The sequence below is a fragment of the Acinetobacter sp. YH01007 genome (assembly GCF_013420425.1).
In the GTDB taxonomy this organism is placed as follows: Bacteria; Pseudomonadota; Gammaproteobacteria; order Pseudomonadales; family Moraxellaceae; genus Acinetobacter; species Acinetobacter towneri.
The window spans coordinates 1-57,671 of the sequence record NZ_VOYC01000004.1; the positions used below are offsets into that span (position 1 = coordinate 1).

General features: G+C 42.3%; 52 protein-coding genes and 1 pseudogene (1 of these 53 running past the window's edge). 35 read left to right on the plus strand and 18 right to left on the minus strand.

Annotation, left to right across the window (positions count from 1 at the left end; translation table 11 throughout):
- Positions 1–127 precede the first annotated feature (127 nt).
- Together FTT74_RS02385 and FTT74_RS02390 are read left to right on the plus strand one after the other, a co-directional pair.
- Positions 128–286, plus strand: a pseudogene (locus tag FTT74_RS02385) (methyltransferase); the annotation flags it as partial.
- Between the two features lie 23 nt (positions 287–309).
- Positions 310–732 carry a GNAT family N-acetyltransferase gene (locus tag FTT74_RS02390; protein ID WP_004972455.1) on the plus strand — a complete coding sequence of 141 codons (423 nt, stop codon included), beginning with the start codon at positions 310–312 and terminating at the stop codon, positions 730–732.
- A 112-nt stretch (positions 733–844) separates the two neighbouring features.
- Here the strand turns inward: FTT74_RS02390 and FTT74_RS02395 are convergent, their stop codons facing one another.
- From FTT74_RS02395 to FTT74_RS02410, 4 genes are all read right to left on the minus strand, one after another.
- Complete coding sequence (locus tag FTT74_RS02395) at positions 845–1,177, minus strand: hypothetical protein (protein ID WP_004972453.1); 333 nt, start codon at positions 1,175–1,177, stop codon at positions 845–847.
- A gap of 171 nt (positions 1,178–1,348) precedes the next feature.
- Positions 1,349–3,484 (minus strand): 3-hydroxyacyl-CoA dehydrogenase NAD-binding domain-containing protein, encoded by a 2,136-nt coding sequence (locus FTT74_RS02400; protein ID WP_178867345.1) that lies wholly within the window; start codon positions 3,482–3,484, stop codon positions 1,349–1,351.
- Positions 3,485–3,495: 11 nt separating this feature from the next.
- Complete coding sequence (locus FTT74_RS02405) at positions 3,496–4,701, minus strand: acetyl-CoA C-acetyltransferase (protein ID WP_096901568.1); 1,206 nt, start codon at positions 4,699–4,701, stop codon at positions 3,496–3,498.
- 229 nt (positions 4,702–4,930) lie between these two features.
- Positions 4,931–5,941: an AraC family transcriptional regulator gene (locus FTT74_RS02410; RefSeq protein WP_004972448.1), complete on the minus strand. Its 1,011-nt coding sequence runs from the start codon at positions 5,939–5,941 to the stop codon at positions 4,931–4,933.
- A 210-nt stretch (positions 5,942–6,151) separates the two neighbouring features.
- On the opposite strand from FTT74_RS02410, the gene FTT74_RS02415 reads away from it, so the two are divergent.
- The 4 genes from FTT74_RS02415 to FTT74_RS02430 all read left to right on the plus strand — a co-directional run bounded on the left by FTT74_RS02415 (position 6,152) and on the right by FTT74_RS02430 (position 10,965).
- Entirely contained in the window at positions 6,152–7,312 is a 1,161-nt protein-coding gene (locus FTT74_RS02415; protein ID WP_004972446.1) for a CaiB/BaiF CoA-transferase family protein, read from the plus strand.
- A 237-nt stretch (positions 7,313–7,549) separates the two neighbouring features.
- Positions 7,550–9,193: a nitrite/sulfite reductase gene (locus FTT74_RS02420; protein ID WP_004972445.1), complete on the plus strand. Its 1,644-nt coding sequence runs from the start codon at positions 7,550–7,552 to the stop codon at positions 9,191–9,193.
- Positions 9,186–9,671, plus strand: coding sequence for a DUF934 domain-containing protein (locus FTT74_RS02425; RefSeq protein ID WP_004972443.1), 486 nt, complete (start codon positions 9,186–9,188; stop codon positions 9,669–9,671). Before FTT74_RS02420 ends, FTT74_RS02425 begins: the two co-directional genes overlap by 8 nt.
- Positions 9,672–9,978: 307 nt before the next feature.
- The gene (locus FTT74_RS02430; protein WP_179988516.1) at positions 9,979–10,965 is read left to right on the plus strand and encodes a diaminopimelate dehydrogenase; all 987 of its coding nucleotides are present in this window, start codon (positions 9,979–9,981) and stop codon (positions 10,963–10,965) included.
- Positions 10,966–11,094: 129 nt separating this feature from the next.
- Here FTT74_RS02430 and FTT74_RS02435 read toward each other — a convergent pair whose 3' ends face one another.
- Both FTT74_RS02435 and FTT74_RS02440 read right to left on the minus strand, forming a co-directional pair.
- Complete coding sequence (locus FTT74_RS02435; protein WP_179988517.1) at positions 11,095–12,270, minus strand: thiolase family protein; 1,176 nt, start codon at positions 12,268–12,270, stop codon at positions 11,095–11,097.
- 130 nt (positions 12,271–12,400) lie between these two features.
- Positions 12,401–12,919 carry a GspH/FimT family pseudopilin gene (locus FTT74_RS02440; RefSeq protein ID WP_178867341.1) on the minus strand — a complete coding sequence of 173 codons (519 nt, stop codon included), beginning with the start codon at positions 12,917–12,919 and terminating at the stop codon, positions 12,401–12,403.
- Positions 12,920–13,294: 375 nt separating this feature from the next.
- Between FTT74_RS02440 and omp38 the strand changes: the two genes are divergently transcribed.
- Entirely contained in the window at positions 13,295–14,335 is a 1,041-nt protein-coding gene (gene omp38, locus FTT74_RS02445; RefSeq protein ID WP_004972434.1) for an outer membrane protein Omp38, read from the plus strand.
- Positions 14,336–14,775: 440 nt separating this feature from the next.
- Here omp38 and FTT74_RS02450 read toward each other — a convergent pair whose 3' ends face one another.
- The 3 genes from FTT74_RS02450 to FTT74_RS02460 all read right to left on the minus strand — a co-directional run bounded on the left by FTT74_RS02450 (position 14,776) and on the right by FTT74_RS02460 (position 18,709).
- Entirely contained in the window at positions 14,776–16,239 is a 1,464-nt protein-coding gene (locus tag FTT74_RS02450; protein ID WP_179988518.1) for an amino acid permease, read from the minus strand.
- A complete protein-coding gene (locus FTT74_RS02455; protein ID WP_179988519.1) occupies positions 16,236–17,273 on the minus strand; it encodes a methyltransferase in 1,038 nt (345 codons plus the stop codon). Before FTT74_RS02455 ends, FTT74_RS02450 begins: the two co-directional genes overlap by 4 nt.
- Before the next feature lie 65 nt (positions 17,274–17,338).
- Entirely contained in the window at positions 17,339–18,709 is a 1,371-nt protein-coding gene (locus FTT74_RS02460; protein WP_004972426.1) for a uracil-xanthine permease family protein, read from the minus strand.
- A 172-nt stretch (positions 18,710–18,881) separates the two neighbouring features.
- Between FTT74_RS02460 and typA the strand changes: the two genes are divergently transcribed.
- Positions 18,882–20,720 carry a translational GTPase TypA gene (gene typA, locus FTT74_RS02465; RefSeq protein ID WP_179988520.1) on the plus strand — a complete coding sequence of 613 codons (1,839 nt, stop codon included), beginning with the start codon at positions 18,882–18,884 and terminating at the stop codon, positions 20,718–20,720.
- 199 nt (positions 20,721–20,919) lie between these two features.
- A complete protein-coding gene (gene mscL, locus FTT74_RS02470) occupies positions 20,920–21,354 on the plus strand; it encodes a large conductance mechanosensitive channel protein MscL (protein ID WP_004972423.1) in 435 nt (144 codons plus the stop codon).
- A 91-nt stretch (positions 21,355–21,445) separates the two neighbouring features.
- On the opposite strand, the gene FTT74_RS02475 is transcribed toward mscL, so the two are convergent.
- The gene (locus FTT74_RS02475; RefSeq protein ID WP_004972420.1) at positions 21,446–21,724 is read right to left on the minus strand and encodes a peptidylprolyl isomerase; all 279 of its coding nucleotides are present in this window, start codon (positions 21,722–21,724) and stop codon (positions 21,446–21,448) included.
- Positions 21,721–22,581: a bifunctional DNA-formamidopyrimidine glycosylase/DNA-(apurinic or apyrimidinic site) lyase gene (mutM, locus tag FTT74_RS02480; protein WP_179988521.1), complete on the minus strand. Its 861-nt coding sequence runs from the start codon at positions 22,579–22,581 to the stop codon at positions 21,721–21,723. Before mutM ends, FTT74_RS02475 begins: the two co-directional genes overlap by 4 nt.
- 288 nt (positions 22,582–22,869) lie before the next feature.
- On the opposite strand from mutM, the gene FTT74_RS02485 reads away from it, so the two are divergent.
- Both FTT74_RS02485 and FTT74_RS02490 read left to right on the plus strand, forming a co-directional pair.
- Positions 22,870–24,006 (plus strand): NADH:flavin oxidoreductase/NADH oxidase, encoded by a 1,137-nt coding sequence (locus FTT74_RS02485; RefSeq protein WP_179988522.1) that lies wholly within the window; start codon positions 22,870–22,872, stop codon positions 24,004–24,006.
- 123 nt (positions 24,007–24,129) lie between these two features.
- Positions 24,130–25,062 (plus strand): AEC family transporter, encoded by a 933-nt coding sequence (locus FTT74_RS02490; protein WP_096901559.1) that lies wholly within the window; start codon positions 24,130–24,132, stop codon positions 25,060–25,062.
- A 102-nt stretch (positions 25,063–25,164) separates the two neighbouring features.
- On the opposite strand, the gene FTT74_RS02495 is transcribed toward FTT74_RS02490, so the two are convergent.
- Entirely contained in the window at positions 25,165–25,971 is an 807-nt protein-coding gene (locus FTT74_RS02495) for a tetratricopeptide repeat protein (protein ID WP_131260788.1), read from the minus strand.
- A gap of 186 nt (positions 25,972–26,157) precedes the next feature.
- Positions 26,158–26,880: a folate-binding protein YgfZ gene (locus FTT74_RS02500; RefSeq protein WP_004972410.1), complete on the minus strand. Its 723-nt coding sequence runs from the start codon at positions 26,878–26,880 to the stop codon at positions 26,158–26,160.
- A 256-nt stretch (positions 26,881–27,136) separates the two neighbouring features.
- Here FTT74_RS02500 and acnD point away from each other — a divergent pair, with 256 nt between their 5' ends.
- The 14 genes from acnD to FTT74_RS02570 all read left to right on the plus strand — a co-directional run bounded on the left by acnD (position 27,137) and on the right by FTT74_RS02570 (position 38,612).
- Positions 27,137–29,743, plus strand: a complete 2,607-nt coding sequence (acnD, locus tag FTT74_RS02505; protein WP_096901558.1) for a Fe/S-dependent 2-methylisocitrate dehydratase AcnD — start codon at positions 27,137–27,139, stop codon at positions 29,741–29,743.
- 296 nt (positions 29,744–30,039) lie between these two features.
- A complete protein-coding gene (locus tag FTT74_RS02510) occupies positions 30,040–30,270 on the plus strand; it encodes an antitoxin (RefSeq protein WP_004972406.1) in 231 nt (76 codons plus the stop codon).
- Positions 30,270–30,689 carry a type II toxin-antitoxin system VapC family toxin gene (locus tag FTT74_RS02515; RefSeq protein WP_136144745.1) on the plus strand — a complete coding sequence of 140 codons (420 nt, stop codon included), beginning with the start codon at positions 30,270–30,272 and terminating at the stop codon, positions 30,687–30,689. The genes FTT74_RS02510 and FTT74_RS02515 overlap by 1 nt, the downstream gene beginning before the upstream one ends.
- Before the next feature lie 130 nt (positions 30,690–30,819).
- The gene (locus FTT74_RS02520) at positions 30,820–30,963 is read left to right on the plus strand and encodes a hypothetical protein (RefSeq protein WP_096901556.1); all 144 of its coding nucleotides are present in this window, start codon (positions 30,820–30,822) and stop codon (positions 30,961–30,963) included.
- Between the two features lie 107 nt (positions 30,964–31,070).
- The gene (locus FTT74_RS02525; protein ID WP_136144743.1) at positions 31,071–31,643 is read left to right on the plus strand and encodes a DUF4126 domain-containing protein; all 573 of its coding nucleotides are present in this window, start codon (positions 31,071–31,073) and stop codon (positions 31,641–31,643) included.
- A gap of 564 nt (positions 31,644–32,207) precedes the next feature.
- On the plus strand, positions 32,208–32,459 hold the full coding sequence (locus FTT74_RS02530; RefSeq protein ID WP_004972400.1) for a DUF6868 family protein: 252 nt from the start codon (positions 32,208–32,210) through the stop codon (positions 32,457–32,459).
- A 119-nt stretch (positions 32,460–32,578) separates the two neighbouring features.
- Positions 32,579–33,292: an SIMPL domain-containing protein gene (locus FTT74_RS02535; RefSeq protein ID WP_096901554.1), complete on the plus strand. Its 714-nt coding sequence runs from the start codon at positions 32,579–32,581 to the stop codon at positions 33,290–33,292.
- A 165-nt stretch (positions 33,293–33,457) separates the two neighbouring features.
- Positions 33,458–34,123 carry an RluA family pseudouridine synthase gene (locus tag FTT74_RS02540; protein WP_179988523.1) on the plus strand — a complete coding sequence of 222 codons (666 nt, stop codon included), beginning with the start codon at positions 33,458–33,460 and terminating at the stop codon, positions 34,121–34,123.
- 281 nt (positions 34,124–34,404) lie between these two features.
- Positions 34,405–35,337 carry a DUF5660 family protein gene (locus FTT74_RS02545; protein WP_179988524.1) on the plus strand — a complete coding sequence of 311 codons (933 nt, stop codon included), beginning with the start codon at positions 34,405–34,407 and terminating at the stop codon, positions 35,335–35,337.
- 185 nt (positions 35,338–35,522) lie between these two features.
- Complete coding sequence (locus tag FTT74_RS02550; protein WP_004972392.1) at positions 35,523–35,900, plus strand: ribonuclease E inhibitor RraB; 378 nt, start codon at positions 35,523–35,525, stop codon at positions 35,898–35,900.
- A 115-nt stretch (positions 35,901–36,015) separates the two neighbouring features.
- Positions 36,016–36,381 (plus strand): DUF488 domain-containing protein, encoded by a 366-nt coding sequence (locus FTT74_RS02555; RefSeq protein ID WP_004972391.1) that lies wholly within the window; start codon positions 36,016–36,018, stop codon positions 36,379–36,381.
- Positions 36,382–36,474: 93 nt separating this feature from the next.
- Positions 36,475–36,816 carry a zinc ribbon domain-containing protein YjdM gene (locus FTT74_RS02560; RefSeq protein ID WP_004972388.1) on the plus strand — a complete coding sequence of 114 codons (342 nt, stop codon included), beginning with the start codon at positions 36,475–36,477 and terminating at the stop codon, positions 36,814–36,816.
- 240 nt (positions 36,817–37,056) lie between these two features.
- Positions 37,057–37,398: a YegP family protein gene (locus tag FTT74_RS02565; protein ID WP_004972386.1), complete on the plus strand. Its 342-nt coding sequence runs from the start codon at positions 37,057–37,059 to the stop codon at positions 37,396–37,398.
- A gap of 146 nt (positions 37,399–37,544) precedes the next feature.
- Positions 37,545–38,612 carry a DUF1176 domain-containing protein gene (locus FTT74_RS02570; RefSeq protein ID WP_179988525.1) on the plus strand — a complete coding sequence of 356 codons (1,068 nt, stop codon included), beginning with the start codon at positions 37,545–37,547 and terminating at the stop codon, positions 38,610–38,612.
- Between the two features lie 121 nt (positions 38,613–38,733).
- Here the strand turns inward: FTT74_RS02570 and FTT74_RS02575 are convergent, their stop codons facing one another.
- Complete coding sequence (locus FTT74_RS02575; RefSeq protein WP_179988526.1) at positions 38,734–39,669, minus strand: tRNA-dihydrouridine synthase; 936 nt, start codon at positions 39,667–39,669, stop codon at positions 38,734–38,736.
- A 316-nt stretch (positions 39,670–39,985) separates the two neighbouring features.
- Positions 39,986–40,795: an inner membrane protein YpjD gene (locus tag FTT74_RS02580; RefSeq protein ID WP_004972376.1), complete on the minus strand. Its 810-nt coding sequence runs from the start codon at positions 40,793–40,795 to the stop codon at positions 39,986–39,988.
- Positions 40,796–40,934: 139 nt separating this feature from the next.
- On the opposite strand from FTT74_RS02580, the gene ffh reads away from it, so the two are divergent.
- Positions 40,935–42,344, plus strand: a complete 1,410-nt coding sequence (ffh, locus tag FTT74_RS02585; RefSeq protein WP_096902093.1) for a signal recognition particle protein — start codon at positions 40,935–40,937, stop codon at positions 42,342–42,344.
- Between the two features lie 136 nt (positions 42,345–42,480).
- Here the strand turns inward: ffh and FTT74_RS02590 are convergent, their stop codons facing one another.
- The gene (locus FTT74_RS02590) at positions 42,481–43,221 is read right to left on the minus strand and encodes a type III pantothenate kinase (RefSeq protein WP_004972372.1); all 741 of its coding nucleotides are present in this window, start codon (positions 43,219–43,221) and stop codon (positions 42,481–42,483) included.
- Entirely contained in the window at positions 43,218–43,985 is a 768-nt protein-coding gene (locus tag FTT74_RS02595; protein ID WP_004972369.1) for a biotin--[acetyl-CoA-carboxylase] ligase, read from the minus strand. The genes FTT74_RS02590 and FTT74_RS02595 overlap by 4 nt, the downstream gene beginning before the upstream one ends.
- Positions 43,986–44,013: 28 nt before the next feature.
- On the opposite strand from FTT74_RS02595, the gene FTT74_RS02600 reads away from it, so the two are divergent.
- The 5 genes from FTT74_RS02600 to ligA all read left to right on the plus strand — a co-directional run bounded on the left by FTT74_RS02600 (position 44,014) and on the right by ligA (position 52,485).
- Positions 44,014–44,823 (plus strand): sulfite exporter TauE/SafE family protein, encoded by an 810-nt coding sequence (locus tag FTT74_RS02600; RefSeq protein WP_004972366.1) that lies wholly within the window; start codon positions 44,014–44,016, stop codon positions 44,821–44,823.
- Positions 44,824–45,042: 219 nt separating this feature from the next.
- Positions 45,043–45,738, plus strand: a complete 696-nt coding sequence (locus FTT74_RS02605) for a GntR family transcriptional regulator (protein ID WP_004972365.1) — start codon at positions 45,043–45,045, stop codon at positions 45,736–45,738.
- 10 nt (positions 45,739–45,748) lie between these two features.
- On the plus strand, positions 45,749–49,213 hold the full coding sequence (gene smc, locus FTT74_RS02610; RefSeq protein WP_179988527.1) for a chromosome segregation protein SMC: 3,465 nt from the start codon (positions 45,749–45,751) through the stop codon (positions 49,211–49,213).
- Position 49,214: 1 nt separating this feature from the next.
- Complete coding sequence (locus FTT74_RS02615; protein WP_179988528.1) at positions 49,215–50,264, plus strand: cell division protein ZipA C-terminal FtsZ-binding domain-containing protein; 1,050 nt, start codon at positions 49,215–49,217, stop codon at positions 50,262–50,264.
- A 184-nt stretch (positions 50,265–50,448) separates the two neighbouring features.
- Positions 50,449–52,485 (plus strand): NAD-dependent DNA ligase LigA, encoded by a 2,037-nt coding sequence (gene ligA, locus FTT74_RS02620; RefSeq protein ID WP_179988529.1) that lies wholly within the window; start codon positions 50,449–50,451, stop codon positions 52,483–52,485.
- A gap of 86 nt (positions 52,486–52,571) precedes the next feature.
- Here ligA and FTT74_RS02625 read toward each other — a convergent pair whose 3' ends face one another.
- Positions 52,572–53,633, minus strand: coding sequence for an aldehyde reductase (locus FTT74_RS02625; RefSeq protein WP_136144292.1), 1,062 nt, complete (start codon positions 53,631–53,633; stop codon positions 52,572–52,574).
- Positions 53,634–53,957: 324 nt separating this feature from the next.
- Here FTT74_RS02625 and bfr point away from each other — a divergent pair, with 324 nt between their 5' ends.
- The 4 genes from bfr to FTT74_RS02645 all read left to right on the plus strand — a co-directional run.
- Positions 53,958–54,422, plus strand: coding sequence for a bacterioferritin (bfr, locus tag FTT74_RS02630; protein WP_004972356.1), 465 nt, complete (start codon positions 53,958–53,960; stop codon positions 54,420–54,422).
- A gap of 188 nt (positions 54,423–54,610) precedes the next feature.
- Positions 54,611–55,342, plus strand: coding sequence for a hydrolase (locus tag FTT74_RS02635; protein ID WP_179988530.1), 732 nt, complete (start codon positions 54,611–54,613; stop codon positions 55,340–55,342).
- Positions 55,343–55,441: 99 nt separating this feature from the next.
- A complete protein-coding gene (gene bioA, locus FTT74_RS02640; RefSeq protein WP_179988561.1) occupies positions 55,442–56,725 on the plus strand; it encodes an adenosylmethionine--8-amino-7-oxononanoate transaminase in 1,284 nt (427 codons plus the stop codon).
- Positions 56,722–57,671: the 5' portion of an 8-amino-7-oxononanoate synthase gene (locus FTT74_RS02645; protein ID WP_004972348.1), read on the plus strand. The gene runs 208 nt beyond the window's last position; 950 of the gene's 1,158 nt are visible here — the first part of the coding sequence; it begins with the start codon at positions 56,722–56,724; its stop codon lies beyond the right edge, outside the window. Before bioA ends, FTT74_RS02645 begins: the two co-directional genes overlap by 4 nt.

Consider the following 57,671-nt stretch of genomic DNA (forward strand, 5'->3'; position numbering starts at 1 on the left):
TTACACGGAAAACTTTAAGCTTTTCCAAGAAGAAAGAAAATCATGAAGCTGTCTTGCATCTATTTTTATTAAAATACAATCAAGACATGAAAGATAGGTGGTTAACACGTCACATTTAGACACTACCATGATTTTGGCAACCAAACGTCAAAATTGGAGTGAACCTGATCAAGCAGTTTTGGCACAAATTCGTGATTTAAAAACCATGTACGGTATTCAAAAACATTCTTTGGAGTTGTTGTTGAACGATCAGTGGGATCAACAGGGCATTGGTTCTAAGTGCTAAGCAAGATGGAACAGGATATAAAGATGCAAGATTATGAAATTCAATCGGGCACTTGGACACAATTTGCTGCAGAGGCCAAATCTATTCGTGAGCAAGTCTTTATTCAGGAACAGCGAATTGCGCCTGAAGATGAGTGGGATGCACAAGATGCAGTTGCCTTGCATTTTGTGGTCTATGCAACTGGACAGGCGATTGCAACAGCACGTTTACTGGAAAATCACAGTATTGGACGGGTCGCAGTGTTGAAATCACAGCGCGGTTTAGGTGTGGGACGTGTTTTAATGCAGCATATTATTCAGGTGGCAAAGCAGCAGCAACGTCCGTGGGTCAAGTTGTCTGCGCAGGAACACGCGATTCCGTTTTATCAAAGTTTGAGTTTTCAGGTTGAGGGTGAGTCGTATTTAGATTGTGGTATTCCGCATGTAGATATGCGATTGATATTTTAAACGAATTGTCGATAGTCCTGATTTTAATCGTGCAAAATAAAAATCGCCATGATGGAATGTGATCATGGCGATTTCTTTTTATAAACTGTATGAACAGAGCCGCTAGCGCATATTAATGTCCATGTGCGGGTGCTGGCTCATGGTTTTCAGGCATATTGGCATGTTCTGTTTCAGTCATACCGTGTGCATCTGCAGTTTCAGCAGCCAAAGCTTCACGTGCTTCACGATCTGCTTGTGCTTTTGCCAATGCTTCTTGTGACATAGCTGGCGCATTTTTAAAGGCGTGTTGCTGAGTATTCTGCTTTTGTTGCTGGCTAGGCATGTAGTCAGGTTCATTCGTGACCGCTAACCAGAAAATAAACATGAAAATTCCACCCAAAATACAGAAAATAAAGAGTGCTTTCCAACCCCAAGGTGATTTTTCAGGAGTAAGGCGTTCGGTCATGTGCATCTACCCAATTTGAATCTAAATCTTAAAATTATGTAACTTTATAACATAAAATGCATGAAAAACGGATTAAATTCTATTTATGCAGGGATATTCATTGTAATTTTGAGCAAATAAAAAGAGGGATGATATATCCCTCCCAGATTGCTTTAAATTTAAAGTTTAGCTTTAAATGCTTTTAGCACCTGCAGCAACACGATCTTGCAAGATTTTAGGTGGGGTAAAACGCTCGCCATATTCAGCAGTAAGTTGCTGTGCTCGTGCCAAAGCCTGTGTTAAACCATATTGATTCAAAAATTGTAAAGCACCACCTGTCCATGCAGGGAAGCCAATGCCAAAAATTGAACCAACATTGGCATCAATGACAGATTCTAAAACACCTTCTTCCAAGCAACGTAAGCTGTCCAGTGCTTGTACAAATAAGAAACGGTTAATCATTTCTTGTTCAGCGATTTCGGTATTTTTATACCAATGACTTAACCCCGACCAAAGCTGTTTTTTACCCTGTTCAGGGTAGTCATAAAAGCCTGCACCTGCAGCTTTGCCTTTACGTGAGAATTGATGAATCATGGTTTGAATGACTTCATCTGCACTCGACAGTGGTCGGTCTTTTCCTTCGGCTTGCAGCGCCTTACGTGCTTCCTGTGCCACGTGTTCAGATAAGGTTAAAGATACTTCATCCTGAATAGCAAGTGGGCCAACAGGCATACCTGCTTTTAAAGCTGCCATTTCAATTTTGGCAGGATGTACGCCTTCTGCCAGTAAGCGCAAGCCTTCCTGCACAAAAGTGCCAAACACCCGACTGGTAAAAAAGCCACGTCTGTCATTGACTACAATCGGTGTTTTACCAATGTGTTGCACAAAGTCATATGCTTTTGCCAAAGTATCGGCAGAGGTGTTTTTTCCTTTAATGATTTCTACCAACGGCATTTTATCGACAGGACTAAAGAAATGCAGTCCAATAAAGCGCTGTTGATCTTGCGCAGCTTGGGCAAGCCCGCTTATTGGCAAAGTTGAGGTATTGGATGCCATCACACCTTGTTCTGCCAGAAAAACTTCGGCTTCTTGTGTGACTTGCGCCTTGAGTTGAGGATTTTCAAATACCGCCTCAATAATCAAATCACAGCCTTGTAAATCGGCAGCCTGTGCCGTTGGATGAATATTGGCTAAGACTTGTGCTGCTCGCTCTGCACTTATACGACCTTGCGATACTTGTTTATCCAATAGTTTTTGACTGTAAGCTTTGCCTTTTTCAGCTTGTTCGATGGATACATCTTTAAGAACAACCGCAATGCCTTTGCTTGCTGTGGCATAAGCAATGCCTGCGCCCATCATGCCTGCACCTAAAATGCCGACTTTTTGAGTTTGATGCGGTGCAATGCCTTGCGGACGGCCACTGCCCGATTTAATCGCATTCAGCCCATGCCAAAAGGTGCCAATCATATTTTTAGAAATTTGACCTGTTGCGAGCTGGGTAAAATAGCGAGATTCAATGCGTAAGGCTGTATCGACATCAACCTGCGCACCTTCTACTGCTGCACTCAAAATTGCTTCAGGCGCAGGGTAACAGCCTTTGGTTTTGTCGCGTAGCATGGCAGGAGCAATGGAAAGCATTTGCGCGACAGCAGGTGTAGATGGTGTTCCCCCAGGGATTTTATAGCCTTTGACATCAAATACTTGTTGTGATTGAGGATGTGCAAGAATCCAGTCTTGGGCTTTGCTGAGTAATTCTGTTTCATTTTCAGCAAGATCATGGATTAAACCTAAACTTTGTGCTTTTTCCACACTCAGCTGTTTGCCTTCCATCAACAGCGGCAGGGCAGTTTGTAAACCCAATAAACGTACCATCCGCACAATACCACCGCCACCAGGCAATAAACCTAAAGTCACTTCGGGTAAACCAAACTTGGTTTTTGCATCACGAATTGCAATACGATGATGACAGCACAGAGCAAGTTCCCATCCGCCGCCGAGTGCCGTGCCATTTAAGGCAGCTACCACAGGAATACCACGGGTTTCAATATAACGCAGCTGTGCTTTTAGGTTTTCAATCATCTGAAAAAATGAGCTGGCATGCTCAGGCTGTACTTGAATCAACTCATCTAAGTCACCGCCTGCAAAAAAGGTTTTTTTCGCAGAGGCGAAAATGATTCCCGCCACTTGTTCGTCTGCTTTTAACTTTTGTACCACTTGCGCTAATGCATCTCTAAAGTCAGCATTCATGGTGTTGGCAGATTGATTTGGTGAGTCAAAGGTTAGAATGACAATGTTATCGGCATTTTTATAATAGTGAATGGCGCTCATTTTTATACTCCTTATACTCGCTCAATAATGGTGGCAATTCCCATCCCACCGCCTACACATAATGTAGCCATGCCGCGTTTTTTATCTTGTCGTTCTAGCTCGTCCAGTAAGGTGCCTAAAATCATGGCACCTGTAGCGCCAAGTGGATGACCCAAGGCAATAGCACCACCATTCACATTGACTTTGGCGGGATCAACCTGAAGTTCTGTAATAAAACGCAGAACCACGGCTGCAAAGGCTTCATTGACTTCAAACAGATCAATATCTTCAATGTTCAGTCCTGCTTTGGCTAAGGCTTTGCGTGCTGCAGGCGCGGGTCCTGTGAGCATAATGGCAGGGTCTGTGCCAACCAGTGCGGTAGCAAGCACTTTGGCGCGTGGTTTTAAGTTGTGTTGTTGTACCGCTTGTTCCGATGCAATCAAGACCAATGCCGCGCCATCAACAATACCTGATGAATTGCCTGCATGATGCACATGATTGACTTGTCCTGCTTCAGGATATTTTTGCAGGGCAATCGCATCAAAACCCATTTGTCCCATATTGGCAAAACTCGGCTTGAGCTGTGCCAAGCTTTCAGCCGTGGTCTGTGGTTTGATAAATTCATCTTGTGCCAAAATCACCACACCTGCCTGATCTTTGACAGGTACAATCGAGCGCTCGAAATGTCCCTGTGCTTGTGCTGCTGCGGCTTTGTGCTGTGATGCTGCTGCAAATTGATCGACTTCTGTACGGCTATAGCCATCGAGTGTGGCAATTAAGTCAGCGCCAATACCTTGTGGAATAAAGTCACAAGCCATATTGGTTTCAGGGTCGAATGCCCAAGCACCACCATCGGAACCCATTGCCACGCGTGACATAGATTCCACACCACCTGCAACGATTAAATCTTCCCAACCCGAACGAACTTTTTGCGCTGCGAGGTTCACGGCTTCTAAACCTGAGGCACAAAAGCGGTTGATTTGTACCCCAGCAACATCATTGTCCCAACCTGCGGCAATCGCTGCGGTTTTGGCAATATCTGCACCCTGATCGCCAATTGGTGTGACACAACCCAAAACAATATCGTCTACTTGTGAGGTGTCTAGGTTGTGTCGTTGTTGCAATTCATTCAATAAGGTTGTGAGTAGGCGAATGGGTTTAACTTCGTGTAATGCGCCATCTTTTTTTCCTTTGCCGCGCGGAGTGCGAATAGCATCAATGATGTAGGCCTCGCTCATAATCAATCCCTTGTCGATAGTTTTCTTTATGATTGCTTTTGAGTGTAATCTGAAAATTTTGAAGTGCAATGACGAGAACGGTACAGGTCAGTGAGGTTTTTTGCTAATTGGGATGACGCAGTAATTTGGCAGAAAGATTGAAACTATAATAGAGCGATAAAAAAAGCCCTTGCGGTGTGCAAGGGCAATCGATTGGAATTACGAGTTATTGTGAATTGTCGATTCTAAATTAATGATAACCGTGCAACTGACGGTATAAACCAGGTGTGACGCCAGTCCACTTTTTGAAAGCACGGTGGAAAGTACTGGTTTCGCTAAAGCCAACTTGTTGTGCCACATCTTCAAGGGTAAGTTCAGGATTCAGCAATAGGTGAATCGCGGCATCACGGCGTAATGCATCTTTTACCCCTTGATAGCTTTTACCTTCTGCAGCCAAACGACGACGCAAGGTTTGTGGCGATAGGTACAGCATGGATGCAACATCGTTCAAGGTTGGCATTTCTTCGCCAATTTGGCTCTTTAACACGTCACGAATACGCGAAGTTAAAGAATTGGTGTTTTTGAATTTCACCAACAATTGCGCAGGCGCGGTTTTTAAGAATTCGTCTAAGGTTTCTTGGGTTTGACGAATTGGTAAATCCAAGTAGTCGGCAGCAAAGGTAATTTCGGTGCGTGGCATGTCAAATTGCATGACAGGCGCAAAGAACAGCGCATCGTATTCATCTGCATGTGCAGGACGTGGATAGCCAAAATGTACGCGCTCCAAAGGCAGGCGACGTTCAATCAGCCAAGATGCCAAGCCGTGCCAAATCATCAACATACTTTCAGTAATAAAGTGATCAGGATCCATAGCTTGTGGAATAGATGGTACCAAACGTGCTTCGTGTTTATCACGTTCTAAGGTAACCGACCAATCATCACCAAACAGTTTGTAGAATTGCGAAGAGAGTTCTAAGGCATCGCCCAGTGTTTTGGCGTGAATTACCAATTGGCACATGATCGCGAATGTACCCAAACGACGTGGCTGAGAATCAAAACCCACGTGTTCGTCTTGGGTCACCATCCACAACATTTTAATAAAGCGGGTATATTGTTCAGGTGAAATACGTGCTTTCGGTTGGCGCAGAAGTTCTGCCTCAATACCGACATGAGATAATAAGGTTTCGACATCCATGCCGAGTCGCTTAACACCCGTGAGCGCTGCATTTACAAAATGGATACTAATGGTATCTCTGCTCATGTTAAATCCTTCAGTCTCTTTTGTATTCACGTAAGCTTGACCTAAATGACGCTAAAAAATTGAAATTGGCAATTTACAATACCAATTTTACTTATTTTACATAATAAATTGCCGAAATGATCAAGGTAAATGGCTGAACATGACATTGTGTTACAGTTTTGCTGTTTATAAGATGAACGGAAAATCAGTAAAAATCGAGTAATCACAACAATGACACATGCACTGAGCGGTTTAAAAGTTTTAGATTTTTCCACCTTATTGCCCGGCCCTTTTGCCAGTTTGTATTTGGCGGATATGGGTGCAGAGGTGATTCATATTGAATCGGCAACCCGTCCTGACTTAATTCGTTTATTTCCGCCCTATGCCAATGGACAAGCGACTTCGCACAGTTATTTGAATCGGAATAAACAGTCAATTACTTTGGATTTAAAATCCCCCGAAAGTATTCAGCTTATTCACGATAAAATTGCCGAATTCGATATTGTATTGGAACAGTTTAGACCAGGCGTGATGCAGCGTTTAGGGCTGGACTATGCCAGCTTGGCAAAAATTAATCCGCGACTGATCTATTGTTCCATCACAGGTTATGGACAAACAGGCGATTATCAACAAAGGGCAGGACATGACATCAACTATTTAGCCTTGTCTGGCATTGCGGGGCATAGTGGACGGCAAGCGGGTGGGCCGCCACCGCTCGGGATTCAAGTGGCCGATGTAGCAGGTGGATCATTGCATGCTTTGGTGGCGATTTTAAGTGCAGTGATAGAACGTCAGCGCAGTGGTTTAGGGCAGTATATTGATATTTCGATGACCGATTGCGCTGCGACTTTAAACAATATGGCCGCTTCAGCAGTTTTGGCGGCACAGGTTCCTCAATATGCTGAGCAATCTTACTTAAATGGTGGCACCTATTATGACTATTATGAAACAGCAGATGGCCGTTATCTTTCAGTCGGTAGTTTAGAGCCGCAGTTTATGCAGGGTTTGGCACAGATTTTAAACTTACCGATACTTTTGGAAAAAGGGGCATCTTTAGATCCGCAAGAGCGCTTGCAAGTCAAACACGCTATTCAAGATAAAATTAAAACACAAAGTTTTGCCACATGGCAGCAGGTATTCGCGCAATATGATGTCTGCGTTGAACCTGTATTCACTTTAGATGAAGCCTTACATTCACCTTTGGCACAGCAACGCGGTTGGACAGTAGAAGTTCCTATTCAGCAGAATGCCGAAAAAACTGAAACTCAGTTGGCGTGTCCAATTAAATTTTCACGTTCTCAAATGCGTTACGATTATATCGGGCAGGCTTTGGGTGCAGGGCAGTGGTCATCTCAGATTAAAAATCAGGATGAAGATGAAGCCAAGTCGTAATTTCAGGTAATCAATAATAGATCGAATAGATGCTATAGCAGAAAAAGTGCTAAAGCATGCACTATTTTGTGATAGCTCTATAAAAAGCCTGTAAATTTTGGCAAAGGCTTACAGGCTGTGATGTTGCAATGGCTTATCAATAAAATCGCTAATAAATATGTAAAAAACACATTTTGTTGATAGATTGAATCTCGCTATGCTGTCAGCCGTGATAATAGAAATGACTAGCTGTACGCCATGTATTTATATACTGATTTCGATCAGCAACTGATTAATGAACGTGTTGCACAGTTCCGCGACCAAACGGAACGTTATTTAGCAGGCAAATTGACTGAGGATGAATATCGTCCATTGCGTCTGCAAAATGGTTTGTATGTACAACGCTATGCGCCAATGTTGCGTATTGCGGTGCCTTACGGTCTGATGAACTCTAAGCAATTGCGTAAAGTTGCGCAGCTTGCCAAAGACTATGACCGTGGCTATGCGCACGTATCAACACGTCAAAATATTCAGTTTAACTGGCCTGCACTGGAAAATGTGCCTGACATGCTGGCAGAGCTTGCAACCGTACAAATGCACGCAATTCAGACTTCGGGTAACTGTATTCGTAATACCACCACAGACCAGTATGCAGGTGTCGTGGCGGGCGAAATTGCTGACCCACGTCCAACCTGTGAATTAATTCGTCAGTGGTCGACTTTCCACCCTGAATTTGCCTTCTTGCCACGTAAATTCAAAATTGCGGTGTCTGCACTGGAAGAAATTGACCGTGCTGCGACTGCATTTCATGACATTGGCGTCTATATTGTTAAAAATGAAGCAGGCGAAATTGGCTATAAAATTAAAGTTGGTGGCGGCTTAGGTCGTACTCCAATTATCGGTAGCTTTATTCGTGAGTTCTTGCCACGTGAAGATTTGATTGCTTACTTAGAAGCTATTTTACGTGTTTATAACTTGCATGGTCGTCGCGACAATAAATATAAAGCACGTATCAAAATTTTGGTAAAAGCCTTAACTCCAGCAGTATTTGCAGAAAAAGTTGAAGCTGAATTTGCACATACGGTGAAAACCTTAAAAATTGATGCAGAAACTTTGCAAAAAATGGATGAAAACTTCACGCCATTTGCTTATCAAAACTATGCCGATGAAGATTTTAGCGAGCTGTTTGCGCAGTATCCAAAATTCAAGCAATGGTTCAACATCAACACCAATGCGCACAAAGTACAAGGCTATCGTATTGTCACCATTTCATTGAAACGTGCAGGTGTTGCACCGGGTGACATGACGACAGAAGAAATGAATCTGATTGCAGATTTAGCCGATCAATATACCTTTGGTGAGTTGCGTACCACGCATGAGCAAAATATTGCTTTGGTAGATGTGCCACAAAAAGACCTGTTTGCATTGTGGCAAGTGCTAGATGCTAACAACTTGGCGCGCGCGCATATTGGCTTTATTACCGATATTATTTGCTGTCCGGGTGGTGATTTCTGTTCACTTGCCAATGCCAAATCTATTCCAATTTCAGAAGCCATTTCACGCCGTTTTGATGATTTGGATACCATTTATAATCTTGGCAAACTGGATTTAAATATTTCAGGTTGTATGAACGCTTGTGGTCATCACCACGTTGGTAATATCGGGATTTTAGGTGTCGATAAAAAAGGCGCGGAATTCTACCAAATCACTTTGGGCGGGCATGCAGACCATGATGCGTCAATCGGTGATATTTTAGGGCCATCTTTTGCTGCTGAAGTGATTCCTGATGTGGTGGAAGAAATTTTAAATACCTACTTAGATTTGCGTAGTGAAGGTGAAGACTTCATCGACACTTATCGCCGTGTCGGCATTCAACCATTTAAGGAGCGCGCTTATGCTTAATACTGCACTACCTGTGCTCGCAAAAGATGGCACGATTGCAGACAATACTTATCAAGTGATTGCGGAAGATGCAGCATTACCGCAAGGTGATGTGGTGCTCAGCGTTGAACAGCTTGATCAGTTGGCACAAATTTCAGGTAAAAAAGCCCTATATTTAACGGTAGATGCTTCGCCTGAAAACCATGAATTTCCATTGGCAGAACTGGATGCAATTTTTATTGAATTTTCAGGTTTTAACGATGGCCGTGGTTATTCTTTTGCGGCATTGTTACGCCGTCAAGGCTTTCAGGGTGAACTTCGCGCAGTCGGTGATGTCTTTAAAGACGTCTTAAATTATATGAAACGTGCAGGTTTCGATACTTTCGTGATTAAAGAAGGTAAAGATGTGCAAGAAGCTGCAGCAGGTTTGGCGGACTTTACCCATCCTTATCAAGCTTCTACCGCAGTGCCAAAACCAAATTATCAAACAGGTGCGTAATATATTGATGATGGATTTCATCGAAATGTAGATAGATTTTATCGAAATATCGCGGTTCACACATTTACAAACAGCCTGCCATGTGCAGGCTTTTTGTTTGCCTTAAAATGATCAAACGGCTTGTTTTATCGCACTTCTTAATGATTTAATTTACCGCAAAGTGCTGTAGTATAAGCACGCTGATGTAGCATCGCAGTCTTATGTAGGCGTTATTTTTACATTATCAAAAATCAATCAAGACGATAATTTGATGTGATTATCCTCTGATTTATTTTTCAATTTTTTCATGATGAAGTGATTTGTCTTTATGCAAAATTCTATCCGTATTGGTATTGCTGGTTATGGCAACTTAGGTCGTGGTGTTGAAACGGCGATTCATAAAAACCCAGATTTACAATTGGTGGGTATTTTTACCCGTCGTGCGCCTGAAAGCGTTTCACCATGTTTTGCTGAAACAGCAGTGTTTCACATGGATTCATTGTCAGATTTTCAAGACAAAATTGATGTGCTGATTTTATGTGGTGGTTCAAAAGACGACTTGCCACAACAAGGTCCAGTACTGGCGAGCCAATTTAATATTGTCGATAGTTTCGATACGCATGCACGTATTCCTGAATATTATGCATCTGTAGATGCACCTGCGACAGCGAACAAGAAAACTGCACTCATCTCAATTGGTTGGGATCCAGGCATGTTCTCGATTAATCGTTTATTTGGTGAAGCGTTGTTACCAGATGGTGAAACCTATACTTTTTGGGGTAAAGGTTTAAGTCAGGGTCACTCAGACGCCATTCGTCGTGTTGATGGTGTAAAAGCAGGTGTGCAATATACTATTCCATCAAATGATGCCATTGAGCAAGTGCGTAGCGGTGCGCGCCCTCTATTAAGCACCAAAGATAAACATACTCGTGAATGTTATGTCGTACTTGCAGAAGGTGCCGATGCTGCTGCGGTAGAGCAAGCGATTGTGACCATGCCAGATTATTTCGCTGACTACAACACAACCGTAAATTTCATTGATGAAGCGACTTTAGCCAAAGATCACCAACGCATGCCACATGGCGGTTTTGTCATTCGCAGTGGCAATACCAGCGATGAACAAAAACAAGTGCTTGAGTTCTCATTGAAGTTAGACAGCAATCCTGAGTTTACCGCGAGTATTTTGGTGGCTTACGCACGTGCTTGTTATCGTTTAAACCAAATGCAGCAATATGGTGCAAAAACTGCTTACGATGTTGCGCCAGGCTTATTGTCAATGAAATCGCCTGAACAGTTGCGTGCAGAATTGCTCTAAGACTTTTTCAAGCCGTAAGCAAAAAGACGAATCATTGATTCGTCTTTTTGCTTTTTGAATAAAGAGGGGTTAGGGAATGACTGTATCCCATCTGCCCTAATTCCGTTTTACAAATAGGGCTTCAAGGCATTAAAGCAATTCAATCGCAACTGCAGTTGCTTCACCACCACCAATACAGAGAGCAGCAACGCCACGTTTGCCACCTGTGCGTTTAAGCGCATGAATTAAAGTCAGGATAATACGTGAACCTGTAGAACCCACAGGATGCCCAAGTGCACATGCACCACCGTTGATATTCACTTTTTCAGGATCAAGCTTGAACTCATCCATTGGGCACATGGTGACCATAGCAAAAGCTTCATTAATTTCCCATAAATCTACATCTGCAACTTGCCAACCCGCTTTATCCAATACTTTTTGAATCGCACCAATTGGAGCAATGGTGAATTCTGAAGGATGTTGTGAGTTGGTTGCATAGCCCACAATTTTTGCCATAGGCTTTAACCCTTGGGCAGCAGCATGTTCAGCAGAAGTGAGTACGAGTGCCGATGCACCATCCGAAATAGAGCTGGCATTTGCAGCAGTAATACTACCATCTTTAGCGAAGGCTGGACGAAGTGTTGGAATTTTTTCAATATTGGCATTAAAAGGTTGTTCATCTTTATCTACAATGACATCGCCTTTACGTGTTGCAACTGTCACAGGGACAATTTCATCGGCAAAATAGCCTTCATTGACTGCAGTTTGTGCACGTTTGAGTGAGCGAATCGCAAAGTCATCCATTTGTTGGCGTGTGTAACCTTTGCTATTGGCCATATCTTGTGCGAATGAGCCCATCAAACGACCTGTTTCAGCATCTTCAAGGCCGTCTAAGAACATGTGGTCTTTCACATCACCATGTCCCATACGGTACCCAGCACGTGCTTTGGTCAGTACATAAGGTGCATTACTCATTGACTCCATACCACCAGCGACAATGATTGAGGCAGAACCTGCTTTGATTGCATCGGCTGCTTGCATGACAGCTTTCATACCAGAACCACAGAGTTTGTTGATGGTGACCGCACCTGTAGAATCTGGTAAGCCTGCTTGACGCATCGCCTGACGAGCAGGGCCTTGCTTTAAGCCTGCAGGCAGGACGCAGCCCATAATGACTTCATCGATTTCTGTTGCTTGTACCCCCGCACGTTGAATGGCCGCTTGGATACTTGCCGCACCTAATTCTGGTGCAGTCACATTGGCTAAACTGCCTTGAAAGCCACCCATTGCAGTGCGTGCACCATTTACAATAACGATATCCGTCATTTTATACTCCCAGTTTTTTATATGTGCTTTTGTCTAGATTTAATTCCAAGCAGGAATAGATCACTTCAGCAGTATAGGCAAAAAAAGATGAGAATAAAGTGACAATATCAAGATCATTTAGACTGCTCAGTTAACATCCATTGATGTCTTCAGCTCGAGTTTGCCCCATTTTACTAAGCACCAGTCGTTTGCTCGCGACGTGAGTAGAGCAGTAAAAGAAACTACCATTCGAGCCGATCGGCAAACCTTGTTGTGCATTAAAAGTTACACTGGGTATGTTTAAAGTGCCACGCCAATCCAAGGTACCGTATTTAAGTGCAGTTTTTTCTGTATAAAGAATGTATTCATTGTTGTCTATCTGACGATTTTTATTTCGATCAATAAAAATCATAAAACCCGTATTCCAGTTTTGCTTACTGCATTGGCTAAAGTCATGTGTTGGACAGATCACAACATTACTATGATGGGTGAAGGCATGGGAGCGTGCTATTTTCAGGCTGGACTGTAATGAATACTGAATTCGCTTGAGTTCTTGTTGTGCCATCAGCTGATGAAAATAGGGCAGGGCAATCATGACTAAAATCGCACTAATTGCTAACGTGACGATCAATTCAAACAGCGTGAAGCCATTTTTGCTTATATTCGACATAAGTCTATACCTGTTATTGTTATGTTTTTTTATGATTAATTTGAGTAATTTGTTGTTTTATAGCACTTTATGTGTTGTATAATAATTACTAAACAACTTTTCGTGAAAGTGTTAGAATAAACCGCAAGAAAGATAGGCTATTCGCACCAAATAATTGAGTAAAAAGTTACCGAATTACAACGGAAATTGTAAGTAATTTTGTCAATAATTTACTTGATTAAAATTATCAAGCACTTGGAAAAGTAAAAAAGTGTTTGTATGATTCAAAGTGACTAGCTTAAAAATAATACTGGGGTATAAGAAAGCCTATCTCAGGGTAGTCGAAAATTTAGGCTTGAGCTTGAACAACAATTGTTATCTCTGGAGGATAAATCCATGAAAATGAGTCGTATTGCATTAGCAATGCTCGTAGCTGCTCCTTTAGCTGCTGCAAACGCGGGCGTAACTGTTACCCCATTAATGCTTGGTTATACTATGTTTGATACACAGCATAACAATGGTGGTAATGATGGTAGTTTAACAAGTGGCGCAGAACTTGATGATGACTTGTTCGTTGGTGCAGCACTTGGTGTTGAGCTTACTCCTTGGTTAGGTTTTGAAGCTGAATATAGCCAAATCAAAGGTGATGTGAGTAACGGTGGTGAATACAAGGGTCAAAATATCGCAGGTAACTTCTATGCGACTTCTGATCTAATCACTAAAAATTATGACAGCAAAATCAAGCCATACGTACTTTTAGGTGCTGGTCACTATAAATATGACGTAGAAGGTGCTAATGGTGTCGGTTATATCCGTGATGGTGAAGAAGGTACTTTAGGTAATGCAGGTGTGGGTGCGTTCTTCCGTTTGAACGATGCTTTATCTCTTCGTACTGAAGCACGTGGTACTTACCACTTTGATGAGCAATTCTGGAACTACACAGCTTTAGCTGGTCTTAACGTAGTTCTTGGTGGTCACTTGAAGCCAGCTGCTCCTGTAGTAGAAGTTGCCCCAGTTGAAACCGTTGCTCCAGTTCAACCAGCTCCACAAGAGTTGACTGAAGACCTGAACATGGAACTTCGTGTGTTCTTTGATACGAACAAATCAAACATCAAAGATCAGTACAAGCCAGAAATCGCTAAAGTTGCTGAGAAGTTAGTTGAATATCCAAACGCTACTGCTCGCATCGAAGGTCACACTGACAACACTGGTCCACGTGCATTGAACGAACGTTTATCTTTAGCTCGTGCGAACTCTGTTAAATCTTCACTTGTAAATGAATACAATGTAGATCCAGCTCGTTTGTCTACTCAAGGTTTCGCTTGGGATCAACCGATTGCTGACAACAACACTAAAGAAGGTCGTGCTATGAACCGTCGTGTATTCGCGACGATCACTGGCAGCCGTACAGTGACTGTTGAACAACAAGCTCAATAATTTGAGTTAAGTTGAAAAAACGACTCTTCGGAGTCGTTTTTTTATGCTTATTTTTTATGGCGTGTATCGATCAGAGAGCCTAAAATGATCCATATTCAATATGCTTTAAAAATACTGTAAAAGTATGATCTTGCAGAATAAAGGGTAAATAGAGTAGGGGCTGATAGTACTTAATATTTTGGTCTGTTGAACCCTAAACTAAGTCAAATTTTTTAGACAAGACATATAGACTTGATGTATCTCAGTCAATCAAGTAGTTGATTAGCGATTATGAAAATCAACATTGAGCAGTTTGTGGCGTGATTTCTCGCCGTATTATCAATAACGAAATTGCTTTAAAATAAAATTTGTCTTAAATTTACGCCATAAAAAAACAGCCAAATGTTGGCTGTTTTAGAATCTTAGCTTCTCAAATGAAGTGCAATAGAAGAAGATTTACTTTAGTCATGATCAGGGTGTAGTGGTTTCACATCCATCTCCTGATATGCAATCAGTTTGGTTTTGTGTTTCCATTTATAGCCTAACCAAATGACCAAGAACAAAAGAATACCAATATAAGTCGATAAAACTGCGAGCCATTCACCTTCAAGCACTGCTTGGTAGTTTTGCCCTAATACAACAATTGCACACAAAATAAAGGCAAACCATGGCGCAAAAGGAAAAAATTTAGCGCGGTAATCTAAATATTCAAGTTTGTAGCCTTGTGCCAAATAGCCTTTACGGAAGCGATAATGCGATACAGCAATTCCGAGCCAAACGATAAAACCACACATGCCTGACATATTCAGAAGCCAGTTAAATACTTGTTTTTCGCCAATAAATGTTGTTAAAAAACATAGTGCAGCGATTGCTGTTGTGGCATACAGTGCATTCATTGGGACGCCACGAGCATCCAAGCGGGCAAAAGCTTTTGGTGCACTGCCTTTACGTGCCATATCAAATAGCATACGGGTCGATGAATACATACCCGAGTTACCAGCAGAAAGAATCGCAGTTAAAATTACTGCATTCATGACACTTGCGGCAAAGGCAAAGCCTGCCTGTTCATATAGTAAAGTAAACGGAGAGAGTGCAATGTTATCGGTGGCGGCTGCTTGAAGTAAACGTGGGTCATCATAGGCGATTAAGGTACCAATAATAAAAATACACACGATATAAAACAACAAAATACGCCAGAAGATTTGTTTAATTGCAATTGGAATGGTTTTCTTAGGATTTTTAGATTCACCCGCTGCAACGCCAACCATTTCAGTACCTTGAAATGAGAATCCTGCAATCATCGCCACACCAATTAAGGCAGATAGTCCACCTACAAATGGCGCTTCGCCTTTGCTCCAATTGGCAAATGTAGCAACATCAGGGTTGAGCATGATTTTGACAATCATAAAAATACCGATAATGATGAATGCCACAATCGCAAGTACTTTGACCAAAGAAAAGAAGAACTCAGACTCACCAAAACCTTTGACGGTTAATGCGTTAATTGCGAAAACCACCGCTAAAAATAATGCACTCCAGTAAAAGCCAGGAATATCAGGAAACCAAAATTTCATGATGAATTGCACCGCAACCAATTCAAATGCCACGGTAATAGCCCAGTTGTACCAATAGTTCCAACCTAGTGCAAAACCGAAACCACCTTCGACATATTTACTGCCATAGGTAAAGAACGCGCCTGAAGTTGGATTATGCGTTGCAAGTTCGCCTAGACTGGTCATCAAAAAATAAATCATGACGCCAATTAGGGCATACGCAAGCAAGGCGCCACCAGGACCTGCATTGGCAATGGTCGCACCTGAAGCAAGGAATAAACCTGTACCAATTGAGCCACCAATGGCGATCATGTTTAAATGACGCGCACCGAGCTTACGCTGCAGTTTTCTACTGTTGTGTGAGTCGCTCATCCTACTTCCTTTGTATTTTTCTGCGTGCTGGCAAACAGCACTTTAAAGCCTTGTTGATCTGCCTTGATTGTGCATTGACCGAAACTTTGTTCAATTAAGAGTGGATAATTCAAAAAGCGATTGGCCACAATCCAAAGTTCACCACCCGATTTCAGATGACGACGTGAAGTTTTACACAGGTTTTCACTGGCATCGTAATGTGTTTGAATGCCTTGGTGGAACGGGGGATTACTCACGATGGCATGCAAAAATAGCGGTGCATCTTCAACGCCTGTCACGGCTTTAATTTCAAGTTGTTGTGGATTGAGCTGATTTTTTTCAAACGTCATTTGCGTTGACGCTAAAGCAAAGGCATCGACATCTAAAGCAAAAATACGATTTTCAGGGTTAAGTTTGGCTAAGTAAGCACTGATCACACCCGCACCACAGCCAAAATCTGCAATTTTCCCAGCAGTAACCTGATTCAAATAAGGCAGTAATACAGCCGTGCCAACATCCAAGTGTTTTTGGCTAAATACACCCGGCAAGGCACAAATCTGTAAATCGCCTTTAGGTGTAGCAACTGTATAGTTTTGCGCCCAATCTGCTAAGGCTTTAGTTTGAACCTTGCAGTCTAAAATCAGCTGCCATAGTTGGCAGTGGCGGGCGCTATCTAGTTTGAGTGTTTTGCCATAAGGTTGTAATTGCTTTGCAGCCCGTTCAATTCCTGCTTTCTTTTCACCGACTAAAAATACGCTGCTGCCTTGTGGGAGTTGTGCGGCAATGGTGTGAATCAGGTAATTGAGCAGTTCCTTGGATTTCGGCACAAAAATAACAGCCTGATCAAATTCACCTGCAGGCGATTCTGCACCAAAATGCACTTGCGCCTGTTGATTTTGAAAGTATTGATAGTCGTTAAAATTCCATGTCCAAACAGAAGCTTGGATTGAGTCACCCAATTCTGCGAGGAGTTGATCGGTCGGGGCATTGATCAGTAGAACGCGACCAGACAAATAGTCGTATTGTCTGAGTAAAACTTCGCTTTGGGGGTTCATGGTTCTCTCTCCAATAGAAAAACACTGTCTAAGTTCAGCTCAGACAGTGTTTTTTGGACATGCAATTACTTTTTAGTTTCAGGAAGCACAATATTTAAAATGAGTGCTGCAATACCGCCTGTTGCAACGCCTGAACTGAAAATATTACGGAATAATTCAGGTAAGTGTTCCAGAATTTGTGGCACTTGTGCAACACCTAAGCCTAAGCCCAATGAAATTGCAATAATCAGTAAGGCACGACGATCTAAAGCGACACCTGAAAGAATATTGATTCCCGAAGCGGCAACGGCACCAAACATCACCATCACAGCACCACCTAGTACGGCTTGAGGCACAGCCTGAATCACACCTGCAACTGCAGGAAGTAAACCTAAAATGATGAGTAGGGCAGCAATCCAGATGCCGACATAACGGCTAGCAACACCTGTAAGTTGAATCACGCCATTATTTTGGGCAAATACCGAACTTGGAAAGGTGTTGAAAATCCCTGCCAAGAATGAGTTAGCGCCATTTACCAATACACCGCCTTTAATGCGTTGCATCCATTGTGGGCCATCGACAGGTTGATTGGAGAGTTTAGAGGTCGCGGTAATATCACCAATGGCTTCTAATGACGTCACCAAATAAATAAATGCCAATGGAATGAATAAGCTCCAAGAGAAATCCAGTCCAAAATGCATCGGAGTCGGCACTTGTACCAGAGGGGCATCTTTCAGACCTGAAAAGTCGAGATGACCCATCATGCCTGCCATTGCATAACCAATCACCAAGGCAATTAAAATGGCAGAGCTTTTAATCCACGTGATATTGATGCGGTTCAAAATAATAATAATTGCCAAGACGGTACACGACATAATCAGGTTGTCGGTATTGGCAAAGGTATTATTGCTCATGGCTTGGTAGCCACCGCCCATACTGATTAAACCTTCTTTAATTAAGGTCAAACCAATGAGAAGTACCACAATACCAGTGACCAATGGGGTAATCAGCTTTTTGACCCACGGTAAAATTTGCGATACGCCCATTTCAATAAACGAACCTGCAATGACCACGCCAAAAATTGCCGCCATGACCGATTCAACAGGTGTGCCTGCGGCGACCATAGCAGAGCCAATACCAATGATTGGGCCAATAAAGTTAAAACTGGTGCCTTGCACAATGAGCAAACCTGCACCAAAAGGGCCGACTTTTTTACATTGTAAAAAGGTTGCAATGCCTGAAATGACCAAAGACATTGACAAGATCATGTTGGTATCTTGTTTGGAAACACCTAAAGCCAAGCAAATTAAGAGACCTGGTGTGACAATTGGAACAATAATTGCCAGTAAATGCTGAAAAGCTGCTAAAAAAGCGATGAATGGTTTTGGACGGTCATTCAGACCATAGACCAAATCGAGCTGGTCTTTTGGGTGGGGAGAGTGGTTTAAATCAGACATGAGTCATAAAAAATTGCAAAAGTGGCGCTATTCTAATCGAGTTACACAGCTTTACAAAACCCAAAGCACGCCACTCATCAAAAAAAATTGTGTGTGTCAATAAAGTGTCACTATAAAACTTTAGTATTTTTCTGTATAATTTGCCCTCAAATTTATAGCGTATTGAATTTAAATGTCTGATATTAAAACTCTCCGCAACATCGCAATTATTGCGCACGTTGACCACGGAAAAACAACTCTTGTGGATAAACTTTTACAACAATCGGGCGCACTCGGTGAACGAGCGGGCGAGATTGAGCGTGTCATGGATTCAGGCGCTATTGAAAGTGAACGTGGTATTACCATTCTTGCAAAAAACACTGCAATCAAATGGTTAGACAAACGTACTGATACTGAATACCGCATTAACATTGTGGACACCCCGGGACACGCCGACTTCGGTGGCGAAGTTGAACGTGTAATGTCGATGGTGGATTGCGTACTTCTTTTGGTTGACTCACAAGAAGGTCCAATGCCACAAACACGTTTCGTAACGCAAAAAGCGTTCTCACGCGGTTTGAAGCCAATCGTGATCATCAACAAAGTAGACAAGCCAAACGCGCGTCCAGACTGGGTTATTGATCAAGTATTTGACTTGTTTGATAACTTGGGTGCAACCGATGACCAATTAGACTTCCCAATCGTATATGCATCAGGCTTACGTGGTGTTGCTGGTCCTGCGCCAGACGAATTAGCGGAAGATATGACGCCGTTATTCCAAACAATTGTAGATATCGTCGAGCCACCAGCAGTTGATGTTGATGGTCCATTCCAAATGCAAGTCTCTTCACTTGACTATAATAGTTTCGTGGGTGTGATTGGTGTGGGTCGTATTCAACGTGGTTCTGTGAAATTGAATACACCTGTAACCGTGATTGACCAAGAAGGCAAAACACGTAACGGTCGTATCTTAAAAATCATGGGTTACCACGGTTTAGAGCGTATCGACATCGAATCTGCATCTGCAGGTGACATCGTTTGTGTAACAGGCATGGACGAATTACATATTTCTGACACGATTTGTGATCCGAAAAATGTAGAAGCTTTACCGCCGCTTTCTGTAGACGAACCAACCGTATCGATGACTTTCCAAGTTAACAACTCACCTTTTGCGGGTAAAGAAGGTAAGTTTGTGACTTCACGTAACATCCGTGAACGTCTTGACCGTGAATTGATTCATAACGTTGCACTTCGTGTAGAAGATACTGACAGTCCAGACCGTTTCAAAGTATCTGGTCGTGGTGAGCTTCACCTTTCTGTATTGATTGAAAACATGCGCCGTGAAGGCTTCGAAATGGGTGTATCTCGTCCGCAAGTCATCTTGAAAGAGATTGATGGCGAAATGCAAGAACCATACGAAAACGTGACTTTTGACGTGGAAGAACAGCACCAAGGCGCTGTGATGGAACAAATGGGTAACCGTAAAGGTGAGATGACCAATATGGAAGTAGACGGTAAAGGCCGTATCCGTATTGAAGCCACTGTGCCTTCACGTGGTTTAATTGGTTTCCGTTCTGAATTCATGACCATGACTTCTGGTACGGGTATCATGACGTCAAGCTTCTCACACTATGGCCCAATGAAAGCAGGTCAAGTTGCCAAACGTCAAAACGGTGTGTTGATCTCTATGGTTCAAGGTACGTGCTTGGGTTATGCATTGTTCAGCTTGCAAGACCGTGGTCGTTTATTCGCCAAGCCTCAGTTAGAAGTTTACGAAGGTATGATCATTGGTATTAACTCTCGTTCAGATGATATGGTGGTTAACCCAACCAAAGCGAAACAGTTAACAAACGTACGTGCTTCTGGTACTGATGATGCGTTGACACTGGTACCTGCAATTGAATTCACGCTTGAACAAGCGCTTGAATTTATTGAAGATGATGAGCTGGTTGAAGTAACGCCAAAGTCAATTCGTATCCGTAAGCGTTACTTGACTGAAAACGAACGTAAACGTAACCGTTCTGGTAAATAAGTTTTAAAAATGATGTTGTCCTCATGCGGGGCAGCAAAATTTAAAAATGCCATCAATTTATTGATGGCATTTTTTGTTTAAAATTAGCAAACCAATATATAAAAGCAGATGATTTCCGAGTAAATTACGTGGAAATGAAGCTATAAAATTAATGTATACTTCGTCACATAAATTAAAGTCAAAAAAACTGGAGATTTAAATGAGTATTATTCAAGAGTTCCGCGAATTTGCGGTAAAAGGTAACATGATCGACTTGGCTGTCGGTGTGATTATTGGTGGGGCATTTGGTAAAATTGTTGACTCATTAGTGAAAGATATCATCATGCCATTGATTACTGTGATCACTGGCGGTGGTGTGGATTTCACACAAAAGTTCTTTGTTTTGGGCGATAACCCAAACAATTTACAGTCTTTAGATGAGTTAACCAAAGCAGGTGTAAATGTCCTGACCTATGGTAACTTCCTTACGATTTTAATTAACTTCATTATTTTGGCATGGGTGGTGTTCTTAATGGTGAAAATGATTAATCGTATGCGCCGTAAACAAGAAGAAGCAGCGCCAGAACCAGCAGCAACGCCAGAAGATATCGCGTTGCTACGTGAAATTCGTGATGAATTGAAAAAACGTCAATAATTTTTAATACGCAATCAAAACAAACGGCGCTTTATGCGCCGTTTGTTTGCACCCTATTCTCTAGGATGGAGAGGCGCTGAAGGCATAAAAATTACATCCGAAACTTTACTTCTACCAAATGAAAACCAAACTGACTTTTTACAGGGCCGTGTAGTACGCGTTCTGCTGCGGTAAACACTAATTTATCAATGACGGGTACCAATTGTCCTTTTTTGACCTCACCCAATTCCCCACCTTTTTTTCCTGAAGGGCAGGTCGAAAATTGTTTGGCAATTTTGGCAAAATCAGCACCCGATTGAATCCGCTTTTTCAGTTGCTCACAGGTTTCTTTATCTTTCACTAAGATATGACGCACAATTGCGGTTCTCATATTGATTTACCTCGTTTGCTTGTTGCAGCTTTGGTCGCGGTAGGTACTTTTTTCAAAGGCTGACATTCAGGACAAAATACCGAGGCACGTTGGCCCAGTTTTAAATTTTCTAGTGTGGTTTCACAGTTCACACACATTTCACCTGCACGTCCATACGCCAACAAGGTTTGTTGGAAATAGCCATTTTCGCCCATCGCATTGCTGTAATCACGTAAGGTCGAACCGCCTAAATCAATCGCTTGTTTTAAAATGCGTTTGATTTCGAGCACTAGTTTTTCAATCTGTTTCAAACTGAGTGATGATGCAGGTTGTGCAGGGTGAATACCTAAATTAAACAGACTTTCCGTGGCATAAATATTGCCCACACCCACCACGACATGGTTATCCATAATTGCAACTTTGATGCCAACATTTTTGTTTTTGAGCTTCTGTGCAAGATAGTCGGGGTTAAAAGCGTCACTTAAAGGCTCAGGGCCAAGTGGATCAATCAGTTTCTGTTGCGAGCTTTCATCTAGCCATAAAATACAACCAAAACGACGTGGGTCGTGGTAGCGCAATTGCATATCTTCAAATTGAATAATCAGATGGTCGTGTTTGCGTAAATCTTCATGTGCATCGCAAAGACGAAAACTGCCTGACATACCCAAATGCCACAACATACTGTCTTGTTCAAACTGCGCCAAAATGTATTTGGATCTGCGGGTCAATTGCAGCAGTTTTTGCCCTTTAAGCTTGAGCAAGTCGTCTGGAATGGGCCAGCGTAAACTGGCTTGACGCACTTCTACATTCAGGACTTTTTGATCAAGTAGCGGCAATAGACTAGTTTTGGTAGTTTCAACTTCTGGTAATTCTGGCATGGTACAAATTCAATCCGCTTTTAGAAATTAAGCAGGCAAGGACATACAGTAATGCGCTTAATATTGGGCATTATCCATAGAATACAAGCCATAGTGTGCTGTCGCAAAATTATTCTGTGTAAAACAAAAGCAGGCTTTGCAAAAACCATACAACACGTTATAAATAAATCATTTTTAAACATCTATTATAGAAAAACCATCTAAAACAGATGGCAGATTCTGAGTGATTACTTCTTTTTTATTTAATGATTCGCTTTTGGTGAATCGCACTGTATGAGGGCTTGCAGCGTGACATTACTTTTTCAGCCGATTCAATTTGGATCACTGCAACTTGCCAACAAAATTGTTATCGCCCCGATGTGTCAATATTCTGCCAATGAACAAGGTGAATTGAGCTATTGGCATGAGCAGCAATGGGCCAATTATGCCTTGTCGGGCGCAGGGATGTGTATTGTAGAAGCCACGGCAGTGCAGGCAGCAGGACGTATTAGTTATGCAGATTTAGGCTTATGGAATGACATGCAGCGTGCGCAGATGAAAGCACTATTGCATAAAGTCAAAAGTATATCGCCTATGCCATTTGCTGTGCAGTTGGCACATGCGGGTCGTAAAGCCTCAACCGATAAACCTTGGCAGGGCAAAGGTCAGTTTAGCCCAAGTGATGCACATGGTTGGCAGACTGTATCGGCCAGTGAGTTACCATTTCAACCGCACGAACATCCTCCGCATGCTTTAACGCAAGATGAAATTCAACAGGTGATTGCAGACTTTGCCAGCGCCGCAGTGCGAGCGGTGGATGCAGGTTTTGACTTAATCGAAATTCATGCCGCACATGGCTATTTATTGCATCAATTTATGTCACCACTGTCTAATCACCGCCAAGATGAATATGGCGGCAGTTTGGAAAATCGGATTCGCCTTACATTGGAAGTATTTCAAGCGATTCAAAATGCTGTTCCACAAGGCTATCCAATTGGGGTGCGAATTTCTGCAACAGACTGGATGGATGATGCAGATGGCTGGAATGTGGAATCTTCTGTGGGTTTGGCAAAGGCACTAGAGCATTTAGGTGCGGCTTATATTCACGTGTCTAGCGGAGGTTTGCATGTCGATCAAAAAATTGATGTGCATGCGGGTTATCAAACGCCGTTTGCTCATGCAATTAAGCAAGCTGTAAAAATCCCTGTAATTGCGGTGGGTTTGATTACTGAAGCGATGCAGGCAGAAGGTATTTTGCAATATGAACAAGCCGATGCAATTGCGATAGCACGTGCCATTTTATATGACCCACGTTGGCCATGGCATGCTGCGGCAGAATTGGGTGAGCAGGTTGAGATTGCACCACAATATTTAAGATGTCAGCCACACGGATTCCGTCGTTTATTCCAGCCGTTTAAGCCAATAGAGGGTGATGCAGAAACCTGAGATTGGATCACTTAAAATAGGTGAAACTTAAACTATTTTGCCGTGCTTTATTGGAGGATTCGGTGTAAGGTAAATCAGTAAAACCATGCAGAAATATGGGCAACACTGAAAAAGGATGTCAGGGTGTTACTGAGTATTTTATTTCCCATTTGTACCGTAGTACTGTTGGGATATTTTGCCGTCAGAAGCCAATTTATTGAGACCAGTGCGATTCAGTTTCTAGGTCAATTTGTCATGAAAGTGGCGTTGCCTGCATTTCTATTGCAGGCATTGGCCAGTAAAAGTTTGTCAGAAATCTGGCATCCCGCTTATTTTTTAGGTTACGGTGGCGGTTCTATTCTGCTGTTTATCTTTGCCTTTTTACTGTATCGGCATTATTTTAATTCAAACTTAACCCATGCCAGTGTCTTGGCAATGGGTGCATCAATGTCAAATACAGGGTTTATTGGCACTGCTATTTTGACTTTGTTGATTGGCAGTCAATCGGCAATTTATTTGTCTTTAACTTTAATTGTCGAAAATTTAATTATTGTGGCATTGATGCTGATTTTGGCAGAACGAGGGCTACAATCTTCAGCGAAATCAGGTTGGCAGGTGTATGCCGAAACTGTGCAGCGCTTACTGAAAAATCCAGTAATTTTATCTATTTTATTGGGTATGCTGTGCGTATTGTTGAATTTCAAACTGCCGCAAGCTATTGCACAAGTGCTGGAAATGTTGGGCAAAACTGCTTCACCTTTGGCTTTATTTGTGATAGGTGGAAGTTTGGTCGGCATGCAAATCAAGTCGGTGAATTTGCAAAGTATTGTTTTGGTTGCATTCAAAGTATTGCTGATGCCACTCACGATTTTTGGAATTTTATGGGCATTAGATGTGAACCGAGAAATGCTATTTGTCGGGACTTTGCTTGCGGCTTTACCAATGCCAATTGCCTTTGGTATTTTCGGGCAGCACTATGGTTTACATGAAAAAGCCTTAGCCCCCTTGGTGTTGAGTACAGTTTTTGGTTTTGTGATGGTGGCGATTTTATTGACACAATCGGGTAAGTATTTATAGCATCGGTATCGAAGTGCTCAAATCATAAAAAAAGTCTGTACCATGCTGATACAGACTTTTTTAAAAATTTCTCTGATTAATAGCTTTTATAAAGAAACTATCTTAACTTTTCTTAGCGGTTGCCTTGTTGGAAGCTTTGGCTTGATCTGCCATCATTTTTTCAACCACAGCCAATGATTCTTTGGCTTGCGCTACATTTTCCTGTGCCAGTGAGGCAAAAATCTTTTTCGCTTCAGGCAAGTTTTGCGGCACGATATTGCCATTCACAAACATATTGCCCACTGCCATGAGTGCAGGAATATAACCCTTTTGCGCCAAGTTTTGAATGCTTTGCAGCCCTTGCTTAATTGGTGCTTCATCTTTGTTTTTAAAGCCTGTGCTAATTTCGTACAAGGCTTTTGCATGTATGGCTTGATAATGATCTTTGGCAATTAAAGGTTGTAATAGTTTTAAACCTTTTTGGTCAGATGCTGCCGTATTTTCCGAGAAATATAAAACGGCTAAATCGACTGTGGCATCATTAAAACCCTGATTGGATGCCGTCTGTAAATATTGTTTGGCTTTAGCAGCATCCTGTTTTAAACCCAGTGCGCCAGTAAGATAGTTTTTGCCTAAAACATAACTCGCAACTGGGTAGCCTTTTTGGGCAGATTGCTCATACAACTGAATGGCTTTCTTTTCATTTTTTGCTGTGCCTTGTCCAGTTTGTGTCAAATAGCCTAAGTTATACATGGCTTGCGCATTGCCTGTTTTGGCAAGCTTTTCTAATTCCTGATAGGCATCTTTAACCTTGTTGGCTTGAATTAATTGTTCAATTTTGGCAAAAGCAGGATCGGTTGGAATGTTGCTATTTGCCATACTGATGCTGCTAGATAGGGCGATTGCACCCGCAATGAGTAGTTTTTTCATCATTTGAGTTGTACCTTGTTCTCTTTTACACATCATTCCGTTGATGTGCGTTTTGTTTTTACAGTGGTGCATTCATCATAAGTTGAAAAGTGTGAATGTAAATATAAAAAATGTGTACGAATGCTTTTTCATTGTCATTTGAAGGGAATCTTGCGACTCCCTTAACCTGAGCGGGTGGAATCTATTTTATTGCGGACGTGCAACATCGCCATTCAAATGTTCAGGCAAAGCCAATACTTGTACAGCTAACTCTTCCAAAGCACTTGGTTTGGCAACCACCAACGCTTTAAAACCTTCTGCAGTCGCTATGCTATTCACCACTTCCACATCATTATTCAGTTTGGCGGCAGGTGCAGGTGCTTCGCCTGAACCCTGAATTAAATGCAACCAATGTTTTGGTTTGGCTTTAAACCATAAACGTGCCACGACTTCCTGACCCAAATAACAGCCTTTGTCATAATGCACGCCATCTCGTTGATGCAAACGCAATTCCTGCGGTTGAAACACTTCTGCTGTTGAGGCTTGAATCCATGCCTGACCTGTTTCAATCGCTTGTAGTTGCCATGCGTTTAAATCAGTCACTTCAGCTGAAAATTCAGTTTGATTGCCCTGAATGGTTGGGTAAACCGTACCGATGGTTTCAAGCTGCATTTTTGAAAATGCACCAAACTTTTTAATGTGTTTGGCTAAATCTTCGGCTTGGTCGGCTGTGCTGATGATTTCAAAACATTCGGACGAGATTTTTTTAAGCCAGAAGCCAAACTGAACGCGTCCTTTTAAACTGCAAATTGCGGTATAACAGGTTGTATTTTCAGCTAATGTTTCGACATTGACTGTTACCTGACCTTGCAGGAATTTTTGTGCATCGACACCGTTTAAACTTAAAGCACTGAAAGCTAAATCGCGCATGAATAACCTTTCACATTGAAATCTAAGACTAAAGAATGAGGTCAATTTTGCGCTATTTTTCAAAAAAAAGCATTTTTAGGGCAAGAATTTTACTCAAAATGTAATTAAATGTTTCAAAAACCCCTGTTTTTATATTTAAGTATATGAAATATATAGGATTTGGGAAATGGGTTTTTGGCAGCGTACAATGCTTTCGACGGGTGGAAACAATCATCCCATAAGATGTTGAGAACAATAGAGTAAGGGCGAATACCAGATGAATAACAACTACCGCAAACCACTGCAAGGCACTCAGCTCGATTTTTATGACGTGCGACAAGCCGTTGAAGATATCCAGCCAGGCGCTTATGCCAAACTTCCTTATACCTCAAAAGTACTTGCAGAACAGTTAGTGCGCCGTTGTGACCCTGCAATTTTAGAACAATCTTTAAAACAATTGATTGAGCGTAAACAAGAGCATGATTTTCCGTGGTATCCAGCGCGTGTGGTGTGTCACGACATCTTGGGGCAAACTGCGCTCGTTGACTTGGCAGGTTTACGTGATGCGATTGCCGATCAGGGCGGCGATCCTTCTAAAGTGAATCCTGTCGTACCTACCCAGTTAATTGTCGATCACTCTTTAGCTGTGGAATATGGCGGTTTTGACCCAGATGCTTTCCGTAAAAACCGTGAAGTGGAAGATCGTCGTAATGAAGACCGTTTCCACTTTATTGAATGGACGAAAACTGCATTTGAAAATGTTGATGTGATTCCTGCAGGCAACGGCATCATGCACCAGATTAATCTGGAAAAAATGTCACCAGTCATTCAAAACCGTGAAGGCATTGCATTCCCAGATACTTGTGTGGGTACAGACTCACACACACCACATACCGATGCTTTGGGTGTCATTTCTGTAGGTGTAGGCGGTCTTGAAGCTGAAAACGTGATGTTGGGTCGTGCTTCTTGGATGCGTCTGCCAGACATTATTGGTGTGGAGTTGGTCGGTCAGCGTCAGGCTGGTATTACGGCAACGGACATCGTATTGGCTTTAACCGAGTTTTTGCGTAAAGAACGTGTGGTCGGTGCATATTTAGAATTCTTTGGTGAAGGTGCAGATAGCATGTCGGTGGGGGATCGTGCCACGATTTCCAACATGACACCTGAATATGGTGCAACTGCCGCTATGTTCTACATCGATCAAAACACCATCGACTATTTAACCTTAACAGGTCGTGAAGCAGATCAGGTCAAACTGGTTGAAACTTATGCTAAAGAAATTGGTCTTTGGGCATCTGAAATGACACAGGCAGAGTATCCACGTGTATTACGTTTTGACCTTTCAACAGTAACTCGTAACATTGCAGGCCCATCGAATCCGCATGCGCGTGTTTCAACTGCAGACTTAAAAGAAAAAGGCATTGCAGGTGTGGTTGAAAACCGTACTGATGGTTTAATGCCAGATGGTGCCATCATCATTGCTGCGATTACCTCTTGTACTAATACCTCAAACCCGCGTAATACTGTAGCAGCAGGTTTGTTGGCACGTAAAGCCAATGAGTTAGGTTTAGTGCGTAAGCCTTGGGTGAAATCATCATTTGCACCAGGTTCTAAAGCGGCTGCATTGTATTTGGAAGAAGCAGGCGTACTGAAAGACTTAGAAAAACTTGGTTTTGGTATTGTCGCTTATGCATGTACTACTTGTAACGGTATGTCTGGTGCATTAGACCCAGCGATTCAACAAGAAATTATTGACCGTGACTTGTATGCGACTGCTGTGCTGTCGGGTAACCGTAACTTTGATGGTCGTATCCATCCGTATGCGAAACAAGCATTTTTGGCATCGCCACCGTTGGTTGTGGCTTATGCGATTGCAGGAACGATTCGTTTTGACATCGAAAAAGATGCTTTGGGCACAGATCAAAATGGTAACCCGATTTATCTGAAAGATATTTGGCCATCTGATGCTGAAATTGATGCTTTGGTGAAAGAATCGGTTAAACCTGAACAATTCCGCCAAGTGTACATTCCAATGTTCGATTTGGGAGAGTCGGAAAAATCTGAAAGTCCACTCTACGACTGGCGTCCACAAAGTACTTATATCCGCCGTCCACCATATTGGGAAGGTGCATTGGCTGCGCCACGTACTTTAGCCAATATGCGTCCGTTGGCAATTTTGGGCGATAACATCACCACAGACCATTTATCTCCATCGAATGCGATTATTTTAGACTCGGCAGCAGGGGAATATTTGGCAAAAATGGGCTTGCCAGAAGAAGATTTCAACTCTTATGCAACGCATCGCGGTGATCATTTGACTGCACAGCGTGCAACTTTGGCGAATCCGAAATTGTTTAATGAAATGGTGGTACGTTCAGACGGCACAATTAAGCAAGGTTCTAAAGCGCGTGTTGAGCCAGAAGGCGAAGTAATGCGTATGTGGGAAGCGATTGAAACTTATATGAACCGTAAGCAGCCGTTAATTATTATTGCGGGTGCAGATTATGGTCAGGGTTCAAGCCGTGACTGGGCTGCAAAAGGCGTGCGTCTTGCGGGTGTGGAAGCGATTGTGGCTGAAGGTTTTGAGCGTATTCACCGTACCAACTTGGTGGGTATGGGCGTATTGCCACTTGAGTTTAAAGCGGGTGTTAACCGTAAAACTTTAGGTTTGGATGGTACGGAACTTTATAGCGTGATTGGTAATATTGCGCCACGTTCGACTTTGACTTTGGTGATTGAGCGTTCAACGGATGATGGTAAAAACCAAACAATTGAAGTGCCAGTAACTTGTCGTTTAGATACCGAAGAAGAAGTATCTGTGTATGAGGCGGGCGGTGTATTGCAACGCTTTGCGCAGGATTTCTTGGAAGGGAATGTGGCTTGATGATGTTTTAAGAATCTTCTTTAATTTTTCTTCTTTAAAGAAATGTTAGAGAATGATTATTGTTGAGAAAAGACCTCATTGTTAAGTGAGGTCTTTTTTTTTTGGAAGATGAATATATTGTGAATTAAACAGCAAACTCCTTGTAAACCTAACTTAATTTTCTAAAAAGTATCTTTCATTCAAAAAATCAGCAGTTATCAAAAACAATAAAATTTAAAAGTAGAAGTTTATTTGGTTGAAAAACACCCAATAAATACCTATCATAAGATATGTATCAAAAACGATGGAGTAGCCCAATGACTACCGCAAAAGTTTTTATGACAGGACGAAGTCAAGCCATTCGATTGCCTAAAGAATTTCGCTTTGAAGGCAAAGAAGTTGAAATCTTTCGTCGTGGTGATGAAGTGATTCTTCGTGAAAAACCAGTCACGGTAGATCGGTTATTTAAAGCGTTATCCCAAATGCCAAATGACTTTTATGCAGATGAAAGAGAAGATCTGCCGCCTCAAGAACGGGAAATGTTCTAATGCAAGTACAATATTTATTAGATACAAATATTTGTATTTACATTATTAAATACCAACCTGAAATTGTGCGTCAGTATTTTGAAAAACATCTTCCGCATCGAAATATATTAATTTCTGTCATTACGTTGGGAGAATTACGTTTTGGTGCAGAAAAAAGTCAACATAAAGAAAAGGCTTTAAAAGTCATAGATGAATTAACATCAATGATTCAAGTGGTTGAATTGGATGAAAATGTTGCACACCATTATGCAGAAATACGCCAGAACTTTGCATCTAAGGGGCAGATCATTGGCGCAAATGACTTATGGTTAGCAGCACATGCACGTGCAAATCATTGGGTCATGGTCACCAATAACGAAAAAGAATTTACTCGTGTCGATGGATTAAAAGTCGAAAACTGGGTATCTAATCCTTTGTAATTGAGTTAGATTTTTTATAAAAATCATCCTTCGCCCAACTGCCCTCATCACCCGTCAAAATGGACAATAGACAATCATCACAGAATAGATATACTGGATTGACCATTTCTAAACCACACGGAGAACAAAGATGGTAACTGCAGGTGATAAACCAGGAACAGGCTTCTATTTTTGTGTCCAATGCGGGCATCGCGTTTACTTAGAAATTGGTACAGACCGTCTACCACCGTGTACCAAATGCCATGGCACCGAATATAACAACAAGGTTGCCTAAGCTACACGACTTAAAACAGCTGATCCTGTTTTTAATCTAAAGCCCTATCACCCGATGGGGCTTTTTGCTATTTTACCTAAAGAAAACCCAAGGCAATGAGGTACAACATGGAAACAATACTCGGTTTATGTGTCGGCATTGGGCTAAGTGCTGCCAGTGGTTTTCGGGTTTTCGTACCTATATTGGTTATGAGTGTTGCCGCGCTCATGGGTTGGTTTGAACCCTTAAAAGGTTTTGAATGGTTGGCGATGCCTGCTGTTTGTCTGGCTTTGACCGTGGCAACAATCAGTGAAATTGCTGCGTATTATGTACCGTGGGTTGATAACTTACTCGATACCGTTGCAACGCCTGCCGCCATGATTGCAGGTACACTCACCACAATGGCTGTAAGCAGTGGCGAAATGTCGCAATTTGCCAGTTGGGCTTCTGCCATTATTGTCGGTGGTGGAACAGCAGGTGTGGTGCAAATGAGTACAGTTGCGGCACGTGGTGTATCAACCGCAACCACAGGCGGTGTTGCAAATCCTGTGATTTCTACAGGAGAGTGGATTGGGGCTGCCGTACTTTCAGTGTTGTCCTTCATTGTGCCTGTATTGGTGGTTTTTGTGGTGCTCCTGACCTTAATTTGGGCAATTCGCTGGATTCGAGGAAAAAAGAAAGTTGTTGAATCCTCCACATAGGTTTGTGGTCAGTTTGAAAATATTTTAAAAATAAGTGTGGTAATAAATTTAATATTTGAGCTTTATTTGATGATTTAAGTGCATAAAAAATGTCTATTTGGAAAATTTTTTAAAATATGACTTAAAAAGTGATAAAAATTTTAAAAATTAATCAAAATAAAATCATTACGGGGAAACAATCCCATCCTCAAATCACTACTATATATCTCAAGGGTGTGATGGGGATCGAAAAGAGTAGATTGCTACCAGTTGCGTACAACGTGCGTGTAGTACTTACCCAAAAGGTCTCGATTCGGCTTAGGACGCTATAAACCAGAAGTTTATAGGCTATAAGATCATGGCTTATCCAGCATGATAGTTGAAGTAAACCACAGTTGTTTTCCCTAACACCCTAAAGAATATTGTTAAAAATATAAAAAACAAAACAAGATCAAGACAATAAAATCCAGACAAAATAAAAGCTTAAATGAATTTTAAACCATCTTTCTGCTACAAAACTCCCATCAAATTTTTCATTCAAATCTGTTAATTTGCAATAATCATCTACATCTAATTAGGTGTGATATGAGTGTTGATTACGATTTTTGGTGTCGTTTATTACTGACCTGCGCACTGATTAACTATGCCATTTTAATGCTGTGGTTTGTGGTGGTGATTTTCGCGCATGACTGGCTGCGACAGTTACATGGCAGATGGTTCAAATTGTCAGATGCAAGTTTTGATGCCATTCATTATGGCGGCATGGCAGTCTATAAAATTGGGGTATTGCTATTGAATATTGCGCCACTCATTGCGCTGTATATGATGCGACCTTAATTTAAAACTCTATAAACAAGCATCGAAAAGCATAGAAACAACCGCTTTAGACAGTACATTAAAAACACACGGTCATTGAAATAGAGGCGAAAAGCCCGCAATTTGAGGAGTTGGCAAACATGAATCAATTTAAACCTGCACTGATTTTAGGCGGTCTAATTTGTTTGGGGATGGTTATCGCGGGTTGGATTTTGGGCAATAGCGCACTCAAAATTAAACAATATGAGCGTGTGGTTTCAGTCAAAGGTTTGTCTGAACGAGAAGTAAAAGCCAATGTGGCGGTGTGGCCAATTCGTTTTAGTACTGCCAGTCAAGACTTGGCAGCGCTATACGACACCATGCAAAGCCAAACCTCCCAAATTCAAAACTTTTTAAAAAATGAAGGTTTTAGTTCTGAAGAAATTACCATTGCGGCACCTGTAATTACCGATAAATACGCCCAGCAATATGGTGGCGATGGTAATGTTGCTTTACGTTATACCGCACATCAAACCATTACGGTCTATACCAAAAATATTGATAAAGTGCGCAGCGCACAAAGTCGCTTGGTCGATTTAGGTAAAAATGGAATTGCCTTTGGCGGTGAGGATTACGGGCAACGCACCGAATATTTATATACGCAACTAAATGACATCAAACCTGCCATGATTGAGCAAGCCACACAAAATGCCCGCAGTGTTGCAGAAAAATTTGCTGCAGATTCTGACAGTCGTTTAGGCAAAATTAAATCGGCCAATCAGGGCGTATTTAGTATTGAAGACCGTGACAGCAACACGCCATATTTGAAAAAAGTACGTGTGGTGTCTACGGTGGAATACTATTTAGCAGACTAAGTTTGGCAGACTAAGTTTCGCAGACTAAGTTTGACAGATTAAGCTTGGCAGACTCAGCCAATTTAAAATCTAAATCTTTACACTAAAAAGTACATCGCCCGACTGAATTGACAGTTCGGGCTGTGCTTGATATTTTGCCCGCACCGCTTTGTATGCTGTATGTTCATGGCTTTAAACGACAACTTTATTTATGCACCTCCACAAGATCCCTTAGTAATTGTCTATGAAGATGACGATTTATTGGTGATTGATAAGCCCGCAGGTTTATTGTCGGTGCCTGGGCGTTTGCCCGAACATCAGGACAGCGCATATTTAAGAGTACTCGCAGATTATCCTCAGGCAAAAATTGCCCATCGTTTAGATATGGCGACCTCAGGCATTCTCATGTTCGCCAAGCATCGTGATGCAGAAGTCGCATTGAGTAAAATGTTTCAGGCGCGAACAGTAGAAAAAAACTACATTGCTTTAATTCAAGGCAAACTTGAAGGTGAGGGCAGTGTCGATGTGCCTTTAATTACCGATTGGGAAAACCGTCCACGCCAAATTGTGCATTTCGATTTAGGCAAGCCTGCGCAAACGCTGTATCAGGCTTTGGAATATTGTGCGGTTGAAGATATTACCCGTGTATTGCTCACCCCGCTTACAGGGCGCTCACATCAGTTACGAGTACACATGCAATATATTGGACATCCCATTACAGGCGATAAGTTATATCATCCTGAACCGAAAAAAAGCACTTTAGGTCGGATGGCGCTGCATGCCAGTTATTTGGCTTTCACGCAACCTTTAAGCCAAGTTCCTGTTGCAATTCGAGCACAGCTTCCTTTTTAGAGATTTTTGGATTCAATTTTTCTAACAGGCGCATATTTTTCAATTTTTTTGTGAAAATACTCAAAAATTGGGATAGTCTTCGTGCCGCTAACTCGCTAACGTATCCTTAGAGCTGTCGTTATTCATTTGCCTTGGCATAAATAAAGGATGTGAATAACTCGCTGTTTTAAAACTTTGTGTTTTTGAGTGTGGTGGGCTGTCAAAGCGGGTTAGAAAGCGTCTTTAAAAACTGAAGATGGTTTTTCAAAATATGGCAGACCAATGCGGGTGGGAGAAGTTATATGCTGTATATATTGGGTGCAATCATTATTGTTTTGGTGGTGATTATTTTTTGGCAATCTCAGCGCCGCCGTGAGTTGTCTGCCAGCATTCAATCTTTACAAAGCAATTTAGACCGCACTCGCTCCAATTTGGCGTCCGATGAGTTAGAAAGTAATGAATTAGAGCATCAGCTCACCATGCTACGCATCGAAATAGGCAGTTTAAAAGGTCGTTTAGAAACCTTGCAGCACTATCAACATATTTTAGACGTTGAGCAATATGTATTAGAACGTCGCCAACAAGTAGAAATGTTTGTAGAAATGATTAAATCCGAAGCGGAAAATACGCGGGAGCAGTGCAAGCAACAAGTTGAAAAAGTTCGAGATTTTTTAGCCGAGCATGAGCAAAAAACCAAAGCCAAAACGCTTAAAACAGCACAAGATCAATTGGGTGCTTTTTATAACTTGGTTGAAGAACGTCAGCAACTCGAACAGGTTATGACCGCGCTGTATCATAAAATTGAACATCATACGCCTGCTTTTCAGTTGCCTGCACAGCAGCTATTGGATGATCTGATTGAAGGTTATGGCTATAGTGATGCAGCACAACACCTGCAGCAAGTACGACACAAGATTCAAGATGCGGTCAAAAATCAAGAAGTTGCGCATTGTGCTTTTGTCGATGAGCAACGCCGTCTAGCGGCAGTGACTTTGCTGGCTCAAGCATTTAATAGTAAAGCAGATTTATATTTGGCGCAGCTGACTGAACATAATCTGGCTGAATCGCTTCAAGCTTTGCAGGATGATTTTACTTTGCTGAATCATTATGCGGCTGCATTTGGACACGCAAAAATTCTAGACTCTTACTTAACACTTCGACAAGAAGAATTAAAGTTTGCTGCTTTACTGTTGGCATTTAAACAGGAAAGCATCTTGTCAGATGCCACAAATTAAACTGGCTGCAAATGCTTAAAGCAATTGTAGTGTCATGTAAAAGCAAGCTTCTAGGTAATTCAGACTAAAGTCAGTGTAAAACGAGATGAAAATTGAGTCCTTCGGGCAAATTTGTGCTATGTTGAATTCACTATTTTGTCACTTGCCAGATATATATTGGCTAAAAAGATAACAAGGATATTCGCATGACACGTGACTATGAACAATTCCCTGATGATGATAATGGCAATGTACTTTGGCAAATGCATGAAGATGGGGATGACCTGACAGAGCCACATGAGATTGAGTACTCCATCGCTTTTACCACACAAGAACAAGCTGAAAAATGTGCTTTGTATTTGTTGGCCGAAGAACAAAAAATTTCATTATTCCAAGATGAAGAATCTGACGCAGTTGAATGGATCATTACCATTTATGTTTACATGGAACCAGAGTATTCAGACATTGTCGATTTAGAGCAATGGTTCAGCAAAATTGCTGAAGAACATGGCGGTGAATACGATGGCTGGGGCTGTATGGCTTACGTCTACGATGATGAAGACGAAGACGATTACGAAGATTAAATCGGGTATCTGAAAAGCATGTGTTGATCACATGCTTTTTTATTTGTGATACATAATCTGCTGCCTAAAACTTTGGCGCTGATGACGTCATCATAAAAGATGCATAGGTGCAAATATGGATATTGCAATGAAACGCGCTTATCTTGAAGCGACTCAGGCAGATGGAACACGGGTGTTGGTTGATCGTTTATGGCCGCGTGGTGTGAGTAAAGAACGCGCTCGTATTGACTTATGGCCCAAAGAAATTACGCCTTCGACTGGGCTGCGTAAATGGTATCATCAAAACCCTGAACAACATTGGGATGAGTTTCAGCAGCGTTATATAGCTGAATTAGCAGAGCAAGAAGAGGCTTTACAGGCGTTGTGTGAACTGGCACAGCAGCAAAAAATCACTCTGGTCACAGCAGCTAAAGATGAGCAGCACAATCATGTAGTGGTATTAAAACGCGTGATGCTGCAACGCTTAGCACAGTCCAATTAAAGAGTTTTATTTGATTATCCTTGTGCTTTATAAGGATTTTAAGTTTATGAAAATTCAGTAAAAAATGCTATAATATAGTTTTTGAGGTTTTTTATGTCTTTGCCAAATTGCCCAAAATGCCAATCAGAATACACTTACCAAGATGGCGACCTACTGATTTGTCCTGAATGCTCACATGAGTGGAAAGAAGGGGAACAGCTAGAAGAAACTGCTGCTGTGATTAAAGATGCAAACGGCAACGTGTTGGCAGATGGCGACACGGTGACTGTGATTAAAGACCTGAAGATTAAAGGTTCTTCGGCTGCTGTAAAAGTGGGAACGAAAGTGAAAAATATTCGCTTAATTCCAGATGCAGCAGATGGTCATGACATTGATTGTAAGATTGATGGCATGGGGGCTATGAAATTAAAATCTGAATATGTGAAAAAAGCTTAAGTTTAAGCAGATTTCAACAGCGCAGGCGACTTGAGTTGCCTGCGCTTTTTTATGGAGTTTATAAAAGTATTTTAGTATTCAAATTGAGCAACAATAACTTTAAGAGTGTACAAAATTAATACTGTTTTCTTGTGCCTAAGTCCTTTATATTTTAAGTGAAAAGAATAATTTTTAGGCAGTTTAAAGCCTAGCATCATTCAACAACACACTTCACCACTCATAAGAAAACTGGGGGCAAGTATGTCAGGATGGTTTGAGATTTCACAAGCAAGCAATGGTCAGTACCGCTTTGTACTTAAAGCTGGGAATGGCGAAATTATCTTAACCAGTGAACAGTATAAGGCGAAAGCATCGGCAAAAAATGGCATCGCTTCGGTACAAAAGAACAGTCAGGATGATGGGCGTTATGATCGACTGACATCTAAGAATGATAAGCCGTATTTTAATTTAAAAGCTGCCAACCATCAGATTATTGGTACGAGTCAGCTCTATACTTCTGAACAATCACGTGACAAAGGAATTGAGTCAGTGAAAACCAATGGCGCAAGCACCACGGTCAAGGATTTAACACAGGAATCGTAATTTTTTACATTAAATCTTGATGTTCAATTGCATTAGAAAAGCATGCTCTGGCGTGCTTTTTTATTGAGCTGAGTAGGCAAGGTGCTAAATTTAGCTTTGATTGAGCCGTTGAATTATAGATGACCATTTCAGGAGTTGCGAAGATTATGAATTTCAGATGCAATCTAAAAATATTGCTGGCGATCAGTGGTTTATTCGGTAGTGTTGGTATTTTTGCAGCACCGATCACTGCTGAAAAAACGATTGCTTCAAGCCAGTCGACTGCTTTGCAAGGACTGTATTTTCAGCATCAAGATTGGGAGTTGGCCTGTGATAATACAGGAACCTGCCGTGCCGCAGGCTACCAAAGCGATGATGATTTTGAACAACCGATCAGTATGTTATTGACCCGTCAAGCAGGTGCAAAGAGTGCTGTACAAGGGCAATTGCAAATTCAAGAAGATATTGCTCAAGCGACTTTATTTTTAAATGGACGCACTTTGCAACAATTAAACTTTCATGAAAGTATCGCCAATTTATCTGCTGCCAGTGTGCAAAAGCTGTTGGCGCAGGCGCGTCAGCATGTCGTGATCGAGTTAAAACATGGTCAACAACGCTGGAAATTGTCTGATGCAGGCATGAGTGCAGTGTTGCTAAAAATGGATGAATTTCAAAAACGTGTGGGTACAGACTCCGCAATATTGGCAAAAGGCAATCAAGCATCCACGCAGGTCTTAAAAGCGCAAGCGATGCCTAAAATTAACATTCTCATGCAGCCTCAACACCGAACCGCCAAAGCACAGGTGCTTACCGCGGCCAGTGCAGAAAAGTTATATCCAATTTTACAAAAAACTGTAGATCGTGAAGATTGTTATATGCTGTTTGAACCTGAACAAGCAGAACAGCAGATTCATACTTATCCCTTAAATCAAGATAGCGTGTTGGTTGAGGCAAGCTGTTGGCGAGGGGCTTATAATTGGGGTGTGGCTTATTGGGTTATGGATAAAAAACTGCAAAAGATACAGCAATTTGTAACTGATTCTGCTTCAGAATTTAGCAATGGACAGATTTTTGCCTATCAAAAAGGGCGTGGAATTGGCGATTGTTTCAGTCAAATTGAGTGGGCGTGGAATGGTCAGCAGTTTGTCAAAAGCTATCAATTCGATGCAGGACAATGCAAAGGTTTTGCAGGCAGTGCATGGGAAATGCCAAGCTTTGTCAGCAAGGTTGAATAAATGACATTCACTAGGGTCTGTTGACATTTCATAAATGGCTTGTGCTGTAGGCTAAAACTGAGCAGACCCTAATAAAAGCTGAAATTTTTTAGATAAATCTGGAGCTCGCTGGATGCACTGTTTAAGTCGCGTGTGCGACTAATTTTTCAATGATTTCATCCAACTTTTTCAGACGCTTGATTTCATCCCATAAAGCTTTGGCTTCGGGGTAATGTTTCGACATCATACCGAGCCATTGTTTATAACGTCCTAGCATGCCAATTTCAGTTTTGGCAGGGCCGTGAATAAAGCGAATTTGCAGTTGCAGCAAATCTTGCCAACTCAGCAAAGGCAGGTCTGAATTTTGACGAATACATTGGGTCAAATCTGGAGTGGTGACTGCACCGCGGCCAATCATCAAATCTTCACAGCCCGATTCTAACTGGCATTGTTTGGCATCGGCATTGTTCCAAATTTCACCATTGGCGATGACGTTAATCTTCAAGGCTTCACGAATAGGACGTAGCTGATCCCAAAATGCGGGAGGCGTATAGCCATCGGCTTTGGTACGTGCATGTACTGTAACCCATGCTGCGCCTGCATCTTCAATGGCGTGCGCATTTTCTAGCATGAAGTTCCGATCCATATAGCCTAGACGCATTTTGGCAGAAACTGGAATATGAGCAGGAACGGCATCGCGAACCGCTTTAACCAGTTCATATACTACTTCGGGTTCATCGAGTAAAACTGAACCGCCACGATGCCGATTGACTGTTTTGGCAGGGCAGCCAAAGTTCATATCAATTGCAGGTGCACCCATAGCCGCAACTTTGGCTGCATTGGCGGCTAACATTTCAGGATTATTCCCCAAAAACTGAACATGCACAGGCGTACCTGCCGCAGTTTTGCCATTGGTGAGTAGTTCTGGGCAATAGGTGTGGTAGATATGGTCTGGCAAAATGCTGTCTGTGACCCGAATAAACTCTGTTACACACCAGTCAAAACTGCCTACAGACGTGATTACATCACGCATGATGGGGTCGGTTAAGCCTTCCATGGGTGCAAGAATCAGTTTCACAAGATGCTGCCAGTTCAAACAAAAGTGGAGTTATACGTTTTTTTCTGTGGGTTGTCTAGGAAAAGGGTTTTGAATTGAAGTGGTTGTAGCTAAGGTTCTGGTATTTAAGCTGTTTTATTTGACACAGTGATCTGTATCTCAAGTTTTATCTAGTCCATGCAGTTGATGTGCATCCTAGACTAGATCTTTTAATTGAGTTCTTACATCGTTAGAAATCATTTAAATGATTGGCTTAATTTAAACAGCCCATTCCCCCTCGACTATGCTATTAAATAATTGATCATCCTACACTTTGAATGAGCAAAATAAAAACACCTTACTTACTCAAAATCATTTCCAACACAAATTTAGAACCAATAAAACCGAGCGCCAATAAAAAGAAGCCAATAATGGTAAAGCGAATCGCTTTTTGTCCACGCCAGCCAAACTTATAACGCCCAAGTAACAACGACCCATAGACAAACCAAGAAATAATACTAAAGGCAGTTTTATGTGCTAAATGCTGTGCAAAGAAATGTTCTACCGTAAAGAAACCAAAACCTAGTGCGACTGTGAGTAAGGCAAAACCTGCAATCAACATATCAAACAGCAAAGATTCCATATCTTGCAAAGACGGCAGCAAATTTACCCAAACCCGACGTTTTTGTTTGTTTTTCAGTTCGCGGTTTTGAAACCACATGAGCACGGCATGAATGGTCGCCATCAACAATACGGCATAAGCAGACAGCGATAAAATAATATGAATATCTAAACCAATCGAGTTTTGGTTAATAAATAAATTATGTTGGCTGAATGAAAAACCTGCAATTAAACCCACTGCTGCTACAGGAATACCAATCAAATTTAGCGCAATTACAGGTCGGTAACTGCTGAACAGCAAGCTCAATAACAACATTAAACCCGCAGTAAATGACATTAGGTTAAACACGTTGTAGTTGACACCCATCGGCGTCCACATATCGTTATACAACACGGCAGCATGCAGCAATAAGCCCAAACTGAGCAGAGAACGAATAAACCAGTGATTTGGCGCACGTTTAGACATTAAATGTGAAAATAAATACCAAAAAGAACTGGTATAAGCGATTAATGCTAAAATCGTATAAACCAAGGGGAGACTGATCATGTCAAACCTTTTTCAGGATGATGAATATTCATTTATATAAATTCGATGCGAACTACAGTATCCTATAGCATCTTGTGCATAAATTTTCTATTTTAAAGAAACATTTTTTTGCTAATGGCTATTTTAAGCGGAATTTGCAATGTTTGATACCTTAACAGAACGACTCACGCAGAGTTTAAGAAATGTTACTGGCTCAGGGCAGCTAACCGAAGACAATATTAAAGATACGTTACGTGAAGTACGTATGGCACTTCTTGAAGCCGATGTGGCGTTACCTGTAACTCGTGAATTCATCGCGAAAGTTAAGGAAGAGGCATTGGGTCAGGAAGTGATGACTCAGTTATCCCCTGGTCAGGCGTTCGTCAAAATTGTCTATGACGAACTCACAAAAATGATGGGCGAGGCCAATGAAAGCCTTGACCTTGCTGCCAAGCCACCGGTTGTGGTGTTATTGGCAGGTTTGCAGGGTGCGGGTAAAACCACCACTGCAGCAAAATTGGCACGTTTCTTACAAGAACGTCAAAAGAAAAAAGTGGCGATGGTGTCTGCCGACGTTTACCGTCCTGCGGCAATTAAACAGCTACAAACGGTTGCAGGCGAAGTTGGCGCAATTTTCTTTGACTCAAATGCCAATGAAAACCCTGTCGATATTGCCAACCGTGCCATCGAACAGGCAAAAATTCAGTTTGCTGATGTGTTAATTGTCGATACTGCAGGTCGTTTGCACGTCGATGATGACATGATGGATGAAATCAAGGCATTACATTCAGCGATTAAACCGACTGAAACCTTGTTCGTGGTTGATGCCATGACGGGTCAGGATGCGGCAAATACAGCCAAAGCCTTTAATGATGCCTTGCCATTAACAGGTGTAATCCTTACTAAAACTGATGGTGATGCGCGCGGTGGTGCAGCACTTTCAGTTCGTGCGATTACGGGTAAACCAATTAAATTCTTGGGGATGGGTGAAAAACTCGATGCCCTAGAGCCATTCCACCCAGAACGTGTTGCACAACGTATTTTGGGCATGGGTGACGTGCTGTCTTTGGTCGAAGAAGTTGAACGTAAAATCGACAAAGAAAAAGCCGAAAAAATGGCGAAAAAACTGCAAAAAGGCGGCAGCTTCAACTTTGAAGATATGCTGATGCAGTTTGAACAAATGAATAAAATGGGCGGCATGATGGGCTTCTTAGACAAGTTGCCTGGCATGAGCAACTCAGGTATTCAAGATGCAATTGCGCAAGCCAATCCTGAAAAGCAAGTGAAAAAGATGGAAGCGATTATCCAGTCGATGACCATCAAAGAGCGTCGTAACCCAGACCTGATGAATCCAAGCCGTAAAAAACGTATTGCTGCGGGTTGTGGTATGGATGTGTCAGAAGTGAATAAGTTGATCAAGCAACATGCACAAATGGCAAAAATGATGAAAAAATTTGCCAATCCATCGGGCATGGCAAAAATGATGCGTTCACTGGGCGGTTTACAAAAGCAATTCAGTGGCGGCGGTATGGGGCCATTGTTTGGTGGCAACGACCCAACCAAGAAATAATTGTTAAAAACATCTTAGAATCAAAGTGTTAAAAAAGCAGGCGCATAAAAATGCGCCTGCTTTTTTGTTGTTCTTTATTCGTAGATGACAGCTACACCGAAAGATTTATCAGCGTAGATGGAGCAATGTTTGGTTTTTAGTGCACTTCATGGGTTGCATATTGAATATAACGCTGCAAACCTTTGAGCAATAAATCTTGCTCGACTTGCGGTTGATATTGCTGCAAGAATTTGGCAAACAGCGGTGCATCGCCACCCGTTAAAATCAGTTTACGTGGTGACTGTCGAATTACATGCTCAATGGTGCTGAGCAAGCCGAGTAAAATACCATGATGAACAGCATCAATGGTGCTGCGTCCTGGGGTGAGTTCATCAAATGCAGCATCGGGAATTTTAATGCCTTTGGTGTTTTGAATCAGTGCATCACGTTGCAAATATAAGTTCGGTAAAATATAGCCGCCTAAATGCGTCAGTCCATCCGCCAAATCAATAGTCAGCGCCGTACCACAACTAATGACACAATAATTTTCTTGTGGGTCATTTGCCACGGCAAGCACTTGCAGCCAGCGATCTATCCCCAGTTGTTGAATATCATATTCACAATGCAAACCTGCATAATCTGCATGCACTTTGGCATAAATCACAGGCACATTCAGGGTTTTTAAAATCAAGTGAATGCGTTGATTATTCTTCTGATCTTGTACCGATGACACGCCTACTTTATGCACATTCAGACTTTTAAAGTGTTGAATCAAACCCAGCAACAAATCGGCAGGAGATTGCAAATGCAATTCTGCTTCATGTTCGATGATGCGGTCTTGTTCTGTGACCCAATATTTCAGGCGGGTGTTACCAATATCTAGCCATAAATTTTTCATGAAGATGACTCGGCATGATCGATAGGGCGTAAACGTCCCTGATAAAAAACTTCAAGCCCTTGTGCCGTTTCAATTTGCACTGCGCCATCATCCTGAATGCCTAAAAAAGTACCCTGACAAGTACCTTTAAAATGTTCAAATTCAACTTGTTGTTGCATAAATGCGGCATGATGATTGAAGCGAGATGCCAAATTATAGCAATCGTGATTAAACCAGTCGCAGGCTTGTTGAATGGCAAGATAAAGCTCTGCGATCAGGCGCACACGATCAATAGATACCAAACCCAGTTCGGTTAAAGATGTGGTTTTTTGATCAATAACTGCTGAGCTGACAGGTGCAAGATTAAGCCCAACCCCAACAATGACTTGCTGTGCAGAAATTGGCTCAATTAAGATGCCGCCCCATTTGCCTTGCGGGCTGTATAAGTCATTTGGCCATTTTACTTGTAGATTCAGCGCCTGTAGACTCGGCATTTGCAAGATATTTAACGCAATTTCTAAAGCCAAACGCCCATTTACAGGTGTTCGTAAATTTAGCAATGTGCTTAAATAGATGTTCCCTTCGGGTGATACCCATTGCCGTTGACGTTGTCCTCGACCATGCGTTTGTCTGGTACTGCATACCAAGACACTCTGCACACCTTTTTGTGCAATTTCCCGTACATCATCATTGGTGGAAGTGGTAATCGGCTTCAGGATGAGTACTTCTGGAAGCTGTCCTGCTTCTGTGAGTTGTTGTTGCAGTTGTCGGGTTTCTACATCCATACGAATTTACAAATAGTGGAATATATTTATGGAGTTAATCATATATTTATTGATTGGTGCAATTGCTGGATTTGCAGCAGGGCTGTTTGGCGTGGGCGGCGGCTTAATTATTGTGCCAATTTTATATATTGTGTTCACTCAACTCAATTATGACCCATCGGTGTTAATGCACATGGCGGTGGGGACATCATTGGCAACCATTATTGTAACTTCGATCAGCTCAGTTACGGCACACCATAAAAAAGGTGCGGTGATGTGGCCTGTATTTCGTAATCTTGCGCCTGGTTTAATTGTGGGTGCATTTGTTGGTGCAGGTATTGCCGATTTCCTTTCGGGGCAAGGCTTACAATTATTAATTGGCGGTTTTGCACTGTGGGTGGCTTTTAAGATGTTTAGAGGCGCAAATATTGCGGTTGATCCTTCACATCATTTGCCTTCAACTGCAAAGCAAGTCATGGCGGGCGGTGGGATTGGCATTGCCTCTGCAATTTTTGGGATTGGCGGTGGCAGTTTAACAGTGCCGTACTTAAACCGTTACGGCGTGGTCATGCAAAAAGCGGTAGCAACCTCAGCCGCTTGTGGTTTGCCAATTGCGGTGGCGGGCGCATTAGGCTTTATGTGGTTTGGTAAGCAAGCCGAAGTTGCAGTACCCAATACCATTGGTTATATCCACATTTATGCATTTATAGGCATTAGTGTGATGAGCTTTATTACTGCCAAAGTTGGTGCGAAAGTGGCACATTTGTTATCGCCAGCGATGTTGAAAAAATGTTTTGCCTGCTTGCTGACCACCGTTGGCTGTTATTTTGTATATCAGGGTATGCGAGTATTTTTCTAAGTTGAGTCGCTATTTTCTTTGTTTTAAGCCATGTAAAATTGGCTCTAGCGCCATGAAATTGTCGGACAATGTCATGGCGTTGTGATCTGTTTCGCAGTAAAAAGAAAGATGCTTGTATCGGAGCTATGCTTGCAGTCGAAGGATGATCCTGAGATGTCTTAAATGAGAGTAGCTCCGAATTTTCATCACTGCATCTTATAAAAACAAGATAGGAACAGTATGCAACAACAAGAATCAGAAAGTTTATCGGAACAAATTGCCCGACACATCGCAGAACAGATTATTAGCGGTGATTTGGTTGAAGGTGAGCGTATTCAGGAATTGCGCATCGCCAAAGAACTGGACGTGAGTCGTGGTTCGGTACGTGAAGCGCTGTTGTTATTGCAACGTACTCATCTGATTGAAATTTTTCCACGTCGTGGTGCAATTGTGTCGGAAATGTCGGCACAGCAAGTCCGAGCTTTGTTTGACAGCAGCAGTTTGTTATTGGGTTATATTGTGCAGCGTATTGCGGACACGTGGCGAATGCATGAAGCTGAAGCCTTACAACAACTTTTGCTGCAACTGGCAGAGCAATGTCGCTTGGGCAATACTGAAAAGTTTTATGATTTAATTTTTCAATATCTGGCACGGCAGCCTGATATGGTGGGAAATTTATATTTAATGAAGTTCTATCAAGAGTTATTGCCATCGTTAAGACGCAGTTACTTTTTGACCTTAAATACTTCGCGTCGGGAGTTACAAGAATCTTTTGAATTATTTAAACTGGTGAGTGATGCAATTTTAAGCAGAAAATCACAACAAGCCACTTTATTTATGGAAGATTTTTGCCGACACTTGCGCAACTTGGTGTTGGAATCTCTGACCCGTATGAAACAGATCGAGCTTGCATGGGCAAGACGTTCACGCCGTTAATTGGGACATTATGCGTTTAAGCAGTTTAAAACTTTCTGGCTTCAAATCTTTTGCCGACAGTACGACCTTACATTTTAAAGCCAACCGTACCGCTGTGGTGGGGCCGAATGGTTGTGGTAAATCCAATGTGATTGACGCCATTCGTTGGGTGATGGGCGAATCTAGTGCGCGCCAGTTGCGTGGCGGCAGTATGCAGGATGTAATTTTCACAGGAACTGCCAAACGCAAACCTGTAGGTGTAGCCAGTGTTGAACTGCGTTTTGACAATACCTATGGCAAATTGGGCGGTGCTTATAACGCCTATAATGAACTGTCGGTACGTCGGCAGGTCAACCGTGATGGTAAGTCTGAATATTTTTTAAATGGAACCAAGTGTCGTCGTCGTGACATCACCGATATTTTTCTGGGTACAGGTTTAGGCCCGCGTTCTTATGCAATTATTGAACAGGGCATGATTAATCGTTTGGTTGATGCTAAACCTGAAGAAATGCGGGTGTTTATTGAAGAAGCGGCAGGCGTGTCACGTTATCAGGCGCGTCGTCGTGAAACCATGCTGCATTTGGATCACACCACGCAGAACTTGGCGCGTTTGGAAGATATTGCTTCAGAACTAAAATCGCAATTAAAAACCTTAAAACGTCAGTCAGAAACAGCAATTCAATACAAAGCGCTTGAGAGCGAAATTCGCACCATTAAAGTCGAAGTGTTGTCTTTTCAGTGTGAACAAAGTGCACGTTTACAGCAAGAATATACCCTGAGTATGAATGAGTTAGGGGAAAGTTTTAAATTGGTGCGCTCTGAGCTGACCACTTTGGAACATGACTTAACTGCGACCAGTGAGTTGTTTCAGCGTTTGATTCAGCAATCGACACCGCTACAGCAAGAATGGCAACAGGCAGAAAAGAAACTGGCTGAACTGAAAATGACTTTGGAACAAAAACAAAGTTTGTTTCAGCAAAATACCGCGACTTTATCGCAGCTTGAACAACAAAAAGCACAAACCAAAGAGCGTTTGCAGTTGATTGAATTGCAGCTAGAGAGTTTGGTCGATCAGCAAGAAAACCAACAGGAAAATCTACAGCAGCAAGATCATTTGGCGCAGCAGCAGAGCCAGCAATTTCAGGATTTAAAAGCACAGCAACAAACCCAAGCTGCACAATATGCCCAAGTCAAAGCGCAAGTAGAACAGCAACAACAAAAGCATGTGCACATGCAGGCGCAAAGTGAGCAGTTAGCCAAAAATATCAGCCGTATTGAACAGCAAAAACAAACCCTGACACAGCAGTTTGCACAAATTCAGCCGCAAGATCAGCAAGAGGGAATGCAACAACTGCAAGACGAAAAGACCCGCTTGCAGGCTGAAATGCTAACACTAGAACAGAATATTCAAGACAGCACTCAGCAACTCGCCACGTTGCAGACCAACTATAATGAGCACAAAGCACAGTGTGCGACCTTAAAATCTGAGATTCAGATTTTGCAGTCAGAACAGAAAAACCTCAATCAATTGCTCATTAAGCAAAGTCCAAAAGCCCAAACCGATGTGGTGCAGTTGATGCAAGTATTACAACTTGCAGATGTGGCGAAACCACATGCCAATTTAATTGAAAAGTTCTTGGCTAAATGGTTATCTGCGCAGGTGGTAGAAGCAGATATTGAATTTCAGGACAGCCGCGCACGTCAGCTAAAAATTCATTTGGCTGTAGATTCAAAAACATCAAAAATACAGCTTTCGGGGTGTGAGTCGCTCAGTGACTGGATTGCTTCACCGCAAAGTAGCTTGTGGCAAAGTGTCGCAATTACAGAAAGTTTATCGCAGGCTTTGGCATTGCAAGTGCAATTACAAGCAGGGCAGTCTATCCTTAGTTTAGATGGTTATCATGTGGGAGCAGACTGGGTAATCGGGCTGTTTTATGATGAAGCGGCACAGGCAGGGCAAGGGGCATTAAGCCATCGGATTCGCTTGGATGAAATTGAACAGGCGTTGGCGTTGCAACTGCCACAATATGAGCAAGCAGAACAGCAACTGCCTGAATTGCAGCAACAGGTAAAACAGTTGCAGCAGCAATTGCAGCAACAACAGCAACAGCTCAAACAGCAACAGCAAGCCTTGCAAACGCTAGATGTGCAAATGGCGAAAGCCGAAAGTGCGGCACAGGCTTTTGCAGTACAGCAACAGCAATTACAGCATCAATTGGCACAATTAGATGAGCAGCTTGAAGAAGATGCCATGCAAAAAGATGATCTGGAAATTGATTTGCATGCTTTGGCTTTTAAACTTGAGCAAGCCTTACCGCAGTATAAAATCTTGCAATTTCAGGTCGAGCAGCTGAATGAGCAGCTGGATAGTTCACAGCAACAGTTTCAGCAGCAGCAACAAGAAGTGGATCTGTTACGTCGTCAAGCGGTACAAACTCAGCAGCAAATTGAACTGTTAGAAAAAGATGCCACTTTCTTAAAAGCACAATATCAACAAATTGTGGCGCAAATGGAACAAGCCAAAAAGTTTGTCGATCCTGTTCAGTTGGAATTGCCTGACTTGGAAACTCAGTTTTCAGAGCAGCAGCAGCAGACTGAAAAGCTGCAAAAAACTTGGCAGGAATGGCAAGTGGAATTGAACAGTGTGCAGTCCAAACAGCAGCAACTGACCGAGCAACGGCAGCAGCAACAGCAGCAAGATGAACAATTACGTGCCAAACTCGAAGAAAAGCGCTTGGCATGGCAATCGGCAAAGTCGGACTATCAGCATTATTCTGAACAGTTAAAAGATTTAAACAGCGAGATCATCACAGGTTTGCAGATTGATGTCGCTGCGCATCAACAAAAACTGGCGAAAGCGCAGCAACAGTTTGATAAATTGGGTGCGGTCAATTTGGCGGCTTCGGAAGAATATGAAGAAGTATCTGCCCGTTTTGCAGAATTAAGCCATCAAATTGAAGACTTGGAAAATACCGTTTCGCAGTTACAGGCGGCAATGAAAAGTATTGATCAGGAAACTCGTAAACTGTTTATGAATACTTTTGATCAGGTGAATACCGAATTGCAGGAGTTGTTTCCTAAAGTCTTTAATGGCGGTGAAGCGAGTCTGAGCTTGGAAGATGACTGGCAATCTGGGGTGAAATTGATGGCGCGTCCACCAGGTAAGCGCAACAGTTCTTTGGCCTTACTTTCAGGGGGTGAAAAAGCACTGACAGCTTTGGCTTTGGTTTTTGCAATCTTCCGTTTAAACCCAGCGCCATTTTGCGTACTCGATGAAGTTGATGCACCGTTAGATGATGCTAACGTGGGGCGCTTTTGTAATTTAGTAAAAGAACTTTCTGAACAAGTGCAATTCATTTACATTACACATAATAAACTTGCTATGACGATGGCAACCGACCTCTTAGGTGTTACCATGCCTGAACCGGGAACCTCAAAATTAGTAACCGTAAATTTAGAAGAAGCCGCAGAATACGGCCTAGTCGCGGAGGCATAATATGGAAATCACCACAATCGTTGGAATTGTCATCGCTATTGTGATCATGGCGTTTGGTTTGAAAATGATTCTAAAAAAACCTGTAGATTCAGCGCCATCCTTAGATTCGGAACTGCAATTTAATGCAGAAAGCCAAAAACCGATTATTCCACGCCATGTACGTGACCAATTGCAAAGCGACGCTACGCCACCGCGTGTGGAGCCGACTTTAACGGTAGATGAAGTTACGCAAGATGCGCCTGCCAAGTCTGAACCACAGGCTTTAACGGATGATGTCGTGGCTTCTTCAAGCACAGAAACTGACAAAGTTGAACCGAGTTTGCAGGCAAATACAGAAAATTCTGAGCTTGATCCATCCACAACGATATCGAAGTCTGAAGTTGCACAAGACACGCCAAGCCCGACAGCGACAACTTCAGAATATTCATTATCGGATGAAATTCAGCAAGTGATTGTAGAAACTGAACCGAATGCGCAGACTGTCGAGCAAAACAAAGCTTCGACTGAATACAGTCTGAATCAACACATTGAAACTGCCGAAATTTCAGAATTTAATGAAGAAAGCAGCATTTTAGATTCGCATTTGCATGAACAAAAAATCATGGATGAAGAAAGTGCCTTGGCAACCGCTGAATCTTTTATCGCGCTGAATGTCTTCCCTGAACGTCGCATACTTTCGGGCGATAAAGCCTTAAAAGTCTTGATGAAATATGGTTTACGTTTCGGTGAAATGTCATGTTTCCATCGCTATAACGAAGATGGCACTAAATTATTATTTTCAGTTTTACAAATTAATGATGAAGGCGCAGATGGTTTTGATTTAGAAACTTTATCGAGCGAACAAGTTAAAGGTTTAGCGTTCTTCCTCGCTTTGCCGCACAGCGATGTGCAAAATGCCTTTGATACCATGGTCAGCATTTCAGGACTGATTGCACGTGAAATTGATGGAACGGTCTATGACCAAAACCATTTAGAGTTTACTCCACAATTACGTGAACACTGGCGTCATCAGGCGATAGATTATCGTGCTGGTCAGGCAAGTCATGTCTAGAATTGCGATCTCGTACTGGGTATAAGCTACGTCAAGTGTTTGGCAAATGAACTGAGTGCAGTAGGATAAATTGCAACTTTGCAGCCGCATTTTTATAATGTGCGCAGCAATACAAGCTGTAGCATGCGCTACATAGAAAAAATTGAAGGGCGGAACAAGACCGCCCTTTTTTATGGTGGAAAATATGTCTATAGATTTAACCGTCGTGGCGCAAATGCGTCAATTGATTCAACTGCTTGCCAAGCACAATCATGCCTATTATGTGATGGATCAACCGACAATTGCAGACAGTGAATATGATCAGCTTTTCCATCAACTAAAAGCGTTGGAACAACAGTATCCAGATTTAGTTCAACCCGATACACCGACCAATAAAGTCGGTGGCACACCTTTGGCAAAGTTCACCACGGTTACACATGCTGTGCCAATGTTGTCTTTAGGCAATGTGTTTAATCAGGAAGAATTATTTGCCTTTGCAAGACGTGTCGAAGAGCGTTTGCCCAACCAAAATATTGAATACGATGTCGAACTCAAATTTGATGGTTTGGCGATTTCACTTTGGTATGAACATGGTGTTTTAGTGCGTGGTGTGACCCGTGGTGATGGGGAAACAGGGGAAGACATTACCCACAACGTCAAAACTATCCGCAATTTACCGAAAGTTTTGAGTGCGACAGAAACGGCTATTCCTGAATTTTTGGAAGTGCGTGGTGAAGTGTTGATGCCAAAACTTGGTTTTGAAAAACTCAATGCGGCCAATACAGCCAAAGGTGAAAAAACCTTTGCCAATCCACGCAATGCAGCAGCAGGCAGTTTGCGTCAGTTAGACCCGAATATTGCGGCTTCACGTCCTTTAGCATTCTATGCTTATGGCATTGCGCAATGTGTGCCGCCTCATGGACAAAGCACCATGTCCGACAGTTTGGCATGGTTGGGGCAGTTTGGTTTTGAAATTGGCGAACGTCATTTTGTCTGCAAGAGCATTCAAGATGTTCAGGCGGCCTATGAGCAAATTAACCTTGAGCGTCCGAATTTAAGCGTTGAAATTGATGGCATGGTGGTCAAGGTCAATGACTTGAAACAGCAACAGCAATTGGGCTTTTTAAGTCGTGAGCCGCGCTGGGCGACTGCCTATAAATTCCCTGCAGTTGCCGCTTTAACCACCATTGAAAATATTGATTGGCAAGTGGGGCGCACAGGTACGTTGACGCCTGTGGCACGTTTAAACCCCGTTGCGGTAGGTGGTGTGACGGTATCCAATGTTACTTTGCATAATATTGGTGAAATTCACCGTTTGGATGTGCGTTTAGGCGATACGGTCAGTGTTTACCGTAGTGGTGATGTGATTCCCAAAGTTGAAAAAGTCTGGCCTGAATTTCGCCTTGCCGATGCGCAAGAAGTGCATTTACCTGAACAATGCCCTGTGTGTGATTCGCCTGTGGTGATGCCTGAAGGTGAGGCTTTGGCGCGTTGTTCAGGCGGTTTGTATTGTGCGGCACAGCGTATTGAAGCGATTCGTCATTTTGTGTCACGTAAAGCCATGGATATTGAAGGTTTGGGTGATCGTTGGGTGGAGTCATTACTGCATCTGAACTTGCTACAAAATGTGGCTGATATTTATCATTTACACGAACACCGCGACACTTTGCTCGGCATTGAAAAAATGGGTGAGAAGTCGGTTCAAAACTTGATTGACTCGATTGAAAACAGCAAAAAAACTACTTTGGCTGCGTTTATTTATGCCTTGGGAATTCGTGGTGTGGGCGAAACCACCGCGCGGATGCTTGCCAATACTTTTCAGACTTTAGAGGCTTTGCGTGAAGCTGATTTAGAAGCGTTAAAGAAAACTCCAGATGTGGGAGATATTACGGCAGAATGGATTTTGGACTTTTTCCAAGCGCCGCATAATTTAGAAGTGTTGGATCGTTTATTAGCTGCAGGCATTCATTGGGATGCTCCGATTGCACCGACACGTCAGCCTTTGAATGGTGAAAGTTGGGTGATTACAGGGACGTTGAGCCAAATGGGACGCGATGAAGCGACTCAGTTGTTGCAGGCTTTGGGTGCACGGGTGAGTGGTAGTGTTTCGGGTAAAACCAAATGTGTCGTGGCGGGTGAGAAAGCTGGCTCAAAGCTGGAAAAAGCCGAGAAGTTGGGTGTGCAGGTCATGAATGAAGCTGAGTTTATTCAGCTGATGCAGGAATATGGTGTGCTTGAATAAGCATCATCCTACATTTTATCCACTAATAGGTACAAAGGCACTTCAACGATGAAGTGCCTTGGTTTTTACTGAGAGAAGTCGAAGGTTTAACGTTTCTTCACAATGCCATCATCAATGAGTTGCTGAAAATGTTCGACTAGACTGGTTTCAATATTGCGGTAGTGCATACCCAATTCACGCTGACTTTTTTCCGCATTAAAATAAATTGGGTAGCCCATATTCAGTTCCACAAATTTACGGGAAAAACCAAGTAGAGGGCCAAAGGCTTTAAAGGCAAATTTAGGTAACTGATTGCGTGGGAAAGGGTATTTACGTCCAAAGTGCTGCGCTAAAATTTTGCCCATTTCCAATAAGCTGAGTGTGCCACCGCTAATAATATAGCGACCTTCAGCAGCAGGGTTGAATGCGGCCTGAATGTGAGCATCGGCAACATCACGCACATCGACAATGCCATTCCACATAGCAGGGACACCTGCCAAGGTCATACCGTTGGCAAACTGCAATAACACTTCCACGCTGCCCGATTGGGTGTTTTTGGTCAACGATGGGCCAAGCACCAAAGCAGGGTTGATACAGACCAAATCCCAGCGGTTTTGTGCCTTTGCGATTTCCCAAGCTTTGCGTTCAGCTGCCACTTTTGAATAAGGATAAGGCTGATGCTCAGGGCTACTGCTAGTATTCCAGTGACTTTCATCAAAGCGATTATTGGCCGTATTTAAAATATCAATCGCATCGCCATAGGTTGCAGCAATACTTGAAGTCACCACTACACGCTTTACCGATGCAGTACGATTAACGCTGTTTAACACATTTTCAGTGCCAATTACGGCAGGCTCAATAATGTCTTTGATGGCATCTTTATAATTGGTGACCACAAAAGGCGAGGCCATGTGCAGCACGATTTCACAACCTTGCATGGCGGGATCAAAAGCACCTTCTTCAAGTAAGTTGGCTTGGAATAATTGTAAGTTGCCTGTGCTTTTTGCCGCGATATCAGTCAGATGTTGAAAACTGTGGGTTTTTTTCAGATCACGCACCGTCGCGTGTACGGTATGTCCTTGTTCAAGCAGGTTTTTAATGACCCAACTGGCAATATAGCCTGTTGCGCCTGTGACTAAAATGGGTGCAGATGTATTTAGATTTGTCATTATTTTAAGAAAGTGATGGAACTCGTGACTATCATAAAGCAGCTGGGTTTTAAAATCCGCTTTTTAGGCGTTTTTTACGATACTTGAGCGTCAAAGTATGGTTTCTTTCAATATTTACAAAATGATGCAAAATCATTGTATTGTCATTTTTAAAGCTAAGTTTTGCCAAGCAGTTGTTTTATATATGGGAATTTTTAAGTTATATTGCAAATGCGTATGTTTCTCATTTTAATTTTATAAAAATCATGGGTTTACAATAATTAACTTTTGCAATTTTGCCTGAATGTGTCCATAATGACTGGATTAAGAAAGGGAGTACAGCAAATGCGTGGCAATCCAGAAGTCGTAGACTATTTAAATATGTTGATTGGTGGCGAACTGGCTGCTCGCGATCAATACCTGATTCATTCGCGTATGTATGAAGATTGGGGTTTAAGCAAAATTTTTGAGCGCATTGACCATGAAATGCAGGAAGAAGCGCAGCATGCCGATGCTTTAATTCGTCGTGTATTGTTCCTTGAAGGCACTCCAAATATGCAGCGCGATGACATCGACGTGGGTGAAGATGTGGTGTCTTGCTTAAAAGCCGATTTAAAACTGGAATACGAAGTACGTGAAAAATTGGCGCAAGGCGTAAAATTGTGTGAAGAAAAAGGCGATTATGTCAGCCGTGATATGTTGCGTCAGCAAATGACCGACACAGAAGAAGATCATACGTACTGGTTGGAAAAACAATTACGTTTAATTGAATTGATTGGTTTACAAAACTACATTCAATCGCAAATGTAATCTGATCAAAGCAAAATAGACCAAAACCCGATTTATGATAAGTCGGGTTTTTTTATAGATCGGTTTTTATAGATTGGCTTTTTTATATCAATTGGTTTTTTTAAGGATGTATCTTGGTGCTTTGCAGATGTCGATTGAGCCGATTCAGTATTATACTGAGGTGATTTTCTAACTTGAGAGCAAGCCACGTGCAACAACAGATTTTATTGATTACAGGCTGGGGCGGTGGTACTGCACTCTTAAATCCGTTACAGCAAGCCTTAACTGCACAAGGTTTTCGGGTTGAGCTCATCAATATTTTTAACGCTACTGATGCTCAAGTCATGCAGCAACAGGTTGAATTTGCACGTCAGTTTGATGTAATTATGGGCTGGTCACTGGGTGGGCAATTGGCAACGCTACTGGTCGATGCGATTGCCAGCCAATATGCAGGATATAAAACCTTAATTACCATTGCATCCAATCCGTGTTTTGTTGCACAAGCCGATTGGGATACCGCTATGCCACAAGCCACGTTTGCCCAGTTTAAACAATCTTTTGCACAAGACCCAATTCTGACCCTAAAGCGTTTTGGTTTTATGGTGTGTCAGGGTGTCACTAGTAGTAAAACCGACCTATTACAATTACAAAGTTTGGTTCAGCCACAGCCGCAATCTTTGCTTCAACACGGTTTGGATTTATTGGAAAACTTAAACTTGGTGACTAAGATTAAAAATTATACAGGTCTGCAGTATCATCTTTTTGCCGAGCAGGATGTTTTAGTTGATTGCAAAGTTGCAGCTAAACTGCAAAATTTAGCTGCAAAGTTTTTAAGCGTAGATGTTTTGCAAGGCTCGCATGGGCTGCCATTGTTCCATGCCGATGAGTTGACTAGCAAAATCTGCCAATATTTACAGAAAAACCCGCCAACAGGTCCATAAGTGACAAATCTCGCAATTTATTTTATCTGTAGACAGGTTTAAGATTTAGCACATCAAGTTTTTTACAAGATCAAGGATGATGGTGGGATGACAGAACAGATGGATTTGGCTTTTGATCGTGAACATCTTTGGCATCCTTACACCTCTATGACTCAGCCCTTAACAACCTTTAAGGTTAAGCGGGCATTTGGCAGCACCATTGAACTTGAAGATGGTCGCCAGTTGATTGACGGCATGTCATCGTGGTGGTGCGCGATTCATGGCTATAACCATCCTGAGCTGAACCGTGCTGTGACTGAGCAACTCGACAGTATGGCGCATATCATGTTTGGTGGATTGACCCATCGTCCTGCTATTGAGTTAGGGCGTTTGTTGCTCGAAATTACCCCACCGAGTTTAGATAAAATTTTTTATGTAGATTCAGGCTCCGTCGCCGTTGAAGTGGCGCTGAAAATGGCTGTGCAATACTGGACTGCACAAGGCAAAACTGAAAAAACCAATTTTATTACCACCCGTTCTGGCTATCATGGCGATACATGGAATGCCATGTCGGTTTGTGATCCTGTTACAGGGATGCATCAGGTTTTTGGCTCAAGTTTGGCGCGTCGTTATTTTGTATCTGCACCACAAACAGGTTTTGACCAAGAGTGGAATCCTGCCGATATTGCAGAATTGGCACAAAGTTTGGCCGAGCATCATCAACAGATTGCCGCCATGATTATTGAGCCGATTGTGCAAGGTGCAGGCGGCATGCGCTTTTATCATCCTGAATATTTGCGTCAAGCCAAATTGCTCTGTGAACAATATGATGTGTTGTTAATTTTTGATGAAATTGCCACAGGTTTTGGGCGTACAGGCAAGTTGTTTGCATGGGAACATGCTCAGGTCGAACCCGATATTATGTGTATCGGCAAAGGGCTGACAGGCGGTTATATGACTTTGTCTGCCACATTGACCACGAAGCATGTTGCAGAAATGATTTCGCAGGGTGAGGCAGGTGTGTTTATGCATGGCCCGACCTTTATGGCAAATCCACTGGCCTGCGCGGTTGCAGTAAAAAGTACCCAATTATTATTAGAACAAGACTGGCAAGCCAATATTCAACGCATTCAGCAGCAACTTGAACAGCATTTAACGCCATTGGCTAATTTGGCATGGGTGCAGGATGTGCGGGTTTTAGGTGCAATTGGTGTGGTGGAGCTAAAACATGCTGTCGATATGCAAAGCCTGCAACAAGAATTTGTGCAACGCGGTATTTGGGTGCGTCCATTTGGTAAATTGGTTTATGTGATGCCGCCGTATGTGATTACAGCAGCAGAACTAAATACTTTATTGCAGCAATTGGCTGAGGTGGTGACAGGTATGCAAGGAGCGAGCGCATGAGTTTACTCGATCACTATGCAGAACAGCTTGATCAGCTTCGCCAACAGGGCAATTTTCGTCAATTTCGCAGCAATCAGCAGCAAGGTAAAACAATTGAAATTCAGCAACAGCAGATGCTGAATTTATCTTCCAATGATTATTTGGGTTTAGCCTCTGATTTGCGCTTACGTGAACAGTTTTTTGATGAAACGCCCAATGCACAGCGTTTAATGAGTGCATCTTCATCACGTTTGCTGACTGGAAATTTCCCTGCCTATGAACAGCTTGAAGCCACATTAACGCAATTATTTCATGGGCGAGCTGCCTTGCTGTTTAATAGCGGCTATCACATGAATATTGGTATTTTACCTGCATTGGCAGATGCGAAAACCCTAATTTTGGCCGATAAACTGGTACATGCCAGCATGATTGATGGCATTCGTTTGTCATCTGCAAAATATTTGCGTTATCGGCATAATGATTTGGCACATTTGCAGCAATTGCTGACGCAATATCATGCCGATGATAATTATGAACGCATTATTGTGGTGACTGAATCCATTTTTAGTATGGATGGTGATGAAACTGATTTAGCCGCATTGGTCGCGCTGAAACAGCATTTTGCCAAAGTCATGTTATATGTCGATGAAGCACATGCGATTGGCGTACGTGGGCAGCAAGGTTTAGGTTGTGCCGAACAATATGGCGTGATTGATGCCATTGATTTTCTGGTTGGGACGTTTGGCAAAGCCGTTGCTTCAGTTGGGGGATATTTGATCTGTGATCCGATTATCCGTGATTACCTAATTAATCGGATGCGCCCGCTAATTTTTAGTACCGCACAGCCACCTATTTGTATGGCGTGGACGCAGTTTATGCTGAATCAGATTGTGCACATGCAGGCACAGCGTCAGCATTTGGCGGCCTTGAGCCAATCTATACAGCAGGGGATTCAGGCCAAAGGTTT

What these genes read in the sequence shown, in the direction of transcription:
- FTT74_RS02390 (WP_004972455.1), top strand. Translation starts at nt 310, where the DNA reads ATGCAAGATTATGAAATTCAATCGGGCACTTGGACACAATTTGCTGCA.
- FTT74_RS02395 (WP_004972453.1), bottom strand. Translation starts at nt 1,177, where the DNA reads ATGACCGAACGCCTTACTCCTGAAAAATCACCTTGGGGTTGGAAAGCA.
- FTT74_RS02400 (WP_178867345.1), bottom strand. Translation starts at nt 3,484, where the DNA reads ATGAGCGCCATTCACTATTATAAAAATGCCGATAACATTGTCATTCTA.
- FTT74_RS02405 (WP_096901568.1), bottom strand. Translation starts at nt 4,701, where the DNA reads ATGAGCGAGGCCTACATCATTGATGCTATTCGCACTCCGCGCGGCAAA.
- FTT74_RS02410 (WP_004972448.1), bottom strand. Translation starts at nt 5,941, where the DNA reads ATGAGCAGAGATACCATTAGTATCCATTTTGTAAATGCAGCGCTCACG.
- FTT74_RS02415 (WP_004972446.1), top strand. Translation starts at nt 6,152, where the DNA reads ATGACACATGCACTGAGCGGTTTAAAAGTTTTAGATTTTTCCACCTTA.
- FTT74_RS02420 (WP_004972445.1), top strand. Translation starts at nt 7,550, where the DNA reads ATGTATTTATATACTGATTTCGATCAGCAACTGATTAATGAACGTGTT.
- FTT74_RS02425 (WP_004972443.1), top strand. Translation starts at nt 9,186, where the DNA reads ATGCTTAATACTGCACTACCTGTGCTCGCAAAAGATGGCACGATTGCA.
- FTT74_RS02430 (WP_179988516.1), top strand. Translation starts at nt 9,979, where the DNA reads ATGCAAAATTCTATCCGTATTGGTATTGCTGGTTATGGCAACTTAGGT.
- FTT74_RS02435 (WP_179988517.1), bottom strand. Translation starts at nt 12,270, where the DNA reads ATGACGGATATCGTTATTGTAAATGGTGCACGCACTGCAATGGGTGGC.
- FTT74_RS02440 (WP_178867341.1), bottom strand. Translation starts at nt 12,919, where the DNA reads ATGTCGAATATAAGCAAAAATGGCTTCACGCTGTTTGAATTGATCGTC.
- omp38 (WP_004972434.1), top strand. Translation starts at nt 13,295, where the DNA reads ATGAAAATGAGTCGTATTGCATTAGCAATGCTCGTAGCTGCTCCTTTA.
- FTT74_RS02450 (WP_179988518.1), bottom strand. Translation starts at nt 16,239, where the DNA reads ATGAGCGACTCACACAACAGTAGAAAACTGCAGCGTAAGCTCGGTGCG.
- FTT74_RS02455 (WP_179988519.1), bottom strand. Translation starts at nt 17,273, where the DNA reads ATGAACCCCCAAAGCGAAGTTTTACTCAGACAATACGACTATTTGTCT.
- FTT74_RS02460 (WP_004972426.1), bottom strand. Translation starts at nt 18,709, where the DNA reads ATGTCTGATTTAAACCACTCTCCCCACCCAAAAGACCAGCTCGATTTG.
- typA (WP_179988520.1), top strand. Translation starts at nt 18,882, where the DNA reads ATGTCTGATATTAAAACTCTCCGCAACATCGCAATTATTGCGCACGTT.
- mscL (WP_004972423.1), top strand. Translation starts at nt 20,920, where the DNA reads ATGAGTATTATTCAAGAGTTCCGCGAATTTGCGGTAAAAGGTAACATG.
- FTT74_RS02475 (WP_004972420.1), bottom strand. Translation starts at nt 21,724, where the DNA reads ATGAGAACCGCAATTGTGCGTCATATCTTAGTGAAAGATAAAGAAACC.
- mutM (WP_179988521.1), bottom strand. Translation starts at nt 22,581, where the DNA reads ATGCCAGAATTACCAGAAGTTGAAACTACCAAAACTAGTCTATTGCCG.
- FTT74_RS02495 (WP_131260788.1), bottom strand. Translation starts at nt 25,971, where the DNA reads ATGAAAAAACTACTCATTGCGGGTGCAATCGCCCTATCTAGCAGCATC.
- FTT74_RS02500 (WP_004972410.1), bottom strand. Translation starts at nt 26,880, where the DNA reads ATGCGCGATTTAGCTTTCAGTGCTTTAAGTTTAAACGGTGTCGATGCA.
- acnD (WP_096901558.1), top strand. Translation starts at nt 27,137, where the DNA reads ATGAATAACAACTACCGCAAACCACTGCAAGGCACTCAGCTCGATTTT.
- FTT74_RS02510 (WP_004972406.1), top strand. Translation starts at nt 30,040, where the DNA reads ATGACTACCGCAAAAGTTTTTATGACAGGACGAAGTCAAGCCATTCGA.
- FTT74_RS02515 (WP_136144745.1), top strand. Translation starts at nt 30,270, where the DNA reads ATGCAAGTACAATATTTATTAGATACAAATATTTGTATTTACATTATT.
- FTT74_RS02520 (WP_096901556.1), top strand. Translation starts at nt 30,820, where the DNA reads ATGGTAACTGCAGGTGATAAACCAGGAACAGGCTTCTATTTTTGTGTC.
- FTT74_RS02525 (WP_136144743.1), top strand. Translation starts at nt 31,071, where the DNA reads ATGGAAACAATACTCGGTTTATGTGTCGGCATTGGGCTAAGTGCTGCC.
- FTT74_RS02530 (WP_004972400.1), top strand. Translation starts at nt 32,208, where the DNA reads ATGAGTGTTGATTACGATTTTTGGTGTCGTTTATTACTGACCTGCGCA.
- FTT74_RS02535 (WP_096901554.1), top strand. Translation starts at nt 32,579, where the DNA reads ATGAATCAATTTAAACCTGCACTGATTTTAGGCGGTCTAATTTGTTTG.
- FTT74_RS02540 (WP_179988523.1), top strand. Translation starts at nt 33,458, where the DNA reads ATGGCTTTAAACGACAACTTTATTTATGCACCTCCACAAGATCCCTTA.
- FTT74_RS02545 (WP_179988524.1), top strand. Translation starts at nt 34,405, where the DNA reads ATGCTGTATATATTGGGTGCAATCATTATTGTTTTGGTGGTGATTATT.
- FTT74_RS02550 (WP_004972392.1), top strand. Translation starts at nt 35,523, where the DNA reads ATGACACGTGACTATGAACAATTCCCTGATGATGATAATGGCAATGTA.
- FTT74_RS02555 (WP_004972391.1), top strand. Translation starts at nt 36,016, where the DNA reads ATGGATATTGCAATGAAACGCGCTTATCTTGAAGCGACTCAGGCAGAT.
- FTT74_RS02560 (WP_004972388.1), top strand. Translation starts at nt 36,475, where the DNA reads ATGTCTTTGCCAAATTGCCCAAAATGCCAATCAGAATACACTTACCAA.
- FTT74_RS02565 (WP_004972386.1), top strand. Translation starts at nt 37,057, where the DNA reads ATGTCAGGATGGTTTGAGATTTCACAAGCAAGCAATGGTCAGTACCGC.
- FTT74_RS02570 (WP_179988525.1), top strand. Translation starts at nt 37,545, where the DNA reads ATGAATTTCAGATGCAATCTAAAAATATTGCTGGCGATCAGTGGTTTA.
- FTT74_RS02580 (WP_004972376.1), bottom strand. Translation starts at nt 40,795, where the DNA reads ATGATCAGTCTCCCCTTGGTTTATACGATTTTAGCATTAATCGCTTAT.
- ffh (WP_096902093.1), top strand. Translation starts at nt 40,935, where the DNA reads ATGTTTGATACCTTAACAGAACGACTCACGCAGAGTTTAAGAAATGTT.
- FTT74_RS02590 (WP_004972372.1), bottom strand. Translation starts at nt 43,221, where the DNA reads ATGAAAAATTTATGGCTAGATATTGGTAACACCCGCCTGAAATATTGG.
- FTT74_RS02595 (WP_004972369.1), bottom strand. Translation starts at nt 43,985, where the DNA reads ATGGATGTAGAAACCCGACAACTGCAACAACAACTCACAGAAGCAGGA.
- FTT74_RS02600 (WP_004972366.1), top strand. Translation starts at nt 44,014, where the DNA reads ATGGAGTTAATCATATATTTATTGATTGGTGCAATTGCTGGATTTGCA.
- FTT74_RS02605 (WP_004972365.1), top strand. Translation starts at nt 45,043, where the DNA reads ATGCAACAACAAGAATCAGAAAGTTTATCGGAACAAATTGCCCGACAC.
- smc (WP_179988527.1), top strand. Translation starts at nt 45,749, where the DNA reads ATGCGTTTAAGCAGTTTAAAACTTTCTGGCTTCAAATCTTTTGCCGAC.
- FTT74_RS02615 (WP_179988528.1), top strand. Translation starts at nt 49,215, where the DNA reads ATGGAAATCACCACAATCGTTGGAATTGTCATCGCTATTGTGATCATG.
- ligA (WP_179988529.1), top strand. Translation starts at nt 50,449, where the DNA reads ATGTCTATAGATTTAACCGTCGTGGCGCAAATGCGTCAATTGATTCAA.
- FTT74_RS02625 (WP_136144292.1), bottom strand. Translation starts at nt 53,633, where the DNA reads ATGACAAATCTAAATACATCTGCACCCATTTTAGTCACAGGCGCAACA.
- bfr (WP_004972356.1), top strand. Translation starts at nt 53,958, where the DNA reads ATGCGTGGCAATCCAGAAGTCGTAGACTATTTAAATATGTTGATTGGT.
- bioA (WP_179988561.1), top strand. Translation starts at nt 55,442, where the DNA reads ATGGATTTGGCTTTTGATCGTGAACATCTTTGGCATCCTTACACCTCT.